Here is a 56,085-nt window from a genome sequence, read left to right on the forward strand (position 1 = left end):
ACGGGGAGACGCTGCTGTCCGAGCTGGATCGGGAGGGTTTCTCCGTTTCATCCGGTTCGTCGTGCACCAGCTCGACGCTGACGCCCAGCCATGTGCTGCGCGCGATGGGGGTGCTGAGCGAGGGGAACGTCCGGGTCTCCCTCCCGGGCGGGACCTCGGAGGAGGACGTGGACCGCTTCCTGGAGGTGCTTCCCGGGGTCGTCGCGACGGTACGCGAGCGGCTGGGCGTGCCGTCGACCGGCGCCGCGGTGCCGGACGAGGGCGGGGAGCTGGTGGTGGACGCGCGGGGGAAGCGGTGCCCGATCCCCGTCATCGAGCTGGCGAAGGTGATCGGGTCGGTGCGGGTCGGGGGCACGGTGACGGTGCTCTCGGACGACGAGGCGGCGCGGCTGGACATCCCCGCGTGGTGCGAGATGCGGGGGCAGCGGTACGAGGGCGCGTCCCCCGCACCGTCCGGCGGCCACGCCTACGTGGTCCGCCGCACGTCGTAACCCCCTGCGCGCCGCCGCTCCGTCATGGGGCGTACGTTCCGCCGGAGCGGAAGTACGCCCCCGCGGAGGTCCGTCCGGGACGGGGCGCAGCCCGGCAGGCCGCGCCCCGCGCGGGGTCAGCCGAGGTGGGCGTGGACCTCGGTGGCGGCCTCGTGGCCGTATGCCTTGGTGAAGCGGTCCATGAAGTTGGCGCGGCGCAGCGTGTACTCCTGCGTGCCGAGCGTCTCGATGACCAGCGTCGCGAGCATGCAGCCGACCTGCGCCGCCCGCTCCAGGCCGACGCCCCACTGGAGGCCCGTGAGGAAGCCCGCGCGGAAGGCGTCGCCGACACCGGTGGGGTCGACCTTGGCCTCCTCCTCCGGGCAGCCGACCTCGATCGCGGGCTCGCCCGCGCGCTCGATCCGGACGCCGCGCGAGCCGAGCGTGGTGACACGGTGGCCGACGCGGGACAGGATCTCCTCGTCGGTCCAGCCGGTCTTCGACTCGATGAGCCCCTTCTCGTACTCGTTGGAGAAGAGGTAGGTGGCGCCGTCGAGGAGGACGCGGATCTCCTCGCCGTCCATGCGGGCGATCTGCTGCGAGAAGTCGGCCGCGAAGGGGATCTCGCGGGTCTTGCACTCCTCGGTGTGGCGCAGCATCGCCTCGGGGTCGTCGGCGCCGATGAGGACGAGGTCGAGTCCGCCGACGCGGTCGGCGACGGCCTTGAGCTCGATGAGGCGGGCCTCGCTCATGGCGCCGGTGTAGAAGGACCCGATCTGGTTGTGGTCCTTGTCCGTGGTGCAGACGAAGCGCGCGGTGTGCAGGACCTCGGAGATGCGGACGGAGGCGGTGTCGACGCCGTGGCGGTCGAGCCAGGCGCGGTACTCGTCGAAGTCGTAGCCGGCCGCGCCGACCAGGATCGGGCTGCCGCCGAGCTGGCCCATGCCGAAGCAGATGTTGGGGCCGACACCGCCGCGGCGGACGTCGAGGTTGTCCACGAGGAAGGAGAGGGACACCGTGTGGAGCTGGTCGGCCACGAGCTGGTCGGCGAATCGGCCGGGGAAGGTCATGAGGTGGTCGGTGGCGATGGAGCCGGTGACTGCGATACGCACGGCTGGGCGCTCCTGCGGGTGAAGGGTGATGACGATCCACGCTACCCGGTACCGGGCGCGCTGCCGAACAGTGGAAACTACCCCAGAGTAGGCCTTTTCTCCGGAGGCGGGTGGTGCATACGGTGCGCCCATGACCATGTATCCCGCTCCTCGCGAGCGACACGAGTCCGAACTGAGCCTCGCGGAGCTGCGCGGGGCCAGTGCCCGGATGGTCCCGCACTGGGTGACGCCGGCCGATCCGGCGCCCGCCCCGGTCCCGCCCTCCTCGATCCACGGGGTGGTCGTCCCGGACGCGTCGGCGCGACTGATCGCCGCCACCGCCGAGTACGGCGGCTGACGGACGGAACCGTCCGCGCCCCCGCCCCGTCCCACCGGTGTCCGATCGACACGAGGGAGCGTTGCGGTGAGCGGTACGGAGAGCGGACGCGGGCGACGGACCGCGCTCGTCGCCACGGTGGCGGCGGGTGTGGTGCTGGCCGGTGGCGGCGGGTTGTATCTGACCGCCTCGGGTGACGAGGGGGCCGGTACCGCGTCGCGGGCCGCGGGCGCGCCCGCACCGCCGCCCCTGCGGCTCGGGGGCGGGAGCGGCGGTACGGGCCCGGACGCGGGGATCGCGCCGGGCGAACCGGACCCGGGCGGCGGCCCGAGCGGGACGGTCTACAGAGCCGAGGGCCCACTCCCCCAGGGGCCCTCGTCGGCCGCGGTCCACCGGCCGGAGGGCCTGGTCACCTCGGAAGAGGTGACCAGGCTGGCCGCGGTTCTCGGGGTCGAGGGGCGTCCGGCGCTGGTCGGGGACGTGTGGACGATCCGGCCCGAGAAGGACGGCCAGGAGCCGCGCCTCGACGTGTCCCGGCAGGCGCCGGGGAGCTGGACGTACTCCTGGTACGACGGCGGTCCGGCCGGCGACACCTGTCTCAAGGGCAAGGCGTGCCCGCCGCCGGGCGAGGCGAAGCCGCCGGCCAGGGGCACCCCGGTGAGCGAGGCCGCGGCGCGGGCGGCCGCCGCACCGGTGCTGAAGGTGCTGGGGCAGGACGACGCCAAGGTGTCGGCGGCCCAGGTCATGAACGGTTCGGTGCGGGTGGTGAACGCCGAGCCGGTGATCGGCGGGCTGCCCACCTACGGCTGGTCGACGGGGCTGCACATCGGCCCGGACGGGCGGCCGGTGGCGGGCAGCGGGACGCTGAAGGAGCCGGCCGCGGCCGGGACGTATCCGGTGGTGTCGGCGGAGCGGGCGCTGGCGAAGCTGAACGAGGAGTCGAAGGGCACCGGTCCGATCGGGATCGGCGGCTGCGCGACCGCTCCGCCTGCCGGGGAGCCGCAGGCGCCGGGCGAGCCCGGCAAGGACGCGCCCTGCGAGACGACCGTGGACATGGCCCCGCCGCGCGAGGTGCCGGTGACGGGTGCGGTGCTCGGCCTGGCGGCGACGGACACGGCGGACGGGCGGGCGCTCGTGCCGGCGTGGCTGTTCACCGCCGACCCGGCGGACTCGGCGCCGTACACGGTGACCTCGACGGCGGTGGCGCCGGAGTACGTGGTGCCGCCGGCGACGCCGTCCCCGGTGCCCACGCCGAGCGTGGAGGAGCCGGCCGAGGGCACGGAGCCGGTGCGGCGGATCGAGTCGTTCACGGTGCGGCCCGACGGGCGGACGCTGGCGCTGACCTTCTGGGGCGGGGTGTGCAGCACCTACACGGCGCACGCCGCCGAGGACGCGCGCCAGGTGCGGGTGCGGATCGACGAGAAGCCGACCGATCCGGACCGGGTCTGCATCCTGGTCGCCAAGGAGGTCACCGTGGAGGTGGCGCTGAAGGCTCCGCTGGGCGACCGGCCGGTGGTGGACGCGGTGAGCGACGAGGCCCTGCCGCGCCGGTAGGGCGCGCGGCGCCTGTCAGGGAAAAAGGGCGATGGCCCGGGAGGTCGGTCTCCCGGGCCATCGCCCTCGGCCGTCGCTCGCGCGACGGCCCAGGCCACCTCTCCCGGATCTCGCCGGGAGGAAGGGCCTAGCTGAACGAGTCGCCACAGGCGCAGGAGCCGGTGGCGTTCGGGTTGTCGATCGTGAAGCCCTGCTTCTCGATGGTGTCGACGAAGTCGATGGAGGCGCCGCCCAGGTAGGGGGCGCTCATGCGGTCGGTGACGACCTTGACACCGTCGAAGTCCTTGACGACGTCGCCGTCGAGCGAGCGCTCGTCGAAGAACAGCTGGTAGCGCAGGCCGGAGCAGCCGCCGGGCTGGACGGCGACGCGCAGGGCCAGGTCGTCGCGGCCTTCCTGGTCGAGCAGAGCCTTGACCTTGGCCGCGGCGGCGTCGCTCAGAAGGATGCCGTCGGTGACGGTGCTGGTCTCGTCCGATACGGACATCTACATCTCTCCCGGGTTGGTACGGAGACTGCTTGCCGACGGTTGGAACCGGCGGTGCCCCGGATTCATTCCGGGTCGAGTGGGATTTCCCTCGGGATTTCCCTCCTTCATGCTCGCACACCCCGCCCCCGGACGCGGAGGGCGAATTCGTCACATCGACACTATGGCCATCGTCAGGATGACGTGAAGAGGTTATGATAGATAGCGTCATTTAGACGAAAAGGTTCCCCGAAGAAAGGGTGCGTGACGTGACCACCGCCCAGACCCCCCTGGACGTCCAGCCGACGCCGCTCGCCCTGCTGCTGCTCGGCCGCGAGGCCGACCCCAAGAGCGAGCGCGGCGTGGAGTGTCCCGGCGATCTGCCGTCTCCCTCCGACCCCGACCTGGTGGAGCGTGCCCGAGCGGCCAAGGAGAAGCTCGGGGACAAGGTCTTCGTCCTCGGCCACCACTACCAGCGCGACGAGGTCATCCAGTTCGCCGACGTCACCGGTGACTCCTTCAAGCTCGCGCGTGACGCGGCCGCCAAGCCGGAGGCGGAGTACATCGTCTTCTGCGGCGTGCACTTCATGGCCGAGTCGGCCGACATCCTCACCGGCGACGACCAGAAGGTCGTGCTGCCGGACCTGGCCGCGGGCTGCTCGATGGCCGACATGGCCACCGCCGAGCAGGTCGCCGAGTGCTGGGACGTGCTGACCGAGGCGGGGATCGCGGACACCACCGTGCCCGTCTCGTACATGAACTCCTCGGCCGACATCAAGGCCTTCACCGGCAAGCACGGGGGCACGATCTGCACCTCGTCCAACGCGAAGAAGGCTCTGGACTGGGCCTTCGAGCAGGGTGAGAAGGTGCTCTTCCTCCCGGACCAGCACCTGGGCCGCAACACCGCCGTCCGCGACATGGGCATGTCCCTGGACGACTGCGTGCTCTACAACCCGCACAAGCCGAACGGCGGTCTCACCGTCGAGCAGCTGCGCGCCGCCAAGATGATCCTGTGGCGGGGTCACTGCTCGGTGCACGGCCGCTTCTCGCTGGACTCGGTCGAGGACGTGCGCGCCCGCATCCCCGGCGTGAACGTGCTGGTCCACCCCGAGTGCAAGCACGAGGTCGTCGCCGCCGCGGACCACGTGGGCTCGACCGAGTACATCATCAACACGCTGGAGGCGGCCCCGGCCGGCTCCAAGTGGGCCATCGGCACGGAGCTGAACCTGGTCCGGCGTCTGGCGAACCGCTACGCCGACCAGGGCAAGGAGATCGTCTTCCTCGACAAGACGGTCTGCTTCTGCTCGACCATGAACCGGATCGACCTGCCCCACCTGGTGTGGACGCTGGAGTCGCTGGCCGAGGGCAACCTGGTCAACCGGATCGAGGTCGACAAGGAGACGGAGGCGTTCGCGAAGCTGGCGCTGGAGCGGATGCTGGCTCTGCCGTAACGGTTCTCCGGCCCGTACCCGAGCCGGCCCGTACCCGAGCCGCCGCGTATGCCGAAGGGGCGCCCCCACGATCCCGTGGGGGCGCCCCTTCGTCGTCTGCCGGCCCGGACTCAGTCGAGCGCGTCCAGCAGGGTGGCGTCGAGCGGGGAGATGTCCGGCTGCTGCGGGTTCTCCTCGTCGCCGCCCTTCTTGAGCGTCCGCTTCGCGCCCCTCTTCGCCGCCTTCTTCTTCGCCCGGCGCTCCTTGCGGAGTTCGACCATCGCGTAGAGCGTCGGGACGAGGAGGAGGGTCAGCAGGGTCGAGGTGATCAGACCGCCGATCACGACCACGGCGAGCGGCTGGGCGATGAAGCCGCCCTCACCGGTGATGCCGAGGGCCATCGGGAGCAGGGCGAAGACGGTCGCCAGCGCGGTCATCAGGATCGGGCGGAGCCGGTGCCGGCCGCCCTCGATCACCGCCTCGACGACGCCGTACCCCTGGGCCCGGTACTGGTTGATCAGGTCGATCAGCACGATCGCGTTGGTCACGACGATGCCGATGAGCATCAGCATGCCGATCATCGCCGGGACGCCCATCGCGGTGCCGGTGGCGACCAGGAGGCCGATGGCGCCGGTGGCGGCGAACGGGATGGAGACCAGCAGGATCAGCGGCTGGACCAGCGACCGGAAGGTCGCGACGAGCAGCATGAAGACGATCGCGACGGCCGCGAGCATCGCCAGGCCGAGGTTGACGAACGCCTCGTTCTGGTCCTCGGAGACACCGCCGATGGAGGCGGAGGCGCCCTCGGGCAGGTCGAGCTTGTCGATCTTCGACTGGAGCGCGGTGCCCACGGCGCCGGTGTTGTCCGTGGTCGGCTTGGCCGTGATCGTCGCCGCGCGGGCGCCGTCGATCCGGGTCATGGAGACCGGGCCGGGCACGAGCTCCACGGTGGCGATGTCGCCGAGCTTCACCGGGCCGAGCGGCAGCGCCTTCAGCTCGGCGAGGGTGGTGGCCGGGGCGGCCGAGGTGATGAGGATGTCCCGCTCGGCGTCGTCGAGGGTCGCCTTGCCGGCCGGGGTGCCCCGGACGGCCTGGGCGACGATCATGCCCAGGGTGGTGGCGTCGAAGCCGGCGTCGGCCGCCTTCGCGCTGGCCTTCACGGAGATCCGCGGGACCGACTGGGAGAGGTCGCTCTGGACGTCGGTGACGTCCTTCAGCTCCGCGACCGCCTTCTGCACCTGGTCGGACGCCTTCTGGAGCAGCTCCCGGTCGCCTGCCTTCACGACGACGCTCAGGTCCTGGCTGGAGAAGCCGTCGCCGGCCGCGATCGAGGTGTCGCCGACGCCGTCGAGCCGGCCGAGGCCCGCCTCGATGGCGTCCCGGGTCTTCTCGTACGAGGCGGACTCCTCCAGGGTGACCTGGAAGGACGCCTGGTTGGCACCGGTGCCGCCGCCGAAGGCCGCCATGAAGCCGGAGGAGCCGACGGTGACCTGGTAGTCCTTGACGCCCTCGGTGTCCGCGAGGACCTTCTCGATCTTCTTCGCGGCCGCGTCGGAGGCGTCCAGGCTGGTCCCGGGGGCCAGCTTCTGCTTGACCGTCAGGACCGGCTGGTCGCCCTGGTCGAAGAAGTTGGTCTTCATGAGGGGCGCCATGGCGAAGGTGACGACCAGGACGACGAGGGCGATGGCCACGCTGGTGAGGCGGCGGCGGGTGGCGAACCGCAGCACCGGCACGTACGCGCGCTGGAGGCGGCTCTTCGCCTCCTTCTCCTCGGCGAGCCTGCGGGCCTCGTCCGGGTCCTCCGAGGTGCCCTTGGGCGCGCGCAGGAACCAGTAGGAGAGCACCGGGACGACCGTCAGCGACACCAGCAGCGAGGCCAGCAGGGCGGCCGTGACGGTGAGGCTGAAGGAGCCGAACAGCTCGCCGACCATGCCGCCGACCAGGCCGATCGGCAGGAAGACGGCGACGGTGGTCAGGGTGGAGGAGGTGACCGCGCCGGCCACCTCCTTGACGGCGGTGACGATCGCGGACTGGCGGTCCTCGCCGTAGCCGAGGTGGCGCTTGATGTTCTCCAGGACCACGATCGAGTCGTCGACGACCCGGCCGATGGCGATGGTGAGCGCGCCCAGCGTCAGCACGTTGAGGGAGAGGTCGCGGGTCCACAGCACGATCAGCGCGAGGACGACCGAGAGCGGGATGGAGACCGCGGTGACCAGGGTCGAGCGGATCGAGGCGAGGAAGACCAGGATCACCAGCACGGCCATGACGAGGCCGAGGGCGCCCTCGGTGGTGAGGCCGGAGATCGACTTGGCGACGGCCGGGCCCTGGTCGGAGACGACGGTCAGCTCGGCGCCCGCGCCCAGCTGCTCGCGCAGCCCGGGAAGCTTCTCCTCGACGGCCTCGGAGATGGCGACGGCGCTGCCGTCCTTGTCCATGGTGGCCATGACGGCGAGGCTGGGCTTGCCGTTGGTGCGGGTCAGGGAGACCCGGGCGGACTCCTCCTGCGTGACGGCGGCGACGTCGCCGAGCCGGACCGCCTTGCCCTTGGCGGGCTTGATCCGCAGGTCCTGGATCTGCTGGAGCGAGGTGTAGCCGCCGCCGACCTGGACGGTGCGGCTCTTGCCGGCCTCGGAGAAGGAGCCGGCGGGCAGGGCGGCGCCGCCGGCCTGGAGGGCCTGGGCGAGGTTCATCGAGGTCAGGCCCGCCGCGGCGAGCTTGCGCTCGTCGGGGGTGACGGAGACCTGGAGGTCCTGGACGCCGTCGATGCTGACCTGGCCGACGCCGTCGATGTCCTCCAGGGCGGGGACGACGGTCCGCTCCAGCTGGTCGGCGAGGGCCTGCTGGTCCTTGTCGGAGGTGGCGGCGAGGACGACCGTGGGGATGTCGTCGGTCGAGCCGGCCACGACCTGCGGGTCGACCGTCTCGGGCAGCACGGCCCGGGCGCGGTTGACGGCCTGCTGGACGTCGGCGACGAGCTGCTTGGTGGACTCATCCCCGTAGTCGAAGGAGGCCATGATGACGGCGCTGCCCTCGGAGGCGGTGGACGTGATGCCCTTGATGCCGTCGACGGCCTTGAGGTTGTTCTCCAGCGGCTCGACGACCTGCTTCTCGACCACATCGGGAGAGGCGCCCTGGTAGGGGGCGATGACCGAGACCATCGGGAGCTCGATCGAGGGGAACAGCTGCTGCTTCAGCTGGGGTATCGCGATCAGTCCGAAGACGATGGCGATGATGGACATCAGCCCGATCAGGGCCCGTTGCGCGAGGCTGAATCTGGACAGCCAGGACATGGGGTCTCTCTTCTGTGGCGTACTCGTCGGCAGGCGGGCGCCAGAAGCTCCCCCCGGACGACAGGATCCGCCACCGCCGGGCCGGATCGCGTCGGCCCCGGGGCGGGTCTGTCCCGGGGCGCGTACCGCGTCCGCAGTACGCCGGCGGGCGGGGTCACTCCCCCCTCGGGCGTACCAGTCCGGTCTCGTAGGCGGTGACCACCAGCTGGGCGCGGTCGCGGGCGCCGAGCTTGGCCATGGTGCGGTTGACGTGCGTCTTCACGGTGAGCGGGCTGACGTCGAGCCGTTCGGCGATCTCGTCGTTGGACAGCCCGCCGCCGACCAGGACGAGGACCTCGCGCTCGCGCGCGGTGAGGGCGGCGAGCCGTCCGGAGTCCGCCCGGGCGCCGGCGCCGACCGGCGGCGCGGCGGCGCTCTGGGCGAGGAAGGTCGAGATCAGGCCCTTGGTGGCCGCCGGGGAGAGCAGCGCCTCGCCGGCGTGCGCGATCCGGATGGCGCCGAGCAGCTCGTCCGGTTCCGCGCCCTTGCCGAGGAAGCCGGAGGCGCCGGCGCGCAGCGACTCGACGACGTACTCGTCGATCTCGAAGGTGGTGAGCATGACGATCCGGACCTGGGCGAGCTCGGGGTCGGCGGTGATCATGTGGGTGGCGGCGAGGCCGTCGGTGCCGGGCATCCGGATGTCCATGAGGACGACGTCGGGCCGTTCGGCGCGGGCGAGGGCGGCGGCCTGGGCGCCGTCGGCGGCCTCGCCGACCACCTCCATGTCGGGCTCGGAGTCGACCAGCACGCGGAAGGCGCTGCGCAGCAGGGCCTGGTCGTCGGCGAGCAGTACCCGGATCGTCATCTGTCGTCCTCCCGCGCCTCCCAGACGGTCCCGAAGGGCAACGGCAGTATCGCCTGCACCCGGAAGCCGCCGCCGTAGCGGGGTGCGGCGGTGAGGCCGCCGCCGAGGGCGGTGACCCGCTCGCGCATGCCGAGCAGGCCGTGGCCGCCGGAGGGTTCGGGGGCCGGCCCGGCGGGCGGGGTGCCGTCGTCGAGGACGGTGATCTCGACGGTACGGCCCACGAGGACGACGCTCACCTCGGCGCTCGCGTCCGGTCCCGCGTGCTTGCGGACGTTGGTCAGGGCCTCCTGGACGATCCGGTACGCGGCGAGGTCGACGGCCGCCGGGAGCTGCCGGCCGCCGTCGGAACGGGCCAGCGAGACGGGCAGGCCGGCCTTGCGGAAGCTGTCGAGGAGCCCGTCGATGACGGCGAGGCCGGGGGCGGGCTCGGTGGGGGCCGCGGGGTCGCCGGACTGGCGGAGCAGCCCGACGGTGGCGCGCAGCTCGTCGAGGGCGGAGCGGCTGGCCTCGCGGACGTGGGCGAGGGCTTCCTTGGCCTGGTCGGGGCGCTTGTCCATGACGTGGGAGGCGACCCCGGCCTGGACGTTGACGAGGGCGATGTGGTGGGCGACGACGTCGTGGAGGTCGCGGGCGATCCGGAGCCGTTCCTCCGCGACCCGGCGGCGGGCCTCCTCCTCGCGGGTCCGTTCGGCGCGCTCGGCGCGCTCCCGGATGGCGTCGACGAAGGCGCGGCGGCTGCGGACGGCGTCGCCGGCGGCGGCCGCCATGCCGGTCCAGGCGAAGACCCCGAGGTTCTCCTGCGCGTACCAGGGCGTGGGTCCGAAGGCCATGGCGGCGAAGGCGAGGGCGGTCATGGTGGCGAGGCCGACCCGCCAGGTGGTGGGGCGGTCGGTGCGGGCGGCGACCGTGTAGAGCGCGACGACGGCGCTGACGGTGACCGGGGCGGGCCGGGTGTCGCCGAGGAGTTCGACGAGGGTGAGCCCGGCGGTGAAGGCGAGGACGGCGAAGGGCCGGCGGCGGCGGAGCACCAGGGCGACGGCGGCGGCGGTCATCATCGCGACGCCGAGGAGGGTGGGGGCGCGGTCGCCGAAGGTCGGGCCGGTGGCGCTGCCGTGGGGGTCCGTGAAGGAGGCGGCGATCATCGCGAGGAGGACGCCGAGGGCCAGGGCGGCGTCGAGGGCGAGGGGGTGGTCGCGGAAGCGTTCGCACAGTGGTGCTGCGAAGCCGGGTCCGGTGCGGGTCACCCGGAAACGGTACGGGGTGGTGACGTGGGTGCGGGGAGCGGTGCCGTCCCGCGGGGTGGAAGCGGGTGCGCGGGCGCCGTCCGGTGTGCCCACCGGTCCCGCGGGAGCGGGACGGGTGGGCACGGCCGTGTCAGCCCGGGATCAGGCCGTCGTCGGAGAGCATCTCGCTGACCTCCGCCAGAGAGGCGTCGGGCGACGGGAGGATGAGTTCCGAGGGTTCCAGGGCGTCGTCCGGGAGGGGGGTGCCCAGACGGCGGACGGCGTCGAGGAGGGCGCCCAGCGTGCGCCGGAAGCCTGCCTCGTCACCGGACTGCATCTCGTTCAACAGCTCGTCGTCGAGCTTGTTCAGCTCGGCGAAGTGGCTGTCGGCCAGCTCCAGCTGGCCCTCCCCCATGATCCGTACGATCATGACGCCGTCCTTGCCTACTGCTTGTCGAAGCGCGGGTGGGACTGCTGCTGCTCCTGCTGCGGGGCGCCGGTGGCGCCGCCCTCGATGGCCTGCTGCTGGGCCGAGGGGCCCCCGGCCAGCTCCGCCTTCATCCGCTGGAGCTCCAGCTCGACGTCGGTGCCGCCGGAGAGGCGGTCCAGCTCGGCCTGGATGTCGTCCTTGGCGAGGCCCGACTGGTCGTCGAGCGCGCCGGAGGCGAGGAGCTCGTCGATGGCGCCGGCCCGGGCCTGGAGCTGGGCGGTCTTGTCCTCGGCCCGCTGGATGGCGAGGCCGACGTCGCTCATCTCCTCGGAGATGCCGGAGAAGGACTCGGCGATCCGGGTCTGGGCCTGGGCTGCCGTGTAGGTGGCCTTGATGGTCTCCTTCTTGGTGCGGAAGGCGTCGACCTTGGCCTGGAGGCGCTGCGCCGCGAGGGTCAGCTTCTCCTCCTCGCCCTGGAGGGTCTGGTGCTGCACCTCGAGGTCGCTGACCTGCTGCTGGAGCGCGGCCCTGCGGGACAGCGCCTCGCGGGCGAGGTCCTCGCGGCCGAGCGCCAGCGCCTTGCGGCCCTGGTCCTCCAGCTTGGAGGACTGGCCCTGCAGCTGGTTCAGCTGGAGTTCGAGCCGCTTGCGGGAGGTGGCGACGTCGGCGACGCCCCTGCGCACCTTCTGCAGCAGCTCCAGCTGCTTCTGGTAGGAGTAATCGAGGGTCTCCCGCGGGTCCTCGGCCCGGTCAAGGGCTTTGTTCGCCTTCGCGCGGAAGATCATCCCCATACGCTTCATGACACCGCTCATGGGCTTCGCGCGCCCCCTTCTGACGGACTTGGCACCAGCTCTTCGTCAGGATCCACAGTACGGTCCCTGCCTCCATTACCGCACTGTTCGGAGTCGGATGCGCTCCTCCCCAAGGACGACTTGGGTACCCTCCCGTCTCCGGCGGGAGGAGTAGACGGCTCTCCGGGGACCCCTGGCGGCGGCCCTCCGCGTCTGCTCGATTCCCCCCGGATCCGGTGCCGGATCCCGTGCGTCCCCGTGTGCGTACCGGCTACGACGCCGGCTGTGAGCGGATCGTTCCCTCCCGGACTGGGGTTCCATGCCCGCCACCCCGTACCCTTGGGTTTTGTGTTCCGTAGCCGTTCGAAGGATGAGAAGGCCCCCACCGAGAAGGTGACGGCGGACCTCTCCAAGCAGCCCCGCGACCCCGAGGCCCCCAAGGGCCGCCCGACCCCGAAGCGGAGTGAGGCCCAGACCCAGCGTCGTCGTGCGCAGTCCGTCCCGCTCGACCGCAAGGAGGCCGCCAAGCGCCAGCGAGAGGCGCGGCGTGCCGACCTGACGCGTCAGCGCGAGGCGCTGAACAGCGGTGACGAGCGTTATCTGCCGGCCCGTGACAAGGGTCCGGTGCGCCGTTTCGTGCGCGATTTCGTCGACTCGCGTTTCGCGATCGCCGAGTTCTTCCTGCCGATGGCCGTGGTCATCCTCGTGCTCTCGCTCTTCGGCAACGCGAACCGCGCGCTCCAGAACATCTCGCTGCTGCTCTGGCTCGGTGTGATCATCCTGATCATCCTGGACTCGATCGGCATCTGGATCCGTCTGAAGAAGCAGCTCAACGAGCGCTTCCCCGACACGCCGAAGCGCGGCGCGATCGCGTACGGCCTGATGCGCACGCTCCAGATGCGCCGACTGCGGCTGCCGAAGCCGCAGGTCAAGCGCGGAGAGCGGCCCTGAGCGCGGACGGCTCGGTCTCCGGCGGCCACGCCTTCGGCGTGGACGCCACCGGGACGGGCGGTCCGATGCTGCCCGCCGTCGTCCACTGGCCCGCCGGTCACGGCGGGCTCCGGGACACCATCCGGCTGGAGATCGTCGCCCGCCAGGTCGACGAGCAGATAACCGGCCGCTACCCGGTGGGGCAGCGGCTGAGGATCCTCGACGCGGGCATGGGGGCCGGTACGCAGGCGCTGCGGCTGGCCCGGGCCGGGCACACCGTCACGGGCCTGGAGTCCGATCCCGAGCTGCTGAAGGCGGCCCGGGAGTCGCTGGCGACCGAGCCGGCCGGGATCCGGGAGCGGGTCCGGCTGATCGAGGGCGACGGGCGCGAGACCGGCGTCCACTTCCTGCCGGGCAGCTTCGACGTGGTCCTGTGCCACGGGGTGCTGATGTACGCCGACGAGCCGGACGCGCTGCTCGCGGGGCTGGCCCGGATGCTGGCCCCCGGCGGCCTGCTCTCCCTGGTGGTACGGAACGCGGACGCCCTCGCCATGCGGCCGGGGCTCGCCGGGGACTGGACGGGCGCGCTGGCCGGCTTCGACTCGGACGTCTACCAGGACGACGACGGTGTGAAGGTACGGGCCGACCGGCTCGACTCCCTCATGGCGACGCTCGCGGGGATCGCGGCGCCACTGCACGCCTGGTACGGGGTGCGGGTCTTCACCGACGGCGTACCCCCGGAGGCGGGTCTGCCCGCGGCCGAGGAGCTGGAGCGGCTGCTGGCCGCCGAGGAGCGGGCCGGCCGGACCGATCCGTACCGGCGGGTGGCGGCGCTGCTGCACCTGTGCGGGGTACGGGGCTGAGCCCCGGAGCACGACACGTATGACACGGCCGGGGCCGGTGTGCCGACGCGGCGCGCCGGCCCTCGCGCGTCCCCTCCTCCTCAGGCCCCTCCCCTGCCCCGTCCGGCGCGGGGTACGCCTGTTCGGGGGCGTCCACCGGGACGGCGAAGGGGACGGAACGGATACTCCGGACATGGATGTCTCCCGCGCCCGCGCCCGTGCCCGTACCCGCCGTCTCGTCCTTCCCCTCGCCGCGGCGGTCTGCGCCGCCGCGCTGACCGCCGGCTGCTCCGCGGACTCCGGGGCGTCCACCACGCCCGAGCGGACCACCGCGCAGGCGGCGGCGCCGCGCGCCGCCAACGAGCTGGAGGACGACTACCAGGCCGTGATCAAGGACGTGCTGCCGTCCGTGGTGCAGATCGACGCCTCGGAGAGCCTGGGCTCGGGGGTGGTCTACGACGACCGGGGGCACATCGTCACCAACGCGCACGTGGTCGGTGACGAGCGGGCCTTCCGGGTCACCGCCGCCACGGGCGGGCAGCCGGTCGAGGCCCGGCTGGTCGCCGCCTACCCCGAGCAGGACCTCGCGGTGATCCGGCTGGAGTCGGTCCCCGACGGTCTGAAGCCGGCCCGGTTCGGCGACTCGACGGCGGTCGAGATGGGGAAGATCGTGCTGGCGATGGGGTCGCCGCTGGGCCTGTCCGGCAGCGTCACCCAGGGCATCGTCTCCGCGACCGGCCGCACGGTCAGCGAGGGCCTGACCGGCGGCGGCACCGGCGCCACCATCGGCAACATGGTGCAGACCTCGGCGGCGATCAACCCGGGCAACAGCGGGGGCGCGCTGGTCGACCTGGACGGGCAGGTCGTCGGCATCCCCACGCTCGCGGCCACCGACCCGGCGATGGGCGGCGGCTCCGCGCCCGGCATCGGCTTCGCGATCCCCGCCTCGATGGTGAAGACCGTCGCCGACCAGATCATCAAGGACGGCAAGGTCACCGATTCGGGCCGGGCCGCCCTCGACATCACCGGCCGGACCGTCCTGGACGACGCCTACGAGCCGGCCGGCGTGGCCGTGGTGGAGGCCGAGGAGGGCGGCGCGGCGGCGGACGCGGGGCTGCGGGCGGGCGATGTGATCACCCGGCTCGCCGACGACGACATCACGACGATCACCTCGCTCGCGGAGTCCCTGGCGGACCGCAGCCCGGGCGACGTCGTGTCCGTCACGTACGTCCGGGGCACGGAGACCCGCAAGGCGGAGGTCACCCTCGGCGAGATGTGAGGGGTGCGGGGTACGGAGGTACGGGGAGGTACGGGGGCGCGCGGAGGTACGGGGGGCGCGGGAGGCGCGGACGTACGGGAAGACGCGGGGCACGGGAGGCGCGGGGCGGGGGAAGGGGCCGGGCGCGGGAGGCCCGGAGGTACGCGGGGGCGCGGGAAGGCGCCGGGCGCGGGAAGGCGCCGGGCGCGGGAAGGCGCCGGGCGCGGGAAGGCGCCGGGCGCGGGAAGGGGCGGGATCCGGTGGATCCCGCCCCTTCTCGCCGTCAGGCGCCCTCGGCGTCCAGCGGCATCGGGCCGTAGATCTTCGTGGTGTCCTCGGAGAGGGTCACCTGGTCCGCGCCGCCGGCGAGGAGGTCGCGCCAGTGCTCCCCGAGCCAGCTCTCGGCGTCACCCTGGGTGCCGAACTCCTCCGGCGTCACCACCGGCGCGACCTCCGTGCCGTCGGTCTTCTCGAACCGCCACGTCCATGCCATGTCCGCCTCCTGGGGCTTTCACCGGATGATCGGTTTCCTGCCCGCAGAGTAGCCGGGCGCGCACCGCGCGCGGGGGCGCGGGAGGATCAGTGCGTGGAACTGACTCTGCTCGGCACCGGCTCCCCGCTCGGCCTGCCCCGCCCCGACTGCCCCTGTGCGGTGTGCGCGCGCTCCCGCGGCACGCGCGCGCGTGCCGCGACCGCGCTGCTGGTGGACGGCGCGCTGCTGCTCGACCTCACCCCGGGGGCGGCGCTCGCCGCGGCCCGTGCGGGGCGCTCGCTGGTGGGGGTGCGGCAGGTGCTGCTGACCCATCCGCACGACGGTCCGGCGGTGGAGGTGCCGGCCGGGCTGCCGACGGCCGGGCGGGTGCCCGACGGGCGGGAGCTGACGCTGATCAGCGGGCACCGGGTGCGGGCGGTGCCGATGGACTCCCCCGGCACCGGGTACGAGGTGGTGTCGGCGGAGGGCGAGCGGCTGCTGTACCTGCCGCCGGGCGGGGCGCCCGCCGGGCTGCCGGAGAACCACCAGGAGCCGTACGACCTGGTGGCGGCGGACGTGACGGGCCGGCCGGACGCCCTGGCGCGGCTGCGGGCGACCGGTGCCGTGGGGCCGACCACGGAGGTGATCGCCGTCCACCTGGACCACGACGCGCCGACCGGGGCCGAGCTGGACCGGCGGCTCGCGGCGGCCGGGGCGCGGGCGGTGCCGGACGGGACGGTGCTGTACCTGGGCGAGTACCACGAGGTGCCGGAGGTGCCGCGGCGGACTCTGGTGACCGGCGGGGCCAGGTCGGGGAAGTCGGTCGAGGCCGAGCGGCGCCTGGAGACCTTCCCCGAGGTGGTGTACGTGGCGACCGGCGGGACCCGGGAGGGCGACCCGGAGTGGGCGGAGCGGGTGGGGCTGCACCGGGAGCGGAGGCCGGGCTCGTGGCGTACCGCCGAGACCACCGATCTGGTGCCGCTGCTCGCCGCGGAGGGGCCGGCGCTGCTGATCGACTGTCTGTCGCTGTGGCTGACCGACCTCATGGACCGGGTGGGCGCCTGGGACGACGCCGGGTGGGAGGAGAGCGGGCGGGCGGCGCTGCGGGAGCGGACGGCGGAGCTGGTGGCGGCGGTGCGGGCGACCCGCAGGACGGTGGTGGCGGTGACCAACGAGGTCGGTGCGGGCGTGGTGCCGGCGACGGCGGCGGGGCGGCGGTTCCGGGACGAGCTGGGGCGGCTGAACGCGGCCTTCGCGGAGGAGTGCGAGCAGGTCGTGCTGGTGGTCGCGGGGCAGGCGCTGGTGCTGCGCGGGTAGGGTGCTGATCTCGATGGGCCCGTGTGCCGAACCTCGCTGATGTCACAAGGCGGAACCCCGATGGACGACCACCTGCACCCCCTGAACCTCGACGACTTCTCCGATCTGATCGAGCGTCCCGACGGCGGGATCCGGCGCGACGCCGAGGAGCGCCGGGAGCGGCTCGCCGTCCGCCCGGGCGCGCTCGGCCGCCTCGACGAGCTGGCCGAGTGGCTGTCCGCGGCCCAGTCGGCCGTGCGGGTGCGGGCGATCGAGCAGCCGAAGGTGGTCGTCTTCGCCGGGGACCACGGCATCGCCTCGGCGGACGTGTCCGGCCGCGCGGCCGGGACCGCGCACGTCCTGGTCCGGGAGCTGCTCGACGGGGCGAGCCCGCTCGCCGTGCTGGCCCGCTCGATGGACGTGCCGGTACGGGTGGTGGACGCGGGTCTGGACTGCGACCCCGAGCTGCTGCCGGAGGCGGTCACCCGGCACCGGGTGCGGCGCGGCAGCGGCCGGATCGACGTCGAGGACGCGCTGACGCCGGAGGAGGCCGAGGCCGCGGTGCGGCTCGGCATGGCGATCGCCGACGAGGAGGCCGACTCGGGCACCGATCTGGTGGTGCTCGGTGATCTGAGCGTGGGCGGTACGACCCCGGCGTCGACGCTGATCGCGGCGCTGTGCGGGACGGACGCCTCGGTGGTGACCGGGCGCGGCGGCGCGGGCATCGACGACCTGGCGTGGATGCGCAAGTGCGCGGCGATCCGGGACTCGCTGCGGCGGGCCCGGCCGGTCCTGGGCGACCAGCTGGCGCTGCTCGGCGCGGTCGGCGGGGCCGACCTCGCGGCGGCGACCGGCTTCCTGCTCCAGGCGGCGGTGCGGCGGATGCCGGTGATCCTGGACGGCGTGGTGGGCGCGGCCTGTGCGCTGGTGGCGCAGCGGGCGGCGTTCCGGGCGCCGGACTGGTGGCTGGCGGGCCAGGTGTCCGGGGAGCCGGCGCAGGCGAAGGCGCTGGACCGGATGGCGCTCAACCCCCTGCTCGATCAGGGCGTCCTGGTGGGTGAGGGAACCGGGGCACTGCTCGCGCTTCCCCTCGTCCGGGCCGCGGCGGCACTCGCCGCCGAGCTGCCCGAGCGTCCGGAGCCGACCACTCCGGACGAGGTCGCCCCGGCCGGGGCGGTCTGAGGGGACGGCGTACTCCATCGGTGAGGCCCGGAGGCGGCCGCCCGCGACGCGCGGGTGGTCGCCTCCGGCGTCGCCGCACGGGAAGCGATGCCCCATATGATCGCTTTTCATGGGAGAGGTCCGTTTGTCCGCCGAAGGAACGCCCCGGGGCACCGACCGCTCGCGGCGGAGTGCCGCGTTCGCCGTCTGGTACCTGCGCGTCGTCACGTTCATCAACCTCCTGAGTGCCGTCTGGGTCTCCTTGGGGCAGGACCTGCGGCGGCACAACGAGGACAACTACTTCACGCCGTACATGCTCACGGCGGGCTTCGCCTCCGGCGTCTTCACCCTCTTCCTGGCGATCACCATGCGCCGCCGCAAGCGCGCCGCCTGGATCCTCAACACCGCCCTGAGCGGTCTCTTCCTGCTGCTCTTCGCGCTGGTGATGTTCTTCCCCGAGGTCCGGCAGCACGCCCAGAACTGGATCTCGCTGGTCCTGACCGCCGCCTTCTTCGTCGCCCTGCTGCTGGGTCGCAAGGAGTTCTACGCGAAGGGCGACCGCTCCAACCCGCTGCTCGCCGCGGTGGTCGCGGTCGGCGGCCTGCTCGTCACCTCGCTGCTCGCCGCGCTGCTCGTCACCGTCACCAACACCGCCTCCGGGCACGCCACCTTCCTGGAGCGGTGGCGGTACGGCGTGATGCGGCTGGTCACGCTGGCCGCCGACGACTCGCGGTTCCCGACCATCGCCACCCCGGGCTGGGTCGACGTGGTCATCAACGTGATGTCCACGCTGCTGCTGTTCGCGGTGCTCTTCGCCGCCTTCCGCTCCCGCCGGGCGGTGGACCCGCTGACCGAGGCGGACGAGGAGCGGCTGCGGGCGCTCCTCGACCGGCACGGCGACCGGGACTCGCTCGGCTACTTCGCGCTGCGCCGCGAGAAGAGCGTGGTCTGGTCGCCGAGCGAGAAGGCGGCCGTCGCCTATCGGGTGGTGGGCGGGGTCTCGCTCGCCTCCGGCGATCCGATCGGCGACCCCGAGGCATGGCCGGGGGCGATCGAGCCGTGGCTGGCCGAGGCCCGCGAGCACGGCTGGATCCCGGCGGTGATGGGCGCGAGCGAGGAGGCCGGGGTGATCTACGCCCGGCACGGCCTGGACGCCCTGGAGCTGGGCGACGAAGCGATCGTGGAGACCGACGAGTTCACCCTGGACGGGCGGGCGATGCGGACGGTCCGGCAGGCGTTCAACCGGGTCAAGCGGGCCGGGTACGAGGTGCGGATCCGGCGCCACGAGGACATTCCGGCCGAGGAGATGGCGGAGCTGCTGCGGAAGGCGGACGACTGGCGGGACGGGGCCACCGAGCGGGGCTTCTCGATGGCGCTCGGCCGGCTCGGCGACCCGCGCGACGGGCGGTGCGTGATGCTCGAGTGCACCGACGGCACCGGTGAGCTGCGGGCGGTGCTCTCCTTCGTGCCGTGGGGGCCGAAGGGGCTCTCGCTGGACCTGATGCGGCGGGACCGCGACTCCGAGAACGGTCTGATGGAGTTCATGGTGATCGAACTACTCCAGCGCGCGAAGGAGATCGGGATCACGCAGGTCTCGCTGAACTTCGCGATGTTCCGGTCCGTCTTCGAACGCGGCTCGAAGCTCGGCGCCGGCCCGGTGCTGAGGATGTGGCGCTCGCTGCTCAGCTTCTTCTCCCGCTGGTGGCAGATCGAGTCGCTGTACCGCGCCAACGCCAAGTACCGACCGATCTGGGAGCCCCGCTTCATGCTCTTCGAGAAGAGCGCCGACCTGCCCCGCATCGGCATCGCCGCGGGCCGCGCCGAGGGCTTCCTGGAGGCCCCCGGACTGCCGAAGTGGCTGCACCGCAAGCACCTGGAGAGCGGGCGTTGAGCGGCGCGGTCCGCGGGTTCGCCCGCCGCGAGTGGGGTCCCCTCCTCGGCACCGTACGGCGGGGGCTGACGGCCCGCCGGTGGGCGGCGGTCCCGCTGACGCTGGCCGCGGTCTGCCTCACCGCGCTCTTCCAGTTCGTCCAGAACCAGGAGTGGGGGTACGGGCCGGTGCAGGCGATCGGCGCGGTGCGGGCCGAGGACCCGCTCTGGCTCGCCCTGCTGCGTACCCCGCTCTCGCTCTTCGTCCCCGCGCTCGACCTGCCCGTCTGGGGCGCGCTCGCCCAGGTGCTGCTGGTCTTCGGGATCGCCGAGCTCTGCCTGGGCCGGTGGCGGACGCTCGGGATCGCCTATCTCGCGACCCTGTGCGGCACGCTGTACGCGCGCGTGGGCATCGCCCTGGGCCCCGGCACCCCGCTCGGCCTGCCGGCCTCCGACGCGCACGTGGTGGACACCGGTCCGTCGGCGGCCGTGGTGGGCCTCGCCGTCTACGTCTGCTGGCGGCAGCGGGCGTACTGGACGGGGGGAGCGGTCGTCCTGGCGATGGTGATCGAGGTGATCGTCAAGCCGAACCTCGCGGGCAAGGAGCACCTGGCGGCCATCGCCGGCGTCCTGGTGCTGATGGCCTTCCTGAGGTGGCGGGAGCGGGGTCAGGACGGGGTGGAGCCGCGACCGGGGACGCGCTCCTGGAAGCCGCCGATCAGGTCCTGAACCTTGCGGCGCACCCGGGTCCAGCGCTTGTCGTGCCGGTAGGCGCGGACGGTGCCGCGGGCCCGGGCGCGGTGGCGGCGGCGGTAGAAGCGCCGCCACCACCAGGAGCCGGGGCGGGCCAGCCGGACGGCGCCGATGATCGCCAGGAAGGGCACGAAGACGCCGAGCAGCGCCATCCGCAGCTTGCCCTTGACCAGGGTGACCAGGATGAGGAGGAAGTTCAGGGCCAGGGTGAGGATGAAGCTCAACCGGTCCTGGCGCTCCTCCGCGGTGATGTCGTCGACGCCGAGCGGGGAGAAGCCGCTGAGCGGCAGCAGCATGAGGGCGGCGGTGAGGACGACGACCTCGACGCTCTGCCGCCCCTCCTCCGACCAGTACACGTCGTCCAGATGGAGGATGAGCGCGAACTCGTCCAGGACGAGACCCGCGCCGATCCCGAAGACCACCGCGAAGGCCGCCGCGCCGAAGCCGTGCCGGCCGCTGGCGACCGCGCCGAAGCCGCCGAGCACCGTGAGGACCACGCCGGGCACCACGTGGTGGATGTGCAGCCCGCCGGAGGAGGAGACGTTCCGGAAGGGCCCCTTTCCGGCGCGGATCAGCCGGGTGACGGTGCGGGTGATCAGGAAGGTGAGGACGAAGGAGGCCAGCGCGAGGAGCATCGGGAGCTTCCCCGGCTCCAGGATGTTGCGGGAGAACCAGTGACCCATGCCACCCCGTTCCGCTATGACCGATACGCACCCATACGTATCACCCTGCGCAATCTACCGTCCGCGACCGGCGATTACCCTGCCCGGATGGACGGCCTGCGTTTCGCCTTCGGGACCCTCACCGTGTTCCCCGCCCGCATCACCCGCTGGGACCGTGACGCGGCCCGCGCCGGCATGCTCTGGGCCCCGTTCGCCGGGCTCGCCGTCGGCCTCGTCGCCGCCGTGGCCGGCGGGGTGCTCCTGCCGCTCGGCTCCGGGCCGCTGACCGCCGCCGTCGTCACCGTCGCCGTCCCCGCGCTGCTCACCCGCGGCCTCCACCTCGACGGCCTCGCCGACACCGCCGACGGGCTCGGCAGCGCGAAGCCCGCCGACGAGGCGCTGCGCATCATGAAGCAGTCCGACATCGGCCCGTTCGGCGTCATCACCCTGGTCCTCGCCCTGCTCGCGCAGGTCGCGGCCGTGTACGAGCTGTACGGAGAGGGCTGGGCGCACGGCGCGGTCTCCGTGGTCCTCGCGGCCACGGTCGCCCGGCTCGCCCTCACCCACGCCTCCCGGCACGGGGTCCCGGCGGCCCGGCCGGAGGGGCTCGGCGCGATCGTCGCCGGCACGGTGCCGGTCCGGTCGGCGACCCTCTGCACCGCCGCCGTCCTCCTCCTCGCCGCGGGCACGGGCCTGCTGCTCTCCCCGTACGACTCCGTCCACGCCGTCCTCGCCACGGGCGCCGGCCTCGCCGCCGCCGCCCTGCTCCTCCGCCGCTGCGTCCGCCGCTTCGGCGGCGTGACCGGCGACGTCTTCGGCGCGGTGGAGGAGACGGCGGCGACGGCGACGCTGGTGGCGCTGACCCTGGGGTAGGAGCACCTAGCAGGCCCTGCGCCAGACCCCCAGTTCGTACTTCTTCTGGATCGAGCTCAGGCCGAGCTCGCGGCTCCGGGCGCAGAAGGTCTCCGTGGACCGTTCGTACTCGGCGTGGAAGACGGGCTTGTCCGCCGCGACGAAGGGGGCGAGGCGGTGGCACTCGTCGTACTCGGCGCACTGCTCGTTGACCGCGAAGTCGAAGTCGTCGAGCAGCTGCGGGATCTGGTCGAGGTCGTTCTTGAGGCCGACGGCGAGGCCTCGGTCGTGGGCGAGGCGGGCGATCAGCCGGTTGTAGCGGAGCTGGTCGGCGGCGGTCAGCGGGAAGCCGGTGCGGTTGGCGTAGCCGTCCATGTTGTCGGGTTCGACCGCGTCGAAGCCCTTGGCCCGGCACATCTCGATCCGCTCGGCCATCAGGGGTTCGAGGACGTCGGTGCGGCGGATGTCGAGCCAGCGCTCGCCCTCCCAGCCGTTGCCCTCGCCGAGGACGGACGCGGGGAAGCGGCCGGCGTCGGGGCGGAAATCCTCCCAGGCGCCGGTGGAGAGGTAGCAGATCACCTTCCGGCCGCGCCGGTGCAGGTCGGCGACGGTCGCGGCGGAGTGGTCGAAGCCGTCGATGTCGTAGACGGGGACGTCGACGGTCGGGTCCAGCTTCCCGCTCAGCTGCCACTGCCAGGCCAGACCGGCCTTCGGGCGCCACCGTTCGCCGCGGGGCGCGGGATCGGGTTCCGGGGCGGGGGTGCCGGTGCAGGCGGTGAGCAGGAGCAGCAGGAGCACGAGGAGGAGCGGCGGGCGTCTCATCGGGCGGGCTCCGGGAGGTCGTTCGGCAGGGTGCCCCAGGGGTGGGCGCCGGTGCCGGGGACCGCGCAGTGCACCTCGGTCGCCGGGCGGAAGCCGGGCGGGGCGGCGTAGACGAGGTGGCAGTGGTGCGGGGCGGGCGGCGGGTCGGGGGTGCGGTAGCTGTCCCAGGGCCCCTCGAAGGTGACCAGCAGGTCGGCGATCTCGGCGTACCGTTCGTCGGGCCGGGTGCCGTGGTTGAGCACCAGCGTCGCGGCCCCGGCGGCGCGGGCGGCGACGGCGAGCCGCCGGTAGTGCGGCAGGGCGTCCGGCGCGGTCGCCACCTGGTCGAGGAAGGCCCCGTCGGCGCCGTACCAGTCGCGGTGGCGCAGCAGGTCGGCGACGACCTCGGCGTGCGGGCGGCGGCCGTAGGCGGTGTCCGCGTAGCCGAGGATCCGCACGCCCGCGCTACGCAGCCGGGCGGCGGCCCGCGCGAAGGCCGGATCGGGGGCCTCCCCGGCGCCGTTCGCCGGGTTGAGGACGACGCTGTGGAGGGCCGGCGCGGCGGCGAGCAGCGCGGCCCACCCCTCGGGCCGGTCGTCGGGGTGCTCGTAGAAGGGCACCAGGAGGGAACGTTTCACTCGCCTTTTTCCTAAGCGCGGTGGGTGGTGGGCCTGACCAGCAGAACATGGCTGAGGACGGCCAGCGCGGCCGCCGCTCCTCCGGCGGCGAGCGGGCCCGCCGCCGGCTGGAGGGTCTGCGCGGCGGCGGCCAGCAGACAGACGGTGGCCGCGCCGAGGACGGCGCCGAACGCCTGGAGGAGGAGTCCCAGCCAGAGCACCGTGCCGACGAGCAGGAGGGCGAGCAGCCGGTCCGGGGTGGGCCAGGGAGCGCCGGGCCGGAGCAGGGTGGCGGCGAGGGTGAGAGCGAGCAGCGCGGTCAGATAGCCGCCGAGGCAGCCGAGCAGGGTGCCGGTGACCGAGCGGCGGAAGGCGCGGGCGGTGGTGAGGGTCCGCAGCCGGGCGAGGCTGCCGCCCCGGAAGCGGTGCAGCAGCCATTCGGCGGGCCCCATGGAGAGGGTGAGCGCGATGACCGCGCCGGCGCCGGTGGCGAGGGAGTCGCCGAGCCCGGCGTGGAGCACGAGGACCCCGCTGCCGAGGCCGAAGAGGCCGTACGGGACGGAGGCCGCGAGCGGTGGTCCGCCCCGCCCGGCGGCACCGGGCGCGGTGCCGGGGCGCAGGGTCCGGGCGGCGACCAGGCAGGCGGCGGTGAGCGAGAGGGCCGGGAGCCCGACGCGGAGCGCGTCGGGCAGGTCCCAGCGGAGGGCGGGGAGGGCTCCGAGGAGCGGCAGCAGGGCGGTGAGCAGGGCCCGTTCGCGGCCGAGGACGAGGAGGACGGTGGCGGCGGCGAGGTAGAGGGACTGGCCGGCGGCGAAGAGGGCGGCGGGCAGTTCGCCGTCGCGGGCCGCGGCGAAGGCGACGGCGGTGCCGGCGAGCGCGCCGGCGGGGGCGCCGCGGAGCAGGGCGCGGGCGGCGGCGGCCCGGTCGCCGAGTCCCAGCCAGGTGTAGGCGCGGTGGGAGAGGGCCTGGTTCCACACCCAGCCGGTGACGGCGCCGGCGAGCAGCGGAACGGTGCCGGCGGGGAGCCCGTACCGCCCGTGGGTGCCGGCGAGCAGGGGTCCGGCCAGGACGTAGGCGAGGCCGGGGAGGGCGAAGACGAGGCCGCGCAGCAGGCAGCCGCCGAGTCCGGCGAGGGGGCCGGGGGCGGCCGGGTCGCGCCGGGGCGGAGCGGGGTGGCGCCGCTCCCCGCGCGCGTACAGGTCCTCGGCGAGGGTGAAGGAATCGTTCCGCCCGTAGGCGAGGCGGATGTGGTCGTCGGTCATGCCGTCGGCTTCGAGGAGCGCGGCGATCTCGTCCGGGTGCACGGCCGTCGCCACGAACTCGTCGAGCCGGAGCGCGAGTTCGTCGAGGGGGTCGGCGGCGGCGCCGGGCGGCCCCTCGGGCGCCGGGGCGGACGCGGCCTCGGGCGGTGTGCCGGGCGTGGTCGACGCGGTCGGTGCTGTCGGGGTGCCCGGCGTCGGGCGGGCCGTGGCGGGGGGCTGTCGTCGGGGGCGGGGCGGGGCCGGCAGGGGCGGGGCCGCGGTCGGGGGTTTCAGCCAGAGGGAGCCGCTCATGCCGGGGTGCCTTCCGGGATTCGGGACGCGCCGCGGCGCGGGGACGGGATGCTGACGCGCAGCGGCGGGACGGCGACGGGGGGCTCGGGGGTGCGGGGGGCCGCGAGTTCGCGGTAGATGCGGCGGAAGCCGTCGACCGAGCGGTGCAGGGTGAACTCGTCGATGACCCGCTGCCGGGCGCGGCGGCCGAGGTCGGCGCGGCGGGCGTCGTCGCGCAGCAGGGCGGAGACGGCGGCGGCCATGACGGCCGGTTCGCGGGGCGGGACGACGACACCGGTGTCGCCGACCGCCTCCCGTACCCCTCCGACGTCGGTGGAAACGGTGGCCCGGCCGCAGGACATGGCCTCGATGAGCGAGAAGGGGAAGCCCTCGCTGATGGAGGAGAGCATCACCACGCTGCCCGCGGCGTAGGCGGAGGGCACGTCGGAGACGCGGCCCTCGAAGGAAACGCCGTCGGCGACGCCGAGTTCGGCGGCGAGCTTCTCGAGGCGGGTCAGGTAGTCCTCGTTCCCGGCGGGGACGGGGCCGAAGAGACGGAGCCTCAGCTCGGGGAGTTCGGCGCGGGAGATCGCGTACGCCCGGATCAGGGTCTCCAGGTCCTTGATCGGGTCGACCCGGCCGCACCAGCTGAGCGTGGGGGTCCGCGGTTCGGGGCCGGCCTCGGGGAAGAGGGCGGGGTCGACGCCGTTGTAGACGGTGCGGATGCGGTCGGCGGGGGCGCCGCCGCGCTCCTCCCAGCGCCGGTTGTACTGGTTGCAGGGGGTGATGAGGTCGGCCCGGCGGTAGCCGAGGGAGTTCAGCTCGCGGTAGAAGCCGAGCATGAGGGCCTTGACGGGCCAGCGCTGGGCCTCGGTGCGGTAGCCGAGGTAGCGCTCGCGGAGGTAGATGCCGTGCTCGGTGAGCAGGAAGGGCACCCCTTCGAAGTGCTGCGCGGCGAGCGCGGGCAGGGTGGCGAGGCCGCTGGAGACGGCGTGCGCCACGCTGCCGTCGGCTATCCGGGCGCCGAGCGGGCGCAGGGCGTGTTCCAGCAGGTCGGTGGCGGTGAGGGCGTCGTGGACGGTGGGGCCGGCCGCACGCGTCGGCAGGTGCGGCATGGTCCAGATCCACATGAGGGAGCGGAGGGCCGCCTCGGAGCGGAGGGCCGGGGTGAGCCGGCCCTCGCGGGCGAGGGCGGCCAGCTCGTAGAGGCTGCCGGCGAGGTCGTGGCCGGCCTCCGGGTCGAGGAGGGCGAGCAGGAAGTGCTCGTAGGAGGCGAGGAAGCTGCGGCGTTCGCGCCCCCGCGGGGGCCGGGCCGCGCGGCGGGGCGCGGCCGGTCCCCGCGGGTGGCCCCAGAGGGGGAACGCGGTGTGCCGGGTGATGTTGGGCGGCAGCTCCCAGGTGACGGGTTCGCGGCCGCTGCCGGTGAGGGCGAGGATCTCGAAGGTGACCTCGGGCATGCCCCGGACGAGCTGGTCGCACCAGGTGCTGACCCCGCCGTGGACGTGCGGATAGGTTCCCTCGGTGAGCATGGTGACGTGACGGCCACGGCTCGGCATGTACGTGTCCCCCCAGAACGTGCTGGTCAGGCGGTCGGGAGCTGGAGTGTGACGGCGGTCTGGAGCAGTTCCGGCGCGGTCCAGTCGGAGCGGCTGCCGGCGTAGGCGGTGCCGAACGCGCCGGTGCCGAGGAGGAGTTGCTTGCGGGTGCCCTCGGGGGCGGTGACGGGGATCTGGACACCGGCGGGGGCCTTGACGGTGACGGTCCCGCCGATGCGGTAGGCGGTGACCTTGCCGGCGGCGAGGGCCGCGTCCCAGGCGTCGCGGCGGGTCAGCTCGGTGCCGACGTCCTTCTGACGGGGGTTCACCAGGGGGGTGTTGGCGGCGAAGAGTCCCCGGTAGTCGGCGAGGATCCGGTCGAGGACCGGGTAGAGGAGGCGCTCCTCGGCCAGGTTGGACTGGTGGACGTAGTGCGGGCGGGGGTCGTTGGCGACGACGTGGCCGAGGGCGATGCGGGCCTCCTGCGGGGCGATGTACGCCGCGTAGCCGGTGGCCGGGTCGAGCGGGGCGGGCAGGCAGGTGGAGGCGGGGTTGGACTCGCAGACGCCGCTGCCGCCGTCGGCCCGGGAGGTGTAGATCCAGTTGTACTCGTCGGTCATCTCGGCGGCGGTGCCGACGTTGTAGTACACGTTCATGGGGTGCCGGGGCACGGTCTTCGCGGCGCCGATCGCCCGCTGGCGGGGCTCGCGGGAGTTGTCGCTGGCGATGGCCTTCACGCCGTTGTCGGCGAGGGCGCCGGCGAGGTTCGGATTGTCGGCGGGCTGCTGGGGCAGGGTCCTGAGGCCGGAGTGCTCGCCGGTGACGAGTTCGGAGCGGTCGACGGAGATGCCCTTGCGCGCCGCCCAGTCGAGGTTGTCGCGGATCTGGGCGGAGAGTTCGGCGCGGCTGACCCAGAGGGTGGCGCCGGAGGCGTTCTTCGCGCACTGCCAGGGGACGGTGGTGTTGTCCTGGACGCAGCCGAGGAAGGGGTGGGTGTAGGTGTGGTTGATCCAGCGGTACTGGGCGCGGTCGGCGATCAGCCGGGCGGCGAGCGGGTCGCTGCCGCCGTGCTCGGACTTCCACTGCTCGCCCTGGCCGCCGTTGTAGACCATGTCGAGGGTGAAGCCGGACGCCTTCTGCCAGGCGGCGGCGTGGGTGGCGTCGGCGGCCGTCATCCGGATGGGGTTCTCGGGCTCGCCGTCGCCGCCGACGCAGTCGAAGTCGCCGGGGGTGCAGTTGCGGACGGTGTCCCAGCGGGCGTCGGGGGCGAAGACGTCGTCGACGTGGACGGAGAGGTAGTTCCGGGACCGGCCGAGGTGGACGCCCTGGGTGAGCCAGTCGACGATGCCGCGGGCGAGGGCGCGGAACTGCCGCTGGTGCTGGTTGTAGGCGAAGGTGACGACGAGTTCGCGGCGCCCGTCGGCGGCGTACTCGCCGACCAGGCTGGCCCGGCCGCCGGCGCTGTCGGCGGGGATGTCGACGTAGCTGGTGAAGCCGGCCCGGGGGCGGCCCGCGTAGCCGTAGCTCTCGGAGATCGCCGGGTCGTTGTCCTCGAAGGTCAGGCTGCCCGCGAGGTAGCCGAAGGGACCGGCCTTCCCGGCGGGGGTGACGCCGGCGGTGGCGCCGTCGAGGACGCCGGACCAGCCGCCCTCGGTGGTGTAGTCGAGCCCGACGCCGGGGTGGGACCAGGTGTACGCGTCGACCTGCGGGATGCCGAAGGTCCGCTCGTACGTCTGGAGGGCGGTGTGCTCGGCGGAGTCGGGGCCGAAGGCGGTCTCGTGGGGCAGGACGACGCCCTGGTACTTGGCGCGGGGCCGGCCGTCGACCGTGTCGCTGAGGAAGCCGGCCGTGAGGACGGGCCGGTTCGGGTCGTTCAGGTCGAGGGTGCGGTACGGGACGCCGGAGCCCTTCAGCTCGGCGGTGATCGCCTCGACCGCGGTGCCGCCGTCGTCCACGACCAGGACGGTGAGGTCGATCCGGGGCGCCGGGGCGGTCGCGGCCTGCGCGGACGGCACCACGGTGGCGAGGAGCGCCGCCGCGGCGAGGGCCCCGGCGGTGCGGCCGGCGCGGCGCGGCGCCCCCTTGTTTCCGGACTTCCTCGGCGCGGCCGCGGGCATGCGGGATCTGTTCGCGGGCATGGTGTGGTGTCCCCCCTCGGCAGGTCCCCGGACGGGGAGGACCTGTGGAGATGAAGCGCGGGCGCGAGTGCCGCCCTTGCGTGAATGAGGCGAGTGTGGCGGCGGCGCGGGAGCCGGAAGGACAAACATGAAAGAGACACCACGGATGAGTGAACCGAAGCCGCGGTGAGCGAACCGGGCGAGCGAGCGTAGGCTCGTTCTCGGCGCTCATCGGGCCGAAATACGATGCGGCGGGCTCGGTCGGCCCATCCCTCGACCGCCACAGAACTCAATGGAAGCGAGATTTCACCACCGTGACTGCTCTCACTCTCAGCACTGCCGGAGCGGCGACGCTGCGTGCCGACGCCCTCGTCGTCGGCGTCGCGAAGTCCGGGAAGACGCTCGTCGTCGCCCCGGGCGCGGAGGCCGTCGACAAGGCGTTCGACGGCCGGCTCGCCGCCGTCCTGGAGACCCTGGGTGCCTCGGGTGGAGAGGGTGAGGCGACCAAGCTCCCCGCGCCCGCCGGCCTGAAGGCCCCCGTCGTGCTCGCCGTCGGCCTCGGCTCCGCCCCCGAGGACGGCGAGCCGTACGACACCGAGACGCTCCGTCGCGCCGCCGGCACCGCCGCCCGCGTCCTGTTCGGCACGAAGAAGGCCGCGTTCGCGCTGCCGATCGCCTCGGCCGAGGACACCGGCGCGATCGCCGAGGGCGCGCTGCTCGGCGCGTACTCCTTCGACGCCTGGAAGGAGGAGGTCAAGGACGCCAAGAAGCCGCTGGCCGAGGTGGCGCTGCTCGGTGCCAAGCCGCGCGACAAGGCCCACAAGGCCGCCGCGGACCGCGCCCTGGCCGTGGCCGAGGAGATCAACCGCGCCCGCGACCTCGTCAACACCCCGCCGAACGGCCTCACCCCGGCCTCCTTCGCCGCGATCGCCCAGGCCGCCGGCAAGGAGCACGGCCTGAAGGTCCAGGTCCTCGACGAGAAGGCGCTCGCCAAGGGCGGCTACGGCGGCATCCTCGGCGTCGGCGCCGGCTCGGAGAACCCGCCGCGCCTGGTCAAGGTCGCCTACACCCACCCGAAGGCGGAGAAGTCGCTTGCCCTGGTCGGCAAGGGCATCACCTACGACTCGGGCGGCATCTCCCTGAAGCCGGCCGGCCACAACGAGACGATGAAGTGCGACATGGCCGGCGCCGCCGCCGTCCTCGCCGCCGTCGTCTCCGCCGCCCGCGTCGGCCTGGAGGTCAACGTCACGGCGTGGCTGGCCCTCGCCGAGAACATGCCGTCCGGCTCCGCCACCCGCCCGGGTGACGTGCTGCGCATGTACAGCGGCAAGACCGTCGAGGTCCTGAACACCGACGCCGAGGGCCGGCTCGTCCTCGCCGACGCGCTCACCAAGGCGTCGGAGGAGCACCCGGACGCGATCGTCGACGTGGCGACCCTGACCGGCGCGATGGTGCTGGCCCTGGGCAACCGCACCTTCGGCATCATGGCCAACGACGACGAGTTCCGTACCGCGCTGCACGAGGTCGCTGAGGAGGTCGGCGAGCAGGCCTGGCCGATGCCGCTCCCCGCCGACCTGCGCAAGGGCATGGACTCCCCCACCGCCGACATGGCGAACATGGGCGAGCGGATGGGCGGCGGCCTGGTCGCCGGTCTCTTCCTCCAGGAGTTCGTGGGCGAGGGCATCACCTGGGCCCACCTGGACATCGCGGGCCCGGCCTTCCACGAGGGCGCCCCGTACGGCTACACGCACAAGGGCGGCACCGGCTCCTCGGTCCGCACCCTGGTGCGGCTCGCCGAGCTGACGGCGGCCGGCGAGCTCTGAGCCCGCCGACGCCACGAGGAGGCCCCGGACGCTTCGGCTCCGGGGCCTCCCGCGTCCCCGCGCCGCTGTTCGCTGCCGACGAAATCCGTAGATTCGTACGCCCTGGTGGGCGGCCGGACGGACGATCGCCCGGTCTCATCCACCGGCCCCGCGTCCCGCCATCCGTCAACAAGTGCGAAGATGGGTTCTCGGCAGGACAGGGCCCCCACCACAGGGCCGAAATAATGCGGCCGGACACCGGAGCCGCCGCCCGGTCATCGACGACCGGCGACGAGCGCACATGCATGGAGGACGTGACGTGGCGAACGACGCCAGCACCGTTTTCGACCTAGTGATCCTCGGCGGCGGTAGCGGCGGTTACGCCGCGGCGCTGCGCGGAGCGCAGCTGGGCCTGGACGTCGCACTGATCGAGAAGAACAAGCTCGGCGGCACCTGCCTGCACAACGGCTGCATCCCGACGAAGGCCCTGCTCCACGCCGGCGAGGTCGCCGACCAGGCGCGCGAGGCGGAGCAGTTCGGTGTCAAGGCCTCCTTCGAGGGCATCGACATCAAGGCCGTGCACAAGTACAAGGACGACGTGATCTCGGGCCTCTACAAGGGTCTGCAGGGTCTCGTCGCCTCCCGCAAGGTCACCTACATCGAGGGCACCGGCCGCCTGTCCTCCCCGACCTCCGTCGATGTCGACGGGCGCCGGGTCGAGGGCCGCCACGTCCTCCTCGCCACCGGTTCCGTGCCGAAGTCCCTGCCCGGCCTGGAGATCGACGGCAACCGCATCATCTCCTCGGACCACGCCCTCACCCTGGACCGGGTGCCGGAGTCCGCGATCATCCTCGGCGGCGGTGTGATCGGCGTGGAGTTCGCCTCCGCGTGGAAGTCCTTCGGCACCGACGTCACGGTGATCGAGGGTCTGAAGCACCTCGTCCCGGTCGAGGACGAGAACAGCTCGAAGCTGCTGGAGCGCGCCTTCCGCAAGCGGGGCATCAAGTTCAACCTCGGCACCTTCTTCCAGAGCGCCGAGTACACCGAGAACGGCGTGAAGGTCACCCTCGCCGACGGCAAGACCTTCGAGGCCGAGGTGCTGCTCGTCGCCATCGGCCGCGGCCCGGTCTCGGCCGGCCTCGGCTACGAGGAGCAGGGCATCGCGATGGACCGCGGCTACGTCCTGGCGGACGAGTACATGCGGACCAACGTGCCCACGATCTCCGCGGTCGGCGACCTGGTCCCGACCCTCCAGCTGGCCCACGTCGGCTTCGCCGAGGGCATCCTGGTGGCGGAGCGGCTGGCCGGTCTGAAGACCGTTCCGATCGACTACGACGGCGTGCCCCGGGTGACGTACTGCCACCCCGAGGTCGCCTCCGTCGGCATCACCGAGGCCAAGGCCAAGGAGATCTACGGCGCGGACAAGGTCGTCGCCCTCAAGTACAACCTCGCGGGCAACGGCAAGAGCAAGATCCTCAAGACCGCGGGCGAGATCAAGCTCGTCCAGGTCAAGGACGGTGCCGTGGTCGGCGTCCACATGGTCGGTGACCGCATGGGCGAGCAGGTCGGCGAAGCGCAGCTGATCTACAACTGGGAGGCGCTGCCGGCCGAGGTCGCGCAGCTCATCCACGCCCACCCGACGCAGAACGAGGCGCTCGGCGAGGCCCACCTGGCCCTGGCCGGCAAGCCTCTGCACTCCCACGACTGACGCTCACGTCACTCACAGGGCGCGACGACCAACTTCCGCAATTCGTTAGGAGCAACTGAAACCATGTCGGTTTCCGTAACCCTGCCGGCGCTCGGCGAGAGCGTCACCGAGGGCACCGTCACCCGCTGGCTCAAGGCCGAGGGCGAGCGCGTCGAGGCGGACGAGCCGCTGCTCGAGGTCTCGACCGACAAGGTCGACACCGAGATCCCCGCCCCCGCCTCCGGCATCCTCGCCTCCATCAAGGTGGCCGAGGACGAGACCGTCGAGGTCGGCGCCGAGCTCGCCATCATCGACGACGGCTCCGGCGCCCCCGCCGCGGCCCCCGCCACCGAGGCCGCTCCGGCCCCGGCCGCCGAGCCCGCCCCGGCGCCGGCCGCCGAGGCCCCGGCCGCCCCGGCCCCCGCCGCGGAGGCCCCGGCCGCGCCGGCCGCCCCCGCCGGTGGTGCCGAGGGCACCGACGTCGTGCTGCCCGCGCTGGGCGAGTCCGTCACCGAGGGCACCGTCACCCGCTGGCTGAAGTCGGTCGGCGAGACCGTCGAGGCCGACGAGCCGCTGCTCGAGGTCTCCACGGACAAGGTCGACACCGAGATCCCGGCGCCCGCCTCCGGCGTGCTCCTGGAGATCGTGGTCGGCGAGGACGAGACCGCCGAGGTCGGCGCCAAGCTGGCCGTCATCGGTGCCGCGGGTGCCGCTCCGGCCGCCCCGGCCCCGGCCGCCCCGGCCGCCCCCGCCGCCGCCCCGGCTCCGGCCGCGCCCGCCGCCCCGGCCCCGGCCCCCGCGCCGGCCGCCCCGGCCGCGCCCGCCGCCGCCCCGGCTCCGGTGGCCCCGGCCGCCCCGTCGATCGCTCCGGCGGTCGTCACCCCGGTTCCGGCCACCCCGGCCCCGGCCGCCGCCCCGGCTCCCGCCGAGGACGGCGCCTACGTGACCCCGCTGGTCCGCAAGCTCGCCACCGAGAACGGTGTCGACCTGGCGACCGTCAAGGGCTCCGGCGTCGGCGGCCGCATCCGCAAGCAGGACGTCATCGCGGCCGCCGAGGCCAAGAAGGCGGCCCCCGCCCCCGTCGCCGCCGCTCCGGCCGCCGCCGCGAAGGCCCCCGCCCTGGAGGTCTCCCCGCTGCGTGGCCAGACCGTCAAGATGACCCGCATGCGCAAGGTCATCGGCGACAACATGATGAAGGCGCTGCACACGCAGGCCCAGCTGACCTCGGTCGTCGAGGTCGACATCACCAAGCTGATGAAGCTGCGCGCCCGCGCCAAGGACGCCTTCGCCGCCCGTGAGGGCGTCAAGCTCTCCCCGATGCCCTTCTTCGTGAAGGCCGCGGCCCAGGCGCTGAAGGCCCACCCGGTCATCAACGCCCGGATCAACGAGGACGAGGGCACGATCACCTACTTCGACTCCGAGAACATCGGGATCGCGGTGGACTCCGAGAAGGGTCTGATGACCCCGGTCATCAAGGGTGCGGGCGACCTCAACATCGCCGGCATCTCCAAGAAGACCGCGGAGCTGGCGGGCGCCGTGCGCGCCTCCAAGATCACCCCGGACGACCTGGCCGGCGCCACCTTCACCATCTCCAACACGGGTTCGCGCGGTGCGCTGTTCGACACCGTCATCGTCCCGCCGAACCAGGTCGCCATCCTGGGCATCGGTGCCACGGTGAAGCGTCCGGCCGTCATCGAGACCGCCGAGGGCACGGTCATCGGCATCCGCGACATGACCTACCTGTCGCTGTCCTACGACCACCGTCTGGTGGACGGCGCCGACGCCGCCCGCTACCTGACGGCCGTCAAGGCGATCCTGGAGGCCGGCGAGTTCGAGGTGGACCTCGGTCTCTGAGGGCTCGTAGAGCTCCGCGCCTCCGAGGCAACGTAACGAGCCTCACCAGCGGTGTCCCCGTCCGGATGTGTGTCCGGGCGGGGGCACCGCCGTATTGTCTAAGGGTCACGAAACTCCCGGAGGAGCCGTTCCATGACCGTCCCCGTCGTCCACTCGCTGCGCGAGCAGATCCGCGAGCACATCGTGGAGGGGATCGTCAGCGGCCGCTGGAAGCCGGGCGAGCGGATCGTCGAGCGCCGGATCGCGACCGAGCTGGAGGTCTCCCAGACCCCGGTCCGCGAGGCGCTGCGCGAGCTGGAGTCGCTGCGGCTGATCGAGTCGGCGCCGAACAAGGGCGTCCGGGTCCGCAACCTCACCGCGGCCGACCTGGAGGAGAGCTATCCGGTCCGGGCCGGTCTGGAGCAGATCGCGGCGGAGCTGGCCGCGCCCCGGCTGTCGGCCGACTGCTCGACCCTGGAGCCGCACGTGGCGGCGCTGTACGAGGCGGACGCGACCTCCGACGGCACCGCGCAGGTCCGGCACACCGTGGCCTTCCACCGTGAGCTGGTGAAGGCCGCCGGCAACAGCGTGCTGCTGCACACCTGGGAGGGCCTGGGCATCGAGGTCTTCACGGCGCTGTCGATCCGCTGGTTGGGCACGGTGCAGAAGTCGTACGCGGAGGAGCACCAGGAGCTGGTGGAGGCCTTCCGCCGGAGCGATCCGAACATCGGGGCGCTCGTCAAGGCCCACGTCCTGGGCTGCGCCCCCCGCGCGTAGTCTTCTCGCAGGTCAGAGCCCCGCTTCGGCGGGGCTCCGGTCGTTTTCGAATCGTTCGAAAAGTCGGCACCGGGTGCCCCTTTTCGCGGCACCCTGTGCCGACTTTCTCGATCCGAAGAGGTTTCCCCCTTCAACCCTTTGATCGATCATCGATCGGCAGTTTAGAGTCTTCCGCGGGCCGCTACCCGGCCCTTCGCCCTGTCCTGCCAGACAAGGCACCCGTTTTTATCTCCACCCATCAGTCCGGAAGGCGGCGATCATGACCGATCCCGTAGGCAAGATTCCGAGTGAGCTCGACCAGCTCCCGGACCGTGACACCGAGGAGACCGCCGAGTGGGCGGCCTCCCTGGACGCCGTCACCAAGGCCGCCGGCCCCCACCGGGCCGCCTACCTGATGCGCCGGACGCTCCAGCACGCCGAGGGCGCGGGCCTGGCCCTGCCCAAGCTGCTGGAGACGGACTACCTCAACACCATCCCCACCTCCGCCGAGCCCGTCATCGACGGCGACGAGGAGCTGGAGCGGAAGATCACCGCCTGGAACCGCTGGAACGCGGCCGCGATGGTCACCCGCGGCTCCAAGCACGGCGTCGGCGGCCACATCGCCACCTTCGCCTCCGCGGCCTGGCTCTACGAGACCGGCTTCAACCACTTCTTCCAGGGCAAGGAGGGGGACGGCTCCGGCGACCAGCTCTACATCCAGGGCCACGCCTCCCCCGGCATCTACGCCCGCGCCTTCCTCGACGGCCGCCTGGACGAGTCGCACCTCGACAACTTCCGGCAGGAGTCGGGCGGCAACGGCCTGCCCTCCTACCCGCACCCGCGCCGCCTCCCCTGGCTGTGGGAGTTCCCCACCGTCTCCATGGGCCTCGGCCCGCTCTCCGCGATCTACCAGGCGCGCTTCAACCGCTACCTGACCAACCGCGGCATCAAGGACGTCTCCGCCTCGCACGTGTGGGCGTTCCTCGGCGACGGCGAGATGGACGAGCCCGAGTCGACCGCGGCACTCGCGCTGGCGGCCCGCGAGGGTCTGGACAACCTGACCTTCGTCATCAACTGCAACCTGCAGCGCCTCGACGGCCCGGTCCGCGCCAACTTCAAGATCGTGCAGGAGCTGGAGGCCCAGTTCCGCGGCGCCGGCTGGAACGTCGTCAAGAGCCTGTGGGGCAACGCCTGGGACGAGCTCTTCGCGCTCGACACCACGGGCGCCCTGGTCCGCCGCCTCCGCGAGGTGCCGGACGCGCAGGTCCAGACGTACCAGACCCGCGACGCCGCCTACATCCGCCAGGACTTCTTCGGCAAGGACCCGGCGCTCGCCGCGATGGCGCAGCTGATCTCCGACGACAAGATCCTGGAGTGCTTCCACCTCTCGCGCGGTGGCCACGAGCCGCGCAAGGTGTACGCCGCGTACAAGGCCGCCCTGGAGTTCAAGGGCGCCCCGACCGTGATCCTGGCGCAGACCGTCAAGGGCTTCACCCTCGGTGAGGGCTTCGCGTCGAAGAACGCGAACCACCAGATGAAGAAGCTGACGACGGACGAGTTCAAGAACATGCGTGACCTTCTTGAGCTGCCCATCTCGGACGCGCAGTTCGTCGACGGCGTGGTGCCCTACGGCCACCCCGGCGCCGACTCCCCCGAGGTCCGCTACCTCCAGGAGCGCCGCGCGGCCCTCGGCGGTCCCGCCCCGGCCCGCCGCGTCCACCCGGTCGCCCCGCTCCCGGCCGCCCCGGAGAAGGCGTTCGCCTCCTTCGACAAGGGCTCCGGCTCGCAGTCGATCGCCACCACGATGGCCTTCGTCCGCCTGGTGAAGGACCTGGTCCGCGACAAGGAGACCGGCAAGCGCTGGGTCCCGATCGTCCCGGACGAGGCCCGCACCTTCGGCATGGAGTCCCTCTTCCCCTCGCTCGGCATCTACTCGCCGAAGGGCCAGACGTACGAGCCGGTCGACCGCGACCAGCTGATGTACTACAAGGAGGCCGTCAACGGCCAGATCCTGAACGAGGGCATCACCGAGGCCGGCTCGATGGCCGACTTCATCGCCGCGTCGACCGCGTACTCCACGCACGGCGAGACGATGATCCCGTTCTACATCTTCTACTCGATGTTCGGCTGGCAGCGGACCGCCGACCAGATGTGGCAGCTCGGCGACCAGCTCGGCCGCGGCTTCCTCGTCGGCGCCACCGCCGGCCGCACCACCCTGACCGGTGAGGGCCTCCAGCACGCCGACGGCCACTCCCCCGTCATCGCGGCCACCAACCCGGCCGCCCTGACCTACGACCCGGCGTTCGCCTACGAGGTCGCGGCCATCGTCAAGGAGGGTCTGCGCCGGATGTACGGCGAGGCCGCGCCGGGCGAGGACCAGGACGTCTTCTACTACCTGACGGTCTACAACGAGCCGATGCCGCAGCCGGCCAAGCCGGGCCACGCGGGCGTCGACGAGGGCATCGTCAAGGGCCTCTACCGCTTCAACACCGCCGAGTCGGCCGGGGTGACCGTGCCGGCCAACGCGCCGCGGATCCAGCTGCTCGGCTCGGGCACCGCGATCCACTGGGCCCTGGAGGCGCAGAAGCTGCTCGCCGAGGAGTGGGGCGTGGCCGCCGACGTGTGGTCCGCCACCTCCTGGACCGAGCTGCGCCGCGACGCGCTGGAGGCGGACGCCGCCCTGCTGCGCGGCGAGGAGCGCGTCCCGTACGTGCGCCAGGCCCTCGCGGGCGTCGAGTCGCCGGTCCTGGCGGTCTCCGACTACATGCGCCAGGTCCCGGACCAGATCGCGCAGTGGGTCGAGCAGGACTACTCGTCGCTGGGCGCCGACGGCTTCGGCCTCTCGGACACCCGCGCCGCCGCCCGCCGCCACTTCGGTGTCGACGCGCAGTCGATCGTGGCCGCCTCCCTGGCCCAGCTCGCCCGCCGCGGCGAGGTCCCGGCCACCGCGGTGAAGGAGGCGCGCGAGCGCTACGGCCTCTGACGGCCCGGAGGCGAACCGAGCCTCGAAAAGAGGGCGTCGCGCATGATGTGAGTCATGCGCGCCGCCCGACTCATCAAGATGGTCCTGCTCCTCCAGAACCGCCCGTCCATGACGGCGGCCGAGCTCGCCGCCGAGCTGGAGGTGTCGGAGCGGACCGTCACCCGTGATGCCCTCGCCCTCTCGGAGGCGGGGGTTCCGGTGTTTTCGGAGCGGGGCAGGGCCGGCGGGTACCGGCTGGTCGGCGGGTACCGGACGCGGCTGACCGGGCTCGCGAAGGACGAGGCGGAGGCGCTGTTCCTCTCCGGGCTGCCGGGGGCGCTGCGGGACATGGGGCTCCAGGACGCGGCCTCGGCGGCCCGGCTGAAGGTGTCGGCGGCGCTGCTGCCCTCGCTGGCGGACGCGCCGGGCTCGGCGGCCCGCCGGTTCCATCTGGACGCGCCGGGCTGGTACCAGGAGCCGGTGACGCCGGAGCTGCTGCCGGCGGTGGCGGAGGCGGTCTGGGACGACCGGCTGCTGTCGGTGCGCTACCGGCGCCGGGACGGTGAGGAGGTCGAGCGGGAGCTGGCGCCGTACGGACTCGTCCTGAAGGCGGGCGTCTGGTACGTGTGCGCCCGGGTGGGGAGCGCGTACCGCACCTACCGGGTGGACCGGTTCACCGCGGTCGCGGTCTGCGGGGAGCGCTTCGAGCGGGACCCCGGCTTCGAGCTGGCGGTCTTCTGGGCGGAGCGCGCGGAGGAGTTCGCGCGCTCGCTGCTGCGGGCCGAGGTGGTGGTGCGGCTCACGGAGGCGGGGGCGCGCCGGCTGCCGTACGTGACGGACCGGGCGGCGGCGGAGGAGGCGCTGGCGGGTGCCGTGCCGGACGCGGAGGGCCGAGTGACGGCGACGCTCCGGGTGGAGGGCGAGGACGTCGCCTTCGCCCAGCTGTTCGGGCTCGGTCCGGAGGCGGAGGTGATGGCCCCCGCCTCCCTGCGGGCCCGCTGCGCCGAGGCGGCTCGGGCGGCGGCGGAGCTCTACCGGTAGTCGGCCACGTCCGGCGTGCCGGTCTCGCCGGCGACGATGAAGCCCCAGGCGTCCGGCCGGGAGCCGTCCGCGTCGGTGAAGCCGTACTCCTTCGCCAGGCCGCCGCTGGAGAGCGACTGTCCGGTCCAGCGGCGGCGGTCGGGGTCGGCGGCGAGGGCGGCGACGGCCCGGCCGACGTACACCGGCGACTCGGAGACGGCGAAGTCGGGGAGCTTCGCGGTGGCGTCGCGCCAGTTCTCCTCGGTGACGCCGAAGGCGGCGAGCATCTGCTCGGACCTGAGCCAGCCGGGGGTGACGGCGACGGCTGTGGCGCCGTACTCCTCCAGTTCCTTCGCGAGGCCGAAGGCCATCCGGATCGGCGCGTTCTTCGTGAGGTCGTAGTAGAGGTTCTCGCGGAAGCGGGTGGCGTTGTAGGCGGCGGTGCCGTCGGTGACCTCGACGACGAGCCCGCCGGGCTCGCGGATCAGCAGCGGGAGCGCGAGGTGCGAGGTGATGGCGTGGGTGCGCACGCCGAGTTCGAGCATCCTGAGGCCGCCGGCGAGGTCGTTCTCCCAGGTCTTCTTCCCGAAGACGAGGAGGTGCTCGCCGCCCCAGACGTCGTTGACGAGGACGTCGAGCCGGCCGTGGTCGCGGTCGATCCGGTCGACGAGGGCGCGGACCTGACCGGGTTCCAGGTGGTCGGTGGGGACGGCGACGCCCTCGCCGCCGGCGGCGGTCACCAGTTCGGCGGTCTCCTCGATGGTCTCGGTGGCGCGGCCGACCTCGCTGACCTTCTCGCGGGTGGTGCGGCCGGTGACGTAGACGGTGGCTCCGGCGGCGCCGAGCTGGACGGCGATGGCCCGTCCGGCGCCCCGGGTGGCCCCGGCGACCAGGCAGATCCGTCCGTGCAGCGGCTTCGTTTCGGTGGTCATGGCTCTCAGACTGGCAGCGATACCCGACATCTTCTGTCCGGATGGAATCCGGACTTTCCGGGTGCGTGGCGGTCGCGGAGACAGGATGCTGGAGCCGTGATGGACGAGACCGAGTTCTGGGAGATCATCGACGCCACCCGCGAGGCCGCCGAGGGCGACCCCGAGGAGCAGGCGGATCTGCTCGTGGAACGGCTGACCCGGCTGGATCCGGACACGGTGCTCGACTACGCGCGCCATTTCGAGGCCCGCTTCAACCGCGCGTACCACTGGAACGTGTGGGGCGCGGCGGCGGTGCTGCTCGACGGGGCGGGGGCGGCCGAGGAGGGTTTCGACGCGTTCCGCTGCTGGCTGATCGGCCAGGGGCGGGAGGTGTACGAGGGCGGTGTGCACGATCCGGACGGGCTCGCCGAGCTGCTCGACGAGTTCGACCCGGAGCTGGACGGGGACGGCGAGGAGATCGGTTTCGCGGCGGACGAGGCGTACGAGACGCTGACCGGCACGGAGACCCCGGACCTGGGTCTGGTGATGCCGGACGGGGAGCCGGAGGGGGCCCGGCTGGACGTGGCGGACGAGACGGCCCTCGCGGCCCGGCTGCCCCGGCTGTGGGAGCGGTTCGGGACGGAGTAGCCGAGGGCCCGGGCGGGGGAACCGGGGCCCTCGGCGGCCTCGGGGCGGCCCGTCCGCGGATGCGGGCGCTCCCGCGCGGGGAGCGTGTCCGCGCGCGGGGCGGCGGGCGTCAGAAGTGGGTTCCGCCGTCGATGCGGATCTCGGTGCCGGTGATGAACTTCCCGTCCTCGGAGGCGAGCATCGCGACGACGCCGGCGACCGTCTCGGGGCCGGCGAAGCCCTGGCCGAGGGCGGGGGCGAGCTTCATGAAGAGCGACATGTCGGCGTCGGCGGGGAGGCCGGGGCCGAGGGACTGCCTGCTGGCGCCGGAGCCGTCGGTCATGCCGGAGGAGATGGAGCCGGGCTGGACCGCGGTGAAGCGGATGCCCTGCTTGGCGTACTCGGCGGCGAGCGCGTGGGTCATGGACTGGATGCCGCCCTTGCTGGCCGCGTAGGCCGCCATGTAGGGGTGGGCGAAGAGCGCGGAGGTGGAGGAGAAGTTGACGACGGCGGAGCCGTCGCCCTCCAGGAGCGCCGGGATCGCCTCGCGGATCATCAGGAAGGTGCCGGTGAGGTTGATCCGGAGCACCTGCTCGAAGGAGTCGAGGCTGGTCTCGTGGGTGTGCGAGGAGCGGAGCACGCCGGCCGCGTTGACCAGGACGTCCAGGCCGCCGAGGGCGCTGACGGCGGCGGCGACGCCGGCCCGTACGGACTCCTCGTCGGCGACGTTCACGACCACCGTGGTGAGGCGGCCGGCCGCGTCGCCGGCCTTGGCGGCGGTGTCCTTCAGGCCGTCCTCGCTGATGTCGGCGGCGACGACCCGGCCGCCCTCGGCGAGCATGCGCAGGACGGTGGCCTGGCCGATGCCGGAGCCGCCGCCGGTGACGAGTGCGCGGCGTCCTTCGTAGCGGGTGAGCTGGTTCATGGCGGCAACCTCTCGATGTCAAGCTTCCTTGCCTGATGACCACCGTACGCCTGGATGGCACGTTTTGCCACTACTGCACATCGCGCATCCTCCGCACCTCGCGGCGTACCCTCGTACGGTGACCCACCGACCCGAGCCCGCTCCCGCGCCGCCCTCCCTGACCCAGCGCCGCAAGGCCGCCACCCAGCTGGACATCGCCCGCGCGGCGGCCGAGCTGTTCACCGAGCACGGGCCCGACGGCACCACGGCCGAGTCCATCGCCCTGCGCGCCGGCGTCGCCCTGCGCACCTTCTACCGCTACTTCCGCTCCAAGCAGGACGCGGTCGCCCCGCTGCTCACCACCGGCGGCGACCGGTGGCGCGACGCGCTCGCCGCCACCGCCCCGGGGGTGCCGCTGCGGACCGCGCTGGAGGAGTCGATCGCCGCGTCGCTCACCCCGGCCGGCGAGGCGGAGGCCGAGGCGCTGCGCTGGACCCGCGGACTGCTGCGGGCGGCGCGGACGGACCCGGCGATGCGGGCGGTCTGGTACCGGGTCAACCAGGAGTCCGAGGAACGGCTCCGCGAGGTCCTGGCCGTCCTGGCCGGACCGGCGGCCGACCCCCTGGAGGTACGGCTGGCCGCCGCGGCCGCCACCGACGCGAACCGGATCGCCCTGGAGAGCTGGGCCGAGACCGACGCCCCGGTCGCGGGCCCGGACTCCCCCGCCGCCCTCGCCCTGCGCTGCCTGCGCGGGCTGGCGGGAGGGCTGGAGCTCTAGGGCGGGTTTGGAGAGTCCCGCCCGGGGCTGTCCGGGTCAGGCCAGGTTCACGAGGAAGCTCGACAGGAGCAGGAGCGCGATCAGCGCGTGCACGACCGTGGCGGCGAGCACCGTGGGGCTCTGGTAGCGGAGCAGCAGCCGGACGCCCCACACCAGAGCGGTGCCGACGCCGCCGGTCGTGACGACCAGGAGGACGACCGGTCCGAAGAAGACCGCCGACAGGACGTATCCCAGCATCATCGTCGGCAGGCCCAGGAGCCAGATCCAGACCGTGCTCATGTGGAGGTGCGGCGGCAGCGGAGGCCGCGCGCCCGGGGTGGGGTACGCCGTCGGCCGCGGCGGAAGCGGAGGTGGCGGCGGGGGCAGTGGTGCGGGGTGGCCGACCGGGGCCTGCTCCCGCGGGAGTTCCGTGTCCCCCGACGCCTCCGTCACCGCCTCCACCAGGAACGAGGCGAAGGCCGCGTCCCGGGCCATCTCCTCGGCCAGCACGGACACCGCGATGGCCGAGGAGCCCTCACCTGGTTCGGACCGCAGCCGCGCGAGGGCCGCCGCCCCCAGTTCGCTCGCCCTCAGCCGGTCCTCCACGAGCAGGCGCAGCCGGGCCCGCCGCCGCGCCGTCCCCGGGTCGGCGTCCGGGCCGTCCGTCACCAGCCGTAACGCGCGCTCCGCCCACTCCGCTTCCCGCACCCCGTCCCCCTCCGCACACGTGACGCACGAGAGCAACCACCGCGCCGAGCGTACGGGCGCGGCCGCCCTTTGCCCAGGGGGCCGGTGCTACGCCAGCGCCCGGCCCATCAGGACGTCGTCGACCGGCTCGCCGTCGAAGACGAACTCGCCGGGCAGCACGCCCTCGACCGCGAAGCCCTCGGCCTCGTAGAGCGCGCGGGCGGGGACGTTGTGGCCGAGGACCCGCAGGGTGACGCGGGTCGCGCCGTCGGCGTGGGCCTTCGCGAGGGCGGCCCGCAGCAGGGCGCGGCCCACCCCCTGGCCCCGGGCCTCGCCGGCGACGGCGAGGCCCTGGATCTGCCGGACGTGGGCGTTGGAGGCGAGCGGGGTCGGCGGGACCACCCGGATGTACCCGAGGAGCGTCCCGGCCCGCTCGGCGACGAGGAAGTCCGCGGGCCGGTGGCGGTCGTCGAAGAAGGGCTCGTACGGCTCCGAGGCCGGGGGCAGCACCGCGTGCAGCGGGGACCAGGTCGCCCGGTCCAGCTCGCCCAGCGGTTCGGCGTCGCCCTGAAGGGCGCCTCGGATCACGAAGGTCTCCGGCACGGTCATGCCGCCACTCTGCCATGCCCCGGTCGGCGACGGGCGGCCGGGAGCCGGGCAGGATGGGCGCATGCAGCCTTCCGCCCTCCGCAAGCGGGTCGCCGTCACCGGAGCCTCCGGGCTCATCGGCGCCGCCCTCGTCCGTTCCCTGCGCGCCGACGGTCACGACGTCCTCCGGCTCGTCCGCCGCCCGGCTAGGACCGCCGACGAGGTCGAGTGGGACCCCGCGCGGCTGTACGTGGACGGCGCCGGGCTCGTCGGCGTCGACGCGGTCGTGCACCTGGCGGGCGCCGGCGTCGGCGAACGGCGGTGGACCGAGGCGTACAAGAAGGAGATCCGCGACAGCCGGGTGCTCGGCACCACCGCGATCGCCCGGGCCCTCGCCGGGCTCGCCGAGCCGCCGGAGACGCTGGTGTGCGGCACGGCGCTCGGCTATTACGGGGACACCGGCAGCCGCGCGGTGGACGAGAGCGCCCCGGCCGGCACCGGCTTCCTGCCCTCGGTCTGCGTGGAGTGGGAGGCGGCGGCCGCCCCCGCCGAGGAGGCGGGCATCCGGGTGACGTACGCCCGCACGGGTCTCGTGGTGGCCCGTCAGGGCGGCGCCTGGGGACGGCTCTTCCCGGTGTTCAAGGCCGGTCTCGGCGGGCGGATGGGCGACGGCGGCCAGTACTGGTCCTTCATCTCGCTCCACGACGAGGTGGCGGCGCTGCGGCATCTGATGGACACTCCGTCGCTCTCGGGCCCGGTCAACCTGACCGCGCCCGAACCGGTCACCAACCGCGAGGTCACCGCGGCGATGGGCCGGGTGCTGCGCCGCCCGACCCCGTTCCCGGTCCCCGCGGCCGCCCTCAAGGTGGTCCTCGGGGATTTCGCGGCGGACGTCCTCGGCTCCCAGCGGGTGCTGCCGGGGCGGCTGCTCTCCTCCGGCTTCACCTTCGCGTTCCCCACCATCGACGCCTCCATCCGGGCCGCCGCGGCCCGCTGAGCGGGCGCCGGGGGCGGCTCGCCGATCGGGCCGGAAGGGGGACATCGCGAGCCCGGCCCGATCGGCTGCGCGCCTCCCAGCGCCCCCTGCGCTCCCCCGTGCTCCGGGAAGCCCGCCGCGCGCGGGCCCGCTGCCGTGGGAGCGCTGCCTAACCTCGGTGCCCACCAGTCGACATGGATCGCGAACCCGGGCATTCCGGGGGCCGGTTGGGGGCATAGGCCACCAACAGGCGGCGCAGACCTGGGAGGGGCACGTGCTCAGTACCGCACGCAGCGCACAGCAGGCACAGCACGCGGACGGCGTCACGGAATGCGGCTCCGGACCGGAGGCCGCGCGGGGCACGGTCGTCCCGCGGCCCCGGCCGGCGGAGCACACCGGGGCGGGCGACGGGGCGGGGGACGTCGACGTGGTCGTCGTCGGCGCCGGGATCGCGGGGCTCGCGGCGGCCCGGCGGCTGACCGGGGCGGGGCTCTCGGTCGCCGTCCTGGAGGCCGAGCCGTTCCTCGGCGGCCGGCATGCCACCGGCGAGACCGACGGCTTCCGGCTCGACCGGGTGGGCCGGCTGCTCACCCTCGCGCCGGAGGAGCTGCGGGCCCTCCCGGGCCTCGACGGCGTGGTGCCGCGCGCCTTCGCGCCCGGAGTGCTGGTCCACTCCGACGGGCGGTACGCGCGCTGGGGCGCCCCGCCCCCGCGCAGCCGGAGGGGCGCGTTCAACGTGGCGCGCGCCCTGGCGAGCGCTCCCCGTCATCCGGCGGCCTCGCTGGACCAGGCGCGGCTCGGCGCCTCGCTGGTGCGGCTCGCGGCGACCCCGACGCACCGGCTGCTCGCCCGGCCGGAGCGGACCGCCCGGGAGGCGCTGTCGGGCCGGCTGCCGGCCAGGACCGTGCAGACGGTGCTGCGTCCGCTGCTCGCGGCGCTCCTCGCCGATCCGGACCTGGAGGTGTCGAGCCGGCGCGCGGACCTGGCGCTGCGGGCCTTCGCTCGGGGCCGGGTGTCGGTGCCCGAGGGCGGTTCGGCGGCGGTGCCGTCCCGGCTCGCGGCGGTGCTGCCGGAGGGCACGGTACGGACCGGGGTCCGGGTCACGGAGGTGTCGGCGTCGCGGGTCGCCACGGCCGAGCACGGCACGGTCGGCTGCCGGGCGGTGGTCCTGGCGACGGGGGCGCGGACGGCGGCCGGGCTGCTGCCGGGGCTGCGGGTCCCGGCGTACCACCCGGTGACGGTGCTCCACCACACGGCTCCGGTGGCACCGACGGCGGATCCGACGCTGCTCCTGGAGGCGGACCCGGGCGGGCCGGTCGCGCACACCGCGGTGATGAGCGCGGTGGACCCGACGCGGGCGCCGGCGGGCCGGCCGCTGATCACCTCGACGGTGCTCGGGACGCCGCCGGACGACACCGAACGGCGGGTCCGCAAGCACCTGGCGGCGCTGTACGGCACCTCCACGGACGAGTGGGAGCTGCTGGCCCTGCACCACACCCGGGACGCGGTCCTGGCGACGCCCCCGGCGCACGACCCGTGCCGCTCGGTGCGGCTGCTCGCGGGCCTGTACGTCTGCGGCGACCACCGCGGGGCGGGCACCCTGCGCTCCACCCTGGCCTCCGGGGAGCGCGCGGCCGGGGCCGTCCTGGCCGACCTGGGCCTGCGCGCGCCGGTCCTGGAGGAGGCGGAGGAGGCGGCCTGAGGCCGCGGCGGGTCAGCCGAGGGCGGCCACGCGGTCGCGGTAGGTGCGGACGGGCGGGGCGTCGCGATAGGGCTCGAGGCGGCGCTCGAAGTCGCGGACGTACTCGATCGCGCGGGCGGAGCGCATCTCGGCGGCCTGCTGGGCGGCCTCGGCGCCGAGCGCGCACGCCTGGTCCAGTTCGCCGAGGGCGAGCCGGGCGGTGGCGAGGACGACCCGGCAGAAGAGGCGGCTGCGGGCGTAGCCGGGGGCGCGGAGCTGGAGCGCGCGCTCGGCGTGCTGGGCGGCGGGGCGGTACTGCTGGAGGTCGCGGTGGCAGTGGCCCAGCTCGTCGGCGAGCTGGGCCTCGTCGAAGGCGCGGGCCCAGGAGGGCACCTCGTCGCCGGGCCGGGCGGACTCCAGGGCCCGCTCGGCGCGGACGAGGGAGGCGCTGCACGCGCGGGCCTCGGAGAGGACGGCGTGGCCGCGCGCCTCGACGGCGTGCAGCATCGCCTGGACGACGGGCGGGGCCGCGGAGCCGACGCCCTGCTGGGCGACCCGGGCGAGCTGCACGGCCTCGCGGCCGTGGCCGAGGTAGACGGCCTGGCAGCTCATGGTGAGCAGCACGTAGGAGCCGTACGCCCGGTCCCCCGCGGCCTGCGCGAGGCGGAGCGCCTGCACGAAGTAGCGCTGGGCGAGGCCGTGGGCGGCGATGTCGTACGAGGTCCAGCCGGCGAGCCGGGTGAGGTCGGCGGCCGCGGCGAAGAGCCGCCGGCCGGTGGCCTCGCCGTAGGTGCCGCGGAGCATGGGCTCGGCCTCGTGCTCCAGGTAGCGGACGAGGGCCTGGCGGGCGTGGCCGCCGCCGTAGGCGTGGTCCAGGGTGCGGAAGAGGTCGCCGACGGAGCGAAGGGCGGCGATGTCGCCGCCGGTGACGCGCTGCCCGGGGCCGCGTTCCGTCCCGCGCTGGCGGGGGACGGAGAAGCGGCCCTGCGGGGGCACGCGGGGGTCGGTGCCGATGGCCCGGACCGGTCCGCCCCCGGGGCGGACCACCGGCACGGGGGCGGCCGGCTCGCCGCGGGCGACCCGGTCGTCGGCGCGGCCGATGAGCCAGTCGCGGCTGGGCACGACGAGTCCGGCCGGGGTGAAGGCGATCTTGCGGAGCTCGGCGTGGCTGCCGGAGTCCTTGCGCCACAGGCCGCTGACGATGTCCACGGCCTCCTCGGGGGTCGCGGCGAACTCCAGGCCCGCGTAGACCGGCGCGCAGGCGTCGAGGCCGAGGTCCTGGGCGGAGAGCCGGCGGCCGAGCCGGCGGGTGAAGACCTCGGCGATGAGGGCGGGCGTGGTGCCGCGCGGCTGCTGCCCGCGCAGCCACCGGGTCACCGAGGTCTTGTCGTACCGCAGGTCGAGCCCGTGCTCCAGTCCCAGCTGGTCCACCCTTCTGGCGAGCCCCGCGTTCGAGAACCCGGCTTCGGCGATGAGCGCGGCGAGCTGGCGGTTCGGGACGCGCTGCGGTGGTCGTTCCGTCATCGGCTGTGCGGTCTCCTGCCTTCGGGCGCAGGTGGCAGCCCGTTTCGACCCTCATGGAACGGCGTGAATGTAGCGGTCATCCCGGCCCGTACCGCCAGCTTCGCCCCACATTCATCCGATCGTGTGAGGAACCGGAACCCTCGTTGCCATTCCGCGCTGACCGGAGCCCACCCTTCCGGGGCGGTGCCGGACCCCCCGAAGGGTTTCCGGCGTGTCGCCGTACAGTGGCATGGGCGCGTATGACGCAGGGTGCCGGGCCGGCTCCCGCCCCGGGACGATCCCCGGAACCCGGCCGCGGGCACCCAGGAGGAGGCATGGCCGTGAGTGAGCTGCAATTCGTCCGCCTGGGCTTCGGCGAGGACGCCGTCGAGTACCGGACGGCCTGGGACAAGCAGCGCGAGGTGCACGCCGCGCGGTTCGCCGACGAGACCGGCGACATCTGCCTGCTCCTGGAACACCCCCCGGTCTACACGGCGGGCCGGCGCACGGCGGAGAACGAGCGGCCGCTCGACGGGACCCCGGTCGTCGACGTCGACCGCGGCGGCAAGATCACCTGGCACGGCCCCGGCCAGCTCGTCGGCTACCCGATCCTCAAGCTGCCCCGCCCGGTGGACGTCGTCGCGCACGTGCGCCGCCTGGAGGAGGCGCTGATCCGCACCGCCGCCGACTTCGGCGTGGCGACCAGCCGGGTCGAGGGGCGCAGCGGCGTCTGGGTCCTGGGCGACCCGGTCGAGCAGCGGCCGTCGCTGGGCGGGCTGTCGCTGGACTTCGACCCGCGGCTGACGGACGAGGAGTTCGACCCGCGTCTGAACGGCCCCGAGTACGCCCCCTCCAACGCCGGCCAGCGGCGCGAGGACCGCAAGCTCGCCGCCATCGGCATCCGGGTCGCCAAGGGCGTCACCATGCACGGCTTCGCGCTCAACGTGAACCCGGACAACGCGTGGTTCGACCGGATCATCCCGTGCGGCATCCGGGACGCGGGCGTGACCTCGCTCGCCAACGAGCTGGGCCGGGACGTCACGATCGAGGAGGTCCTGCCGGTCGCCGAGCGGCACCTGCGGGACGTGCTGGAGAACGCGGAGCTCAGGCCGCGCGAGATCGCGCGCGAGACGGAACGGGCCTCGGCCTAGGAATGCCTGGCTCTGGCCATGGGTTGGCCAGACGTAGCAAGGCATGGAAGCAACGGGCGTACCCTGGTGTGCGCCGAAGAATCGAAGCTACAGGAGCCGATGTGTCCGCAGTCGCACCCGACGGACGCAAGATGCTGCGCCTGGAGGTCCGGAACGCCCAGACCCCCATCGAGCGCAAGCCCGAGTGGATCAAGACCCGCGCCAAGATGGGGCCCGAGTACACCAAGATGCAGAGCCTCGTGAAGAGCGAGGGCCTGCACACCGTGTGCCAGGAGGCCGGCTGCCCCAACATCTTCGAGTGCTGGGAGGACCGTGAGGCGACCTTCCTCATCGGCGGCGACCAGTGCACCCGGCGCTGCGACTTCTGCCAGATCGACACCGGCAAGCCGGAGGCGCTCGACCGCGACGAGCCGCGGCGCGTGGGCGAGTCGGTCGTCACGATGGACCTGAACTACGCCACCATCACCGGCGTCGCCCGCGACGACCTGGAGGACGGCGGCGCCTGGCTGTACGCCGAGACCGTGCGCCAGATCCACCAGCAGACCGCCGAGCGCGCCGCCGGCCGCACCAAGGTCGAGCTGCTCGCCCCGGACTTCAACGCGGTGCCGGAGCTCCTGGCGGAGGTCTTCGCCTCCCGCCCCGAGGTCTTCGCGCACAACGTGGAGACGGTGCCGCGGATCTTCAAGCGGATCCGCCCCGGCTTCCGCTACGAGCGCTCGCTGGACGTCATCACCAAGGCCCGTGACTACGGTCTGGTCACGAAGTCCAACCTGATCCTCGGCATGGGCGAGACCCGCGAGGAGATCAGCGAGGCGCTCCGGCAGCTGCACGACGCCGGCTGCGAGCTCATCACGATCACCCAGTACCTGCGCCCCTCGCTCCGCCACCACCCGGTGGAGCGCTGGGTGAAGCCCCAGGAGTTCGTGGAGCTGAAGGACGAGGCCGACGAGATCGGCTTCTCCGGCGTGATGTCGGGCCCGCTGGTCCGCTCCTCGTACCGCGCCGGCCGTCTGTACCAGCAGGCGATCGAGAAGCGGGGCTCGACGGTGGACGCCGTTCAGGCGGTGTGAGTCGCCGCACAAGCGGTTACCTGCCGGTAGGACACGGTGGGAGGGCGGCCCGTACGGCCCCGCAGCTCAGCGGGGCGGTACGGGCCGCTCCGCCGTACGGAGGGCCGGCGTCAGCGTTTCATCAGTGTTTGACCGCCGGGTCATGCGCTGGTAACACCGTTCTGTGAGCATGGATCCACACACCGCCACCAGCCGCTCACTCCCCCACCTCGTCTCATCCGCACTGCGAGAGAGGACCCCTCATGCCGGCCGCATCGACCCACGTCCGGGCCGCCGCCCTCCCGTCCGTCACGGACGCCCTCCGCGCCGTCGAGGGGCTGCTCCTGGGCGCGGGACAGCGCACCGCACGGCGCAACGCCTGGACCTCCGTCCTGGAGGACCGCCGCCGCGCCAAGGACCGCATCGAGGCCCAGCACGTCCTGGAGGCCGCGTCCGGCCGGACGTCCCGGGCCACGTAGACTTCAAGACATGGCGAGGAAGGCAAACACGGGCGGCGCTGACGCCGCGAACCCCGGGCGACTGAAGCAGATCGCCCTCACGTACAAGATGACCCGGAAGGCCGACCCCAAGGTCGGGCTCGTCGTGGCCGGCGTGGGCATCGTCGTACTCGGTGTCCTCCTCGGTATCGGCTTCCTGATCGGACACCCGGTCTACCTGGGCATCCTGGGCTTCGTCCTGGCGTTCCTGGCGATGGCGATCGTCTTCGGACGGCGCGCCGAGCGGGCGGCCTTCGGACAGATGGAGGGCCAGCCGGGTGCCGCCGCGGCGGTGCTGCAGAACATCGGGCGCGGCTGGACCGTGACCCCAGCGGTCGCGATGAACCGCAGCCAGGACGTGGTGCACCGGGCGGTCGGCCGCCAGGGCATCGTCCTGGTCGGCGAGGGCAACCCGAACCGGCTGAAGCCCCTCCTCGCGGCCGAGAAGAAGAAGATGGCCCGCGTCCTGGTCGACGTGCCGGTGACGGACCTCGTCGTCGGCAACGACGAGGAGCAGGGCCAGGTCCCGCTCAAGAAGGTCCGCACCAAGATGCTGAAGCTGCCCCGGCTGCTCAGCGGCCCCCAGGTGACGGCCGCCAACGACCGGCTCCGGGCGATGGGCGACCTGATGTCCAACATGCCCCTCCCGAAGGGCCCGATGCCCAAGGGCATGAAGATGCCGCGCGGCGGGAAGATGCGCTGACCCGCACGAGAACGAGAACGGCGGTGCCCCGGACCTCACGAGGTCCGGGGCACCGCCGTTTCGCGTCCGGTGGGCGCGGCGGGTCGTTTCCGCGTCCGGTGGGCGCCGCGGGTCAGACGCGCACCTGGACCGCGCCCGAGAGGCGGTCGTGGAGGCCGCGGCCGTCCCGGTCCCAGATCAGGGCGGGGATCGCCAGACAGGTGAGGGCGGCGCGGAGCACCGCGCGGGGCAGCGTGATCCGGCCCCCCTGGACCGAGACGACCCGCAGGCGGAAGAGGAGCTTGCCCGGGGTGGCGCCGACGGTGCCCACGGTCAGGGCGTTCAGGACGAACAGGATGAGCAGGGCCCAGTTCGCGGTCGCCTGGTTGTAGCCGTCGGTGAGGAGACCGTATGCGATCAGCAGGCACAGGCCCCAGTCCACGGCGAGCGCCCCGAGCCGCGCCCCGGGACGGGCGATCGAGCCCGGTCCCTCCTCGGGGAGGCCCAGCTGCTTGCCCCGGTGGCCGAAGTCCACGCCTGCTTGCTCCGCCGCGGCGCGGGGGCCGGAGAGCCACGATCCCAGTGCTTGCCTGTTGTCCACCCGACCACCGTACTGCGCCCGTTTTCGATCACTTCGGTCCGGGTACGCGTGGGGCGCGTCATGAACACGACGGGGGCGCGGCGCGGGGCGCGACACGGAGCGCCGCCACCCGCCCCGGTTAACTTCGACGAAACAAATGGGTCATGCTTGAGAAATCCCGACTGCCTAGGGTCGGGTCCGAGCGTGCGCCACCGCACTGGCCGCATCACCGAGCTGCAACCCCGCCCCTCCCCGGGCCGGGAGTAGGAGGAGTTGGATGTCCAAGCACGGGTTCCAGAACGCCGAAGAGGTCGCGAAGTTCATCAAGGACGAGGACGTCAAGATGGTCGACGTCCGCTTCTGCGACCTTCCCGGCGTGATGCAGCACTTCTCGATCCCTGCGACGGCCTTCGACCCGTCCGAGGAGCTGGCCTTCGACGGCTCGTCGATCCGCGGCTTCCAGGCCATCCACGAGTCCGACATGTCGCTGCGCGCGGACCTCTCCACGGCCCGTCTGGACCCCTTCCGCCGCGACAAGACGCTCAACATCAACTTCTTCATCCACGACCCGATCACGGGTGAGGCCTACAGCCGCGACCCGCGGAACATCGCGAAGAAGGCCGAGGCGTACCTCGCCTCCACCGGCATCGCCGACACCGCGTACTTCGGTCCCGAGGCCGAGTTCTACGTCTTCGACTCGGTCCGCTTCGAGACCTCCGCGAACCAGGGCTTCTACCACATCGACTCCGAGGCCGGCGCCTGGAACACCGGTGCGGAGGAGAACAACCGCGGCTACAAGGTCCGCTACAAGGGCGGCTACTTCCCGGCCCCGCCGGTCGACCACTTCGCCGACCTGCGCTCCGAGATGTCCCTGGAGCTGGAGAAGGTCGGCCTCCAGGTCGAGCGCCAGCACCACGAGGTCGGCACCGCCGGCCAGGCCGAGATCAACTACAAGTTCAACACGCTGCTCGCCTCGGCCGACGACCTGATGCTGTTCAAGTACATCATCAAGAACGTCGCCTGGCGGAACGGCAAGTCCGCGACCTTCATGCCGAAGCCGATCTTCGGCGACAACGGCTCGGGCATGCACGTCCACCAGTCGCTGTGGTCCAACGGCGACCCGCTGTTCTACGACGAGGCCGGTTACGCGGGTCTCTCGGACACCGCCCGCTACTACATCGGCGGCATCCTCAAGCACGCCCCGTCGCTGCTCGCCTTCACCAACCCGACGGTGAACTCCTACCACCGCCTGGTCCCGGGCTTCGAGGCGCCGGTCAACCTGGTCTACTCGCAGCGCAACCGCTCCGCCGCCATGCGCATCCCGATCACGGGCTCGAACCCGAAGGCCAAGCGCGTCGAGTTCCGCGCGCCGGACCCGTCCTCGAACCCGTACCTCGCCTTCTCCGCCCTCCTCCTCGCGGGCCTCGACGGCGTCAAGAACAAGATCGAGCCCATGGAGCCGATCGACAAGGACCTGTACGAGCTCGCCCCCGAGGAGCACGCGAGCGTCCCGCAGGTCCCGACCAACCTGGAGGCCGTGCTCAAGGCCCTGGAGGAGGACAACGAGTACCTCCAGGCCGGCGGCGTCTTCACCTCCGACCTGATCGAGACCTGGATCGACTACAAGCGCACCAACGAGATCGCCCCGATCCAGCTCCGCCCGCACCCGCACGAGTTCGAGCTCTACTACGACCTCTAAACCGCGAGGCGCACAGACGCACGGCTGAGGGCCGCCGCCCCGGAAGGACTCCGGGGCGGCGGCCCTCGCCGTTTCCTCGTGCCGTTCTCCCCCGCGGGCCCGTGGCGGTCCGGTAGCGTGTCCCTGTCGCCGGTCCGCCACGCGGGTCCGGGAGCCGGCAGTAGTACGCGAGCCCGGAACTCGCCGAAGCCGAGCAAAGGTGTGGAGCACCTGCCGCGTGGGTGAGAGGTTCCTGTTCTCTTCCGGTATGTGATCCCTGGCGCGCCGACCGGGCGGCGCTGAGGTGAAACATGCCCGCACACACAGCCATCGCCCGCGACCGCTCCCTCGGTCTCGACGACTGCCGGCCGGAACAGCGGGCCTTCCGCGTCCTGTTCGCGCTCGGCTACTTCAACAACGATCCCCACGCGTACGAGGGACCTGCCGGCTGGCACGTCTCGGTGCTCTCCGCCTACACCGTCACGCTCTCCCCTCGCCGGGACCGCCTGGTGATCATCGCCGACGTCCCGGACAACGTGACGCGGCGGCTGCTGCGCGGCCCCGCGGGCGGCAGCGGCCTGCCCGGGCTTCGCTTCGTCGAGCACCGCGGCTCCTCCAGCTACGTCCTGCGCCATCTGCCGACGGGAGCGGAGCTCGTCGTCACGGGCAACGCCTCGGGCAAGCCCGAAGGCCGCGTCTCCGAGCCGCACTTCGACACCTTGAGCACCGCCGTGCCGGTCACCGAGGTGGAAGCGGAGCAGCTCCGTCGGGTGCCCGAGGCGACCGAGGACGCGCAGCGCCTCCTCGCCGGGGTCCTGACCCGCATCACCGCCCGCGACCCCCACCGCTGCTGGGCGATCGGCAACTGGTTCTACGATCCGCTGACCCGCCCGGGATGGCTCGACATGGACCACAGGCAGCACCGGACCCTTCGGGGCCGCGGCGACCACTGGGTGCTGAGCTGGGGTGCGATTCCGTACGCGAGCGATCTGGTCGCCTCCGTGACGGACCCGGTCATCGGCATCGCGGGGGCCGGGCGGGAGCGGGACGGCGGAGACACCGTGATCACCCTCGGCACCGCGTCGCTCCGGCTGCGCTCGGAGGTGCGGACCTCATGATGCAGTTCCCTGTGATCGATGCGGGCATCCCCTGGTGGGCCGCCTGCCTGCTCGCGGTGTTCTCGGCCCTCGCGTGGTCCGCCCTGAGGGCGCTCCGCATCCTGGTTCCCAGCAGGTCCGAGGACCTGCTCAGGTGGTGGATCGCCGTCCTTCGTCACCGCCGGCTCCGCTCACCGTCCAGGAACACGGCCGCCGCCCCGGAGTCACCGGAGCGGCGGCCGCAGGGGTCATCACCCCCTCCGCGTCGGCGTCGCGTCAGTGGGTCTGGCGGATGAAGGTGCGGACCAGGCGGCAGGTGGTGTCGGAGGGCGGGTGGATGCCTATGCGGATGGCCGTGGTGCGGATGGTGGCGTTCGTGGCCTTCGACGGGATGTAGACGCCGGCGTCGAGGAGGGCGATCGCGAGGCGCATGGCCTTGAGGCGGCGGTTGTGCGTGATGTACCACGCGCGCGGGCGGCCGGCCGGGAGGGGCTTCTTCAGGAGCGGCGTGAAGGGTTCGATGGACGGCCTGCGGATCACGGCTGTTGCCATGGGCTACCTCCTGGCGAACGGTGGCGGGGGCCCTCCCCGGGGCCCTTGCCTTCAGCTCCTATTTTAGTGGCTGCCACTGACAATCGGGCCTGGTCGGACGGGGTTTACGGGTAGCTTGGAGGGATGGAGATCTGGATCAATCCCGCCTGTTCCAAGTGCCGCGGCGCCCTCACCCTGCTCGACGCCGAGGGGGCCGAGTACACCGTCCGGAAGTACCTGGAGGACGTGCCCTCCGCGGACGAGATCCGGGGTGTCCTGGAGCGGCTGGGGCTGGAGCCCTGGGACATCACGCGGACCGGCGAGGCCGTCGCCGGGGAGCTCGGCGTGAAGGGGTGGGGGCGGGCCCCGGAGGACCGCGAGCGGTGGATCGAGGCCCTGTCGGCGCACCCGAAGCTCATCCAGCGCCCGATCATCACCGCCGACGACGGCACGGCCGTCGTCGGGCGCTCGGAGGAGGCCGTGCGGGACGCGCTCGGGCGGGGCTAGGCGATGTCTTCACATGATCTTGCCTGGTGGATCACGGTGTCACGATGCGTCGCCATGAACTGTCCGACTCCGAGCGGGAGTCGTGGGCGTGACATTTGACGACAGAGCCCAGGGCGTCTCGGTCTCGGCCTCCGCGGTTCGGTCGGCCTTGGCGAGCTGACCGCACTTGCCCTTCGCGAGACACCCGCCGGCTCGGCGAGTCACCGGAGGATGTGGGCGGCTTCGACCTGGTGGAGGTGGATGAGGATGTCGTAGGAGCGGCCGAGGGCGGTTGCCGGGTCGTCGGTCGACCAGTACAGGCCGTAGGAGCGGGTGGGGCGGGCTTCGGCGAGCCAGGTGCGGGCCGCTGGGGGCGCGGTGCGCAGGTCGATGCTGAAGTCGCGGTGGCGGAGCCTGTCGAGGGTGTACTCGTTGTGCCCCTTCGGGGCGGGGGCGACGGTGTATGCCTTGGGCTGCTGGGCGGTGAAGTCGGGCAGGGCGTTGACGGTGCCCTGGTTGAAGGTCAGGCCGATGTTGATGTAGTCCAGGCCGAGTTGTGCGCGCAGGAAGGCACCGGTGGGTTCCGGAAACTCAGCCGGGTTGTCGCTGGTGTAGGCGACGTGGCCGTTGTTGGAGGCGAGCAGGATGCGGCCGCCTTCGTGTCGCAGCCACCAGGCTGTGTTGGCGGCCATGGCACGGTCGCGGTAGCGCATGCGCTCGGGGAACTGCTCATCGGGGAAGGCGTAGCCGGTGAAGCTCTGGGCGATAGCGGTGGCGTTCTGCAGGGCCCAGGCGTACGCCCGATCGGTGTCGCGGCCCGTGGCGCGGGGGCGGCCGTGGTCGCGGAGCAGCGCCACGGCGGCGTCGGCCCGGTCGGCCTCGGCGCGGCGTGTCGGGACGTCCTTGGTCAGCTGGCCGACCATCCACGGCCCTGCTTGCGTTCCGGCCGTCGGCTTCAGTTCCGCGTAGAGGTCGCCGATGCGCTCGGCCAGGTCGGGGCGGTGCGCGGCGAGGTAGTCG

The 56,085-nt window shown here is 73.1% G+C and carries 51 protein-coding genes (2 of these 51 running past the window's edge); 29 read left to right on the forward strand and 22 right to left on the reverse strand.

The window, feature by feature from the left end; genetic code table 11:
- Positions 1–491 carry the 3' portion of a cysteine desulfurase/sulfurtransferase TusA family protein gene (locus tag ACFYT9_RS10850; RefSeq protein WP_389162236.1) on the forward strand. Its footprint begins 895 nt before the window's first position, so the window shows 491 of its 1,386 coding nt (coding positions 896–1,386); the start codon falls outside the window, past its left edge; its stop codon occupies positions 489–491.
- 116 nt (positions 492–607) lie between these two features.
- Here ACFYT9_RS10850 and ACFYT9_RS10855 read toward each other — a convergent pair whose 3' ends face one another.
- The gene (locus tag ACFYT9_RS10855; protein WP_389162238.1) at positions 608–1,582 is read right to left on the reverse strand and encodes a carbohydrate kinase family protein; all 975 of its coding nucleotides are present in this window, start codon (positions 1,580–1,582) and stop codon (positions 608–610) included.
- Positions 1,583–1,712: 130 nt separating this feature from the next.
- Between ACFYT9_RS10855 and ACFYT9_RS10860 the strand changes: the two genes are divergently transcribed.
- Positions 1,713–1,919 (forward strand): hypothetical protein, encoded by a 207-nt coding sequence (locus ACFYT9_RS10860; RefSeq protein ID WP_376596749.1) that lies wholly within the window; start codon positions 1,713–1,715, stop codon positions 1,917–1,919.
- Positions 1,920–1,985: 66 nt separating this feature from the next.
- On the forward strand, positions 1,986–3,452 hold the full coding sequence (locus ACFYT9_RS10865) for a hypothetical protein (protein ID WP_389162240.1): 1,467 nt from the start codon (positions 1,986–1,988) through the stop codon (positions 3,450–3,452).
- Between the two features lie 127 nt (positions 3,453–3,579).
- Here the strand turns inward: ACFYT9_RS10865 and ACFYT9_RS10870 are convergent, their stop codons facing one another.
- Positions 3,580–3,936, reverse strand: a complete 357-nt coding sequence (locus tag ACFYT9_RS10870; protein WP_030758092.1) for an iron-sulfur cluster assembly accessory protein — start codon at positions 3,934–3,936, stop codon at positions 3,580–3,582.
- Between the two features lie 239 nt (positions 3,937–4,175).
- Here ACFYT9_RS10870 and nadA point away from each other — a divergent pair, with 239 nt between their 5' ends.
- Positions 4,176–5,366: a quinolinate synthase NadA gene (gene nadA / locus ACFYT9_RS10875; RefSeq protein WP_376605971.1), complete on the forward strand. Its 1,191-nt coding sequence runs from the start codon at positions 4,176–4,178 to the stop codon at positions 5,364–5,366.
- 110 nt (positions 5,367–5,476) lie between these two features.
- Here the strand turns inward: nadA and ACFYT9_RS10880 are convergent, their stop codons facing one another.
- From ACFYT9_RS10880 to ACFYT9_RS10900, 5 genes are all read right to left on the reverse strand, one after another.
- A complete protein-coding gene (locus ACFYT9_RS10880) occupies positions 5,477–8,635 on the reverse strand; it encodes an efflux RND transporter permease subunit (protein WP_389162243.1) in 3,159 nt (1,052 codons plus the stop codon).
- Positions 8,636–8,789: 154 nt separating this feature from the next.
- The gene (locus tag ACFYT9_RS10885; RefSeq protein ID WP_389162245.1) at positions 8,790–9,479 is read right to left on the reverse strand and encodes a response regulator; all 690 of its coding nucleotides are present in this window, start codon (positions 9,477–9,479) and stop codon (positions 8,790–8,792) included.
- On the reverse strand, positions 9,476–10,723 hold the full coding sequence (locus ACFYT9_RS10890) for a sensor histidine kinase (RefSeq protein WP_389162247.1): 1,248 nt from the start codon (positions 10,721–10,723) through the stop codon (positions 9,476–9,478). The genes ACFYT9_RS10885 and ACFYT9_RS10890 overlap by 4 nt, the downstream gene beginning before the upstream one ends.
- A gap of 130 nt (positions 10,724–10,853) precedes the next feature.
- Positions 10,854–11,132: a hypothetical protein gene (locus ACFYT9_RS10895; protein WP_389162249.1), complete on the reverse strand. Its 279-nt coding sequence runs from the start codon at positions 11,130–11,132 to the stop codon at positions 10,854–10,856.
- Positions 11,133–11,146: 14 nt separating this feature from the next.
- Entirely contained in the window at positions 11,147–11,944 is a 798-nt protein-coding gene (locus ACFYT9_RS10900) for a PspA/IM30 family protein (RefSeq protein ID WP_376603025.1), read from the reverse strand.
- A 327-nt stretch (positions 11,945–12,271) separates the two neighbouring features.
- Here ACFYT9_RS10900 and ACFYT9_RS10905 point away from each other — a divergent pair, with 327 nt between their 5' ends.
- The 3 genes from ACFYT9_RS10905 to ACFYT9_RS10915 all read left to right on the forward strand — a co-directional run bounded on the left by ACFYT9_RS10905 (position 12,272) and on the right by ACFYT9_RS10915 (position 14,974).
- Positions 12,272–12,874, forward strand: a complete 603-nt coding sequence (locus tag ACFYT9_RS10905) for a DUF3043 domain-containing protein (protein ID WP_376603026.1) — start codon at positions 12,272–12,274, stop codon at positions 12,872–12,874.
- A gap of 65 nt (positions 12,875–12,939) precedes the next feature.
- Entirely contained in the window at positions 12,940–13,716 is a 777-nt protein-coding gene (locus tag ACFYT9_RS10910; RefSeq protein WP_387274238.1) for a class I SAM-dependent methyltransferase, read from the forward strand.
- A gap of 172 nt (positions 13,717–13,888) precedes the next feature.
- Positions 13,889–14,974 (forward strand): S1C family serine protease, encoded by a 1,086-nt coding sequence (locus tag ACFYT9_RS10915; RefSeq protein WP_389162251.1) that lies wholly within the window; start codon positions 13,889–13,891, stop codon positions 14,972–14,974.
- A 262-nt stretch (positions 14,975–15,236) separates the two neighbouring features.
- On the opposite strand, the gene ACFYT9_RS10920 is transcribed toward ACFYT9_RS10915, so the two are convergent.
- Positions 15,237–15,446: a hypothetical protein gene (locus tag ACFYT9_RS10920; protein WP_376605614.1), complete on the reverse strand. Its 210-nt coding sequence runs from the start codon at positions 15,444–15,446 to the stop codon at positions 15,237–15,239.
- A gap of 93 nt (positions 15,447–15,539) precedes the next feature.
- Between ACFYT9_RS10920 and ACFYT9_RS10925 the strand changes: the two genes are divergently transcribed.
- From ACFYT9_RS10925 to ACFYT9_RS10940, 4 genes are all read left to right on the forward strand, one after another.
- Positions 15,540–16,742 carry a bifunctional adenosylcobinamide kinase/adenosylcobinamide-phosphate guanylyltransferase gene (locus tag ACFYT9_RS10925; protein ID WP_389162253.1) on the forward strand — a complete coding sequence of 401 codons (1,203 nt, stop codon included), beginning with the start codon at positions 15,540–15,542 and terminating at the stop codon, positions 16,740–16,742.
- Positions 16,743–16,823: 81 nt separating this feature from the next.
- Positions 16,824–17,903, forward strand: a complete 1,080-nt coding sequence (locus tag ACFYT9_RS10930; protein ID WP_387279524.1) for a nicotinate-nucleotide--dimethylbenzimidazole phosphoribosyltransferase — start codon at positions 16,824–16,826, stop codon at positions 17,901–17,903.
- Between the two features lie 109 nt (positions 17,904–18,012).
- Positions 18,013–19,773 carry a phosphatidylglycerol lysyltransferase domain-containing protein gene (locus tag ACFYT9_RS10935; protein ID WP_389162255.1) on the forward strand — a complete coding sequence of 587 codons (1,761 nt, stop codon included), beginning with the start codon at positions 18,013–18,015 and terminating at the stop codon, positions 19,771–19,773.
- Positions 19,770–20,480: a hypothetical protein gene (locus ACFYT9_RS10940; RefSeq protein WP_387279520.1), complete on the forward strand. Its 711-nt coding sequence runs from the start codon at positions 19,770–19,772 to the stop codon at positions 20,478–20,480. The genes ACFYT9_RS10935 and ACFYT9_RS10940 overlap by 4 nt, the downstream gene beginning before the upstream one ends.
- Here the strand turns inward: ACFYT9_RS10940 and ACFYT9_RS10945 are convergent.
- Entirely contained in the window at positions 20,420–21,187 is a 768-nt protein-coding gene (locus ACFYT9_RS10945; RefSeq protein WP_376599958.1) for a hypothetical protein, read from the reverse strand. The two genes, ACFYT9_RS10940 and ACFYT9_RS10945, sit on opposite strands and share 61 nt — an antisense overlap.
- 87 nt (positions 21,188–21,274) lie before the next feature.
- Between ACFYT9_RS10945 and ACFYT9_RS10950 the strand changes: the two genes are divergently transcribed.
- A complete protein-coding gene (locus ACFYT9_RS10950; protein WP_376599957.1) occupies positions 21,275–22,039 on the forward strand; it encodes an adenosylcobinamide-GDP ribazoletransferase in 765 nt (254 codons plus the stop codon).
- 6 nt (positions 22,040–22,045) lie between these two features.
- Here the strand turns inward: ACFYT9_RS10950 and ACFYT9_RS10955 are convergent, their stop codons facing one another.
- Genes ACFYT9_RS10955 through ACFYT9_RS10975 form a run of 5 tightly spaced genes read right to left on the reverse strand, consistent with a single transcriptional unit; the run spans position 22,046 to position 28,641 of the window.
- Positions 22,046–22,840 (reverse strand): endo alpha-1,4 polygalactosaminidase, encoded by a 795-nt coding sequence (locus ACFYT9_RS10955; protein ID WP_387279516.1) that lies wholly within the window; start codon positions 22,838–22,840, stop codon positions 22,046–22,048.
- The gene (locus tag ACFYT9_RS10960; protein WP_389162258.1) at positions 22,837–23,457 is read right to left on the reverse strand and encodes a spherulation-specific family 4 protein; all 621 of its coding nucleotides are present in this window, start codon (positions 23,455–23,457) and stop codon (positions 22,837–22,839) included. The genes ACFYT9_RS10955 and ACFYT9_RS10960 overlap by 4 nt, the downstream gene beginning before the upstream one ends.
- Positions 23,458–23,468: 11 nt before the next feature.
- Positions 23,469–24,989 (reverse strand): hypothetical protein, encoded by a 1,521-nt coding sequence (locus tag ACFYT9_RS10965; protein ID WP_389162260.1) that lies wholly within the window; start codon positions 24,987–24,989, stop codon positions 23,469–23,471.
- Positions 24,986–26,524: a GT4 family glycosyltransferase PelF gene (pelF, locus tag ACFYT9_RS10970; RefSeq protein ID WP_389162262.1), complete on the reverse strand. Its 1,539-nt coding sequence runs from the start codon at positions 26,522–26,524 to the stop codon at positions 24,986–24,988. The genes ACFYT9_RS10965 and pelF overlap by 4 nt, the downstream gene beginning before the upstream one ends.
- A gap of 26 nt (positions 26,525–26,550) precedes the next feature.
- A complete protein-coding gene (locus tag ACFYT9_RS10975; protein ID WP_387279508.1) occupies positions 26,551–28,641 on the reverse strand; it encodes a hypothetical protein in 2,091 nt (696 codons plus the stop codon).
- Between the two features lie 293 nt (positions 28,642–28,934).
- On the opposite strand from ACFYT9_RS10975, the gene ACFYT9_RS10980 reads away from it, so the two are divergent.
- The 6 genes from ACFYT9_RS10980 (at position 28,935) to ACFYT9_RS11005 (ending at position 38,701) form a co-directional block, all read left to right on the forward strand.
- The gene (locus tag ACFYT9_RS10980) at positions 28,935–30,443 is read left to right on the forward strand and encodes a leucyl aminopeptidase (protein ID WP_376599947.1); all 1,509 of its coding nucleotides are present in this window, start codon (positions 28,935–28,937) and stop codon (positions 30,441–30,443) included.
- Between the two features lie 298 nt (positions 30,444–30,741).
- Positions 30,742–32,130 carry a dihydrolipoyl dehydrogenase gene (gene lpdA / locus ACFYT9_RS10985; protein ID WP_376599946.1) on the forward strand — a complete coding sequence of 463 codons (1,389 nt, stop codon included), beginning with the start codon at positions 30,742–30,744 and terminating at the stop codon, positions 32,128–32,130.
- Between the two features lie 63 nt (positions 32,131–32,193).
- The gene (gene sucB, locus ACFYT9_RS10990; RefSeq protein WP_389162265.1) at positions 32,194–33,963 is read left to right on the forward strand and encodes a 2-oxoglutarate dehydrogenase, E2 component, dihydrolipoamide succinyltransferase; all 1,770 of its coding nucleotides are present in this window, start codon (positions 32,194–32,196) and stop codon (positions 33,961–33,963) included.
- A 132-nt stretch (positions 33,964–34,095) separates the two neighbouring features.
- Positions 34,096–34,719, forward strand: coding sequence for a GntR family transcriptional regulator (locus ACFYT9_RS10995; protein ID WP_360321671.1), 624 nt, complete (start codon positions 34,096–34,098; stop codon positions 34,717–34,719).
- Positions 34,720–34,978: 259 nt separating this feature from the next.
- The gene (gene aceE, locus ACFYT9_RS11000) at positions 34,979–37,681 is read left to right on the forward strand and encodes a pyruvate dehydrogenase (acetyl-transferring), homodimeric type (protein ID WP_389162267.1); all 2,703 of its coding nucleotides are present in this window, start codon (positions 34,979–34,981) and stop codon (positions 37,679–37,681) included.
- A 54-nt stretch (positions 37,682–37,735) separates the two neighbouring features.
- Positions 37,736–38,701 (forward strand): helix-turn-helix transcriptional regulator, encoded by a 966-nt coding sequence (locus ACFYT9_RS11005; protein WP_389162269.1) that lies wholly within the window; start codon positions 37,736–37,738, stop codon positions 38,699–38,701.
- On the opposite strand, the gene ACFYT9_RS11010 is transcribed toward ACFYT9_RS11005, so the two are convergent.
- Entirely contained in the window at positions 38,692–39,612 is a 921-nt protein-coding gene (locus ACFYT9_RS11010; RefSeq protein ID WP_389162271.1) for an SDR family oxidoreductase, read from the reverse strand. The genes ACFYT9_RS11005 and ACFYT9_RS11010 overlap by 10 nt on opposite strands.
- A gap of 99 nt (positions 39,613–39,711) precedes the next feature.
- Here ACFYT9_RS11010 and ACFYT9_RS11015 point away from each other — a divergent pair, with 99 nt between their 5' ends.
- A complete protein-coding gene (locus ACFYT9_RS11015; RefSeq protein ID WP_389162273.1) occupies positions 39,712–40,239 on the forward strand; it encodes a DUF4240 domain-containing protein in 528 nt (175 codons plus the stop codon).
- 109 nt (positions 40,240–40,348) lie between these two features.
- Here the strand turns inward: ACFYT9_RS11015 and ACFYT9_RS11020 are convergent, their stop codons facing one another.
- Positions 40,349–41,143 carry an SDR family NAD(P)-dependent oxidoreductase gene (locus tag ACFYT9_RS11020; RefSeq protein ID WP_387278680.1) on the reverse strand — a complete coding sequence of 265 codons (795 nt, stop codon included), beginning with the start codon at positions 41,141–41,143 and terminating at the stop codon, positions 40,349–40,351.
- 118 nt (positions 41,144–41,261) lie between these two features.
- Here ACFYT9_RS11020 and ACFYT9_RS11025 point away from each other — a divergent pair, with 118 nt between their 5' ends.
- Positions 41,262–41,900, forward strand: a complete 639-nt coding sequence (locus tag ACFYT9_RS11025) for a TetR/AcrR family transcriptional regulator (protein ID WP_389162275.1) — start codon at positions 41,262–41,264, stop codon at positions 41,898–41,900.
- Between the two features lie 36 nt (positions 41,901–41,936).
- On the opposite strand, the gene ACFYT9_RS11030 is transcribed toward ACFYT9_RS11025, so the two are convergent.
- Together ACFYT9_RS11030 and ACFYT9_RS11035 are read right to left on the reverse strand one after the other, a co-directional pair.
- Positions 41,937–42,587: a hypothetical protein gene (locus ACFYT9_RS11030; protein ID WP_389162277.1), complete on the reverse strand. Its 651-nt coding sequence runs from the start codon at positions 42,585–42,587 to the stop codon at positions 41,937–41,939.
- 87 nt (positions 42,588–42,674) lie between these two features.
- Complete coding sequence (locus tag ACFYT9_RS11035) at positions 42,675–43,175, reverse strand: GNAT family N-acetyltransferase (protein ID WP_389162279.1); 501 nt, start codon at positions 43,173–43,175, stop codon at positions 42,675–42,677.
- Between the two features lie 61 nt (positions 43,176–43,236).
- Between ACFYT9_RS11035 and ACFYT9_RS11040 the strand changes: the two genes are divergently transcribed.
- Both ACFYT9_RS11040 and ACFYT9_RS11045 read left to right on the forward strand, forming a co-directional pair.
- A complete protein-coding gene (locus tag ACFYT9_RS11040) occupies positions 43,237–44,151 on the forward strand; it encodes a TIGR01777 family oxidoreductase (RefSeq protein ID WP_389162281.1) in 915 nt (304 codons plus the stop codon).
- Positions 44,152–44,404: 253 nt separating this feature from the next.
- Positions 44,405–45,832 (forward strand): FAD-dependent oxidoreductase, encoded by a 1,428-nt coding sequence (locus ACFYT9_RS11045; RefSeq protein ID WP_389162283.1) that lies wholly within the window; start codon positions 44,405–44,407, stop codon positions 45,830–45,832.
- Positions 45,833–45,844: 12 nt separating this feature from the next.
- Here the strand turns inward: ACFYT9_RS11045 and ACFYT9_RS11050 are convergent, their stop codons facing one another.
- Positions 45,845–47,335 carry a regulator gene (locus ACFYT9_RS11050; protein WP_387278675.1) on the reverse strand — a complete coding sequence of 497 codons (1,491 nt, stop codon included), beginning with the start codon at positions 47,333–47,335 and terminating at the stop codon, positions 45,845–45,847.
- A gap of 320 nt (positions 47,336–47,655) precedes the next feature.
- Here ACFYT9_RS11050 and lipB point away from each other — a divergent pair, with 320 nt between their 5' ends.
- The 4 genes from lipB to ACFYT9_RS11070 all read left to right on the forward strand — a co-directional run bounded on the left by lipB (position 47,656) and on the right by ACFYT9_RS11070 (position 50,714).
- A complete protein-coding gene (lipB, locus tag ACFYT9_RS11055) occupies positions 47,656–48,465 on the forward strand; it encodes a lipoyl(octanoyl) transferase LipB (RefSeq protein ID WP_387278673.1) in 810 nt (269 codons plus the stop codon).
- 101 nt (positions 48,466–48,566) lie between these two features.
- Complete coding sequence (gene lipA, locus ACFYT9_RS11060) at positions 48,567–49,535, forward strand: lipoyl synthase (RefSeq protein WP_389162286.1); 969 nt, start codon at positions 48,567–48,569, stop codon at positions 49,533–49,535.
- A 242-nt stretch (positions 49,536–49,777) separates the two neighbouring features.
- Entirely contained in the window at positions 49,778–49,993 is a 216-nt protein-coding gene (locus ACFYT9_RS11065) for a hypothetical protein (RefSeq protein ID WP_376604991.1), read from the forward strand.
- Between the two features lie 10 nt (positions 49,994–50,003).
- The gene (locus ACFYT9_RS11070) at positions 50,004–50,714 is read left to right on the forward strand and encodes a DUF4191 domain-containing protein (protein ID WP_360322339.1); all 711 of its coding nucleotides are present in this window, start codon (positions 50,004–50,006) and stop codon (positions 50,712–50,714) included.
- A 112-nt stretch (positions 50,715–50,826) separates the two neighbouring features.
- On the opposite strand, the gene ACFYT9_RS11075 is transcribed toward ACFYT9_RS11070, so the two are convergent.
- The gene (locus tag ACFYT9_RS11075) at positions 50,827–51,294 is read right to left on the reverse strand and encodes an RDD family protein (protein ID WP_376605861.1); all 468 of its coding nucleotides are present in this window, start codon (positions 51,292–51,294) and stop codon (positions 50,827–50,829) included.
- A gap of 256 nt (positions 51,295–51,550) precedes the next feature.
- Here ACFYT9_RS11075 and glnA point away from each other — a divergent pair, with 256 nt between their 5' ends.
- Both glnA and ACFYT9_RS11085 read left to right on the forward strand, forming a co-directional pair.
- On the forward strand, positions 51,551–52,972 hold the full coding sequence (gene glnA, locus ACFYT9_RS11080; protein ID WP_189850283.1) for a type I glutamate--ammonia ligase: 1,422 nt from the start codon (positions 51,551–51,553) through the stop codon (positions 52,970–52,972).
- Between the two features lie 290 nt (positions 52,973–53,262).
- Positions 53,263–54,069, forward strand: coding sequence for a hypothetical protein (locus ACFYT9_RS11085; protein ID WP_389162289.1), 807 nt, complete (start codon positions 53,263–53,265; stop codon positions 54,067–54,069).
- Between the two features lie 255 nt (positions 54,070–54,324).
- On the opposite strand, the gene ACFYT9_RS11090 is transcribed toward ACFYT9_RS11085, so the two are convergent.
- Positions 54,325–54,600, reverse strand: a complete 276-nt coding sequence (locus ACFYT9_RS11090) for a hypothetical protein (RefSeq protein WP_389162291.1) — start codon at positions 54,598–54,600, stop codon at positions 54,325–54,327.
- Between the two features lie 123 nt (positions 54,601–54,723).
- Here ACFYT9_RS11090 and ACFYT9_RS11095 point away from each other — a divergent pair, with 123 nt between their 5' ends.
- Positions 54,724–55,086: an arsenate reductase family protein gene (locus tag ACFYT9_RS11095; RefSeq protein ID WP_389162293.1), complete on the forward strand. Its 363-nt coding sequence runs from the start codon at positions 54,724–54,726 to the stop codon at positions 55,084–55,086.
- A gap of 200 nt (positions 55,087–55,286) precedes the next feature.
- Here ACFYT9_RS11095 and ACFYT9_RS11100 read toward each other — a convergent pair whose 3' ends face one another.
- Positions 55,287–56,085 carry the 3' portion of an erythromycin esterase family protein gene (locus tag ACFYT9_RS11100; RefSeq protein WP_389162295.1) on the reverse strand. It continues 545 nt past the right edge of the window, so the window shows 799 of its 1,344 coding nt (coding positions 546–1,344); the start codon falls outside the window, past its right edge — the gene reads right to left on this strand; the stop codon is at positions 55,287–55,289.

It is taken from the genome of Streptomyces sp. NPDC004435, assembly GCF_042873895.1.
Classification (GTDB): domain Bacteria; phylum Actinomycetota; class Actinomycetes; order Streptomycetales; family Streptomycetaceae; genus Streptomyces.

Coding starts and splice junctions, on each gene's coding strand:
- ACFYT9_RS11050 (WP_387278675.1), bottom strand. CDS start 47,335: ATGACGGAACGACCACCGCAGCGCGTCCCGAACCGCCAGCTCGCCGCG.
- ACFYT9_RS10945 (WP_376599958.1), bottom strand. CDS start 21,187: ATGGGTCACTGGTTCTCCCGCAACATCCTGGAGCCGGGGAAGCTCCCG.
- ACFYT9_RS10935 (WP_389162255.1), top strand. CDS start 18,013: ATGGGAGAGGTCCGTTTGTCCGCCGAAGGAACGCCCCGGGGCACCGAC.
- pelF (WP_389162262.1), bottom strand. CDS start 26,524: ATGCCGAGCCGTGGCCGTCACGTCACCATGCTCACCGAGGGAACCTAT.
- ACFYT9_RS10900 (WP_376603025.1), bottom strand. CDS start 11,944: ATGAGCGGTGTCATGAAGCGTATGGGGATGATCTTCCGCGCGAAGGCG.
- ACFYT9_RS11010 (WP_389162271.1), bottom strand. CDS start 39,612: ATGACCACCGAAACGAAGCCGCTGCACGGACGGATCTGCCTGGTCGCC.
- ACFYT9_RS10965 (WP_389162260.1), bottom strand. CDS start 24,989: ATGAGCGGCTCCCTCTGGCTGAAACCCCCGACCGCGGCCCCGCCCCTG.
- ACFYT9_RS10895 (WP_389162249.1), bottom strand. CDS start 11,132: ATGATCGTACGGATCATGGGGGAGGGCCAGCTGGAGCTGGCCGACAGC.
- ACFYT9_RS11005 (WP_389162269.1), top strand. CDS start 37,736: ATGCGCGCCGCCCGACTCATCAAGATGGTCCTGCTCCTCCAGAACCGC.
- ACFYT9_RS10870 (WP_030758092.1), bottom strand. CDS start 3,936: ATGTCCGTATCGGACGAGACCAGCACCGTCACCGACGGCATCCTTCTG.
- ACFYT9_RS11070 (WP_360322339.1), top strand. CDS start 50,004: ATGGCGAGGAAGGCAAACACGGGCGGCGCTGACGCCGCGAACCCCGGG.
- ACFYT9_RS10975 (WP_387279508.1), bottom strand. CDS start 28,641: ATGCCCGCGAACAGATCCCGCATGCCCGCGGCCGCGCCGAGGAAGTCC.
- ACFYT9_RS10880 (WP_389162243.1), bottom strand. CDS start 8,635: ATGTCCTGGCTGTCCAGATTCAGCCTCGCGCAACGGGCCCTGATCGGG.
- ACFYT9_RS10860 (WP_376596749.1), top strand. CDS start 1,713: ATGACCATGTATCCCGCTCCTCGCGAGCGACACGAGTCCGAACTGAGC.
- ACFYT9_RS11035 (WP_389162279.1), bottom strand. CDS start 43,175: ATGACCGTGCCGGAGACCTTCGTGATCCGAGGCGCCCTTCAGGGCGAC.
- ACFYT9_RS10885 (WP_389162245.1), bottom strand. CDS start 9,479: ATGACGATCCGGGTACTGCTCGCCGACGACCAGGCCCTGCTGCGCAGC.
- ACFYT9_RS10995 (WP_360321671.1), top strand. CDS start 34,096: ATGACCGTCCCCGTCGTCCACTCGCTGCGCGAGCAGATCCGCGAGCAC.
- ACFYT9_RS10950 (WP_376599957.1), top strand. CDS start 21,275: ATGGACGGCCTGCGTTTCGCCTTCGGGACCCTCACCGTGTTCCCCGCC.
- aceE (WP_389162267.1), top strand. CDS start 34,979: ATGACCGATCCCGTAGGCAAGATTCCGAGTGAGCTCGACCAGCTCCCG.
- ACFYT9_RS11085 (WP_389162289.1), top strand. CDS start 53,263: ATGCCCGCACACACAGCCATCGCCCGCGACCGCTCCCTCGGTCTCGAC.
- ACFYT9_RS10955 (WP_387279516.1), bottom strand. CDS start 22,840: ATGAGACGCCCGCCGCTCCTCCTCGTGCTCCTGCTGCTCCTGCTCACC.
- ACFYT9_RS11090 (WP_389162291.1), bottom strand. CDS start 54,600: ATGGCAACAGCCGTGATCCGCAGGCCGTCCATCGAACCCTTCACGCCG.
- ACFYT9_RS11020 (WP_387278680.1), bottom strand. CDS start 41,143: ATGAACCAGCTCACCCGCTACGAAGGACGCCGCGCACTCGTCACCGGC.
- ACFYT9_RS10910 (WP_387274238.1), top strand. CDS start 12,940: ATGCTGCCCGCCGTCGTCCACTGGCCCGCCGGTCACGGCGGGCTCCGG.
- ACFYT9_RS11015 (WP_389162273.1), top strand. CDS start 39,712: ATGGACGAGACCGAGTTCTGGGAGATCATCGACGCCACCCGCGAGGCC.
- sucB (WP_389162265.1), top strand. CDS start 32,194: ATGTCGGTTTCCGTAACCCTGCCGGCGCTCGGCGAGAGCGTCACCGAG.
- ACFYT9_RS11040 (WP_389162281.1), top strand. CDS start 43,237: ATGCAGCCTTCCGCCCTCCGCAAGCGGGTCGCCGTCACCGGAGCCTCC.
- glnA (WP_189850283.1), top strand. CDS start 51,551: ATGTCCAAGCACGGGTTCCAGAACGCCGAAGAGGTCGCGAAGTTCATC.
- ACFYT9_RS10920 (WP_376605614.1), bottom strand. CDS start 15,446: ATGGCATGGACGTGGCGGTTCGAGAAGACCGACGGCACGGAGGTCGCG.
- ACFYT9_RS11095 (WP_389162293.1), top strand. CDS start 54,724: ATGGAGATCTGGATCAATCCCGCCTGTTCCAAGTGCCGCGGCGCCCTC.
- ACFYT9_RS10915 (WP_389162251.1), top strand. CDS start 13,889: ATGGATGTCTCCCGCGCCCGCGCCCGTGCCCGTACCCGCCGTCTCGTC.
- ACFYT9_RS11065 (WP_376604991.1), top strand. CDS start 49,778: ATGCCGGCCGCATCGACCCACGTCCGGGCCGCCGCCCTCCCGTCCGTC.